Genomic DNA, 56251 nt, shown 5'->3' with positions numbered 1-56251 from the left:
AGCCCGGAGTTGTAGAACGCCATGTTGCGCAGGTGTGCACCGGCGTCCGAGAAGCCCATCTGGACGGTTTCGCTCTGCGCCAGCTTCTTGAGTACCTGCGGGCGATGGTTGGAGATCGTGGTGCGCCAGCGCAGCTGTTCACCGTGCTGGACCACCAGGTCGAGGAACGCGTCGACCGGGTGCAGCCCGCCGCGGTCCAGCCCCACCTGGCCGAACGACTTTCCCACCACCGACGGGTCGGGACAGGCCACGATCTCGGCGTCGAAGAAGTCACGGTGCCAGACCCGCGGACCGAACTTCTTGTCGTAGTCCTCACGAAACCACCGGCGGTAGTCCTCGTCGCGCATGAGCTCGTTGCGCTCCAGCTCGCCCTGCAGGTGCAGCGCCGCCGCGCCTGCGCCGAACTCCTCGAACACCACCAGCGAGATGCCGTCGGCGTAGACCTCGAACGGCACCGGCAGATGCTGCCAGCGGAAGTCGCCGCCGAGGGCTTTCACCACCCGGGCAAGGGAGTCCATGAGGTGAATCACCGGCGGTATGGCCTTGATGTCGGCCGCCGAGAGCAGGCTGGTCTTCAACCGGGGGCGGCCGAACCCGAGCGACGTCGCCAGCTGCGACACCACCGACAGCGGATTCTTGATGTCCGGTCCCGACTGCAGAATCTTGTTGCGGCGCCGCAAGATAGCGTTGAGCCGGCGCAGTTCGCGCGGTCCGGCGTAGGTCGACGGCAGCGTGCGCGACCGGCAGACCTCGCCGTCGAGCTTGTCGAATAGCAGTTGCTGCGAAGACATCCCGACGAAACCTTCGTCGAGCGCCTCGTTCAGCATCGACTCCATCCGCGCCAGTTCCACCGCCGACGGCCGGACGTCCTTGCGCGTCGCCCGGTCCAGCCCCATCGTCGCGGCGCGCATGTCCGAGTGGCCGATGAAGGCCGCGACGTTGGGACCCAGGTTCCGCCGGTCCAGTGCGGCGGCATACTCCGCGGGATTGGTCCACGAGCGCGCCGCGTCCAGGTGCTCGATGACATGGCGCCGGGGAATCGCTTCGACCCGGCCGAAGATGTCGCCGGCGTCCACGTTGTCCAGATAGACGGTGGACAACGAACACGATCCCAGCAGCACTGTCGTCACGCCGTGCCGTAACGATTCGGAAAGCTCGGGCTCGCAGAGGATCTCGACGTCGTAATGGGTGTGGATGTCGATGATGCCGGGGATCACCCACTGGCCCGTCGCGTCGATGACGTCGGCGCCCGCCGTGTCGAGCGGTTCCGGGCTGATGGTGGCGACCCGGCCGTCGCGCAGCCCGAGGTTTCTGCGCGCCGACGGCGCGCCCGTCCCGTCGAACCAGCGTCCGTTCGCGATCACGGTGTCGTACTGCAATGTTCGGCCCTTCTGCCGCCGGACGCCCCGGTATCCGCAGTGATCATACATACTTTCCGAAGTGTCTGGCCATGCTCTTCGGGGCCGCCGCGCGGCGTTAACCAGCGACGATCACGGTCCACCAGACGCTATGATCCAGCTGTGGGGTTCACCGACTACGGGTTTGCCACTCGTTAAATGCGCAGTCACGGTTGGGCTGGAAACACGCCCGCCTCCGACGAGGAGGCGATCGAGCGCATCCTCGATGCCGCCGACAGGATCATCGAGGAACGCGGGTCGGCGATGCGGATCGCCGACGTGGCGCGGGCGCTCGGAGTCACCCGGCAGACCGTGTATCGATACTTTCCGGGGACGCAGGCGCTGCTGGTGGCTTCCGCGATGCGGTCGGCCGACGGCTTCCTGGATCGGATGGCCGCCCACCTCGACGGTTTCACCGACCCCGTCGTGGCGATGACGGAAGGAATGGCCTTCGCCATCGAAGAGCTGGCCTCGGACAACCAGGTCGATTTCGTGCTCAATCAGCGCCATCGCGGCGGTCAGAAGGTTTCGATCATCTCGGACACCGCGCTGGCGTTCGGGCGGTCGATGCTGCACCGTTACGACATAGATTGGGAGAGCTACGGTTTCGACGAGGCTGGTCTCGACGAATTGAACGAATTCAGCCTGCGGGTGCTGCACTCGTTCCTCGCCGACCCGGGGCGTCCCGCGCGCAGCGGTGCCGATCTGCGGCGGTATCTCACGCGTTGGCTTGGGCCGGCGATCGCCTATCCGCAGCTGCTGCGCGCGATGGACGCGCTGCAAAGCCCCGAGCCGCCACGGACGCGGCGACGCCCTTCCAAGGCGTCCTGACCGTCATCGAACGACGTTGACGACAACCACAAGGAGCGGGCATGACGGGCCTCGGACAGATCGCGCTCAATAGTGCCCCCGTTTTCGGTGGCGCGATGCTGGCCGTCGCCGCCGGCCAGTTCCGCGCCCCGGATTTCCGGGGGCTGATCAAACAGGACATGGATCTGCTGGACCGGCTCCCGGCCGAGGCGGGCGCCAGGCGCGCCGAGCTGCAGCGCACCATCGACGAGCGCATCGACGACCTGATCGACACCGCGGACCGGAGCCGGGCGCTGCGCAAGGCGGCGTTGTCCTACCAGGGGAACTGGCGGGACTTCGTGCTCGTGCTCTGTGTGGTGCTGTTCACCATCATCTGGTGGGACATCGACCACAGCCGGGGCAACTGGCTGCCGATGTTCGTCCTGCTGATCATCCTGACCGTGGTGACCGCCGCCTATGCGTTTCGCGGCGTGCTGCGGGCGGCCAGCGCGTTCATGCACCGGCCTCCCCAGGGGACGGACGCACCGCGGTAGCCCGGCGCCGGCCAAAACCGCATAACGCGCGCACTTCCCCACCCTGTGACAAGATCACGATGTGAAAGCGCATACCCTCGGCGGTCTGATTTGTGCTGCGCTGGCACCCTTTTGGACCCTCCCGGTCCTTCCCAGCGCGGTCGCCGAGCCGTGCCCCGATGTCGAGGTGGTGTTCGCCCGGGGCACCAACGAACCGCCCGGCGTCGGCCGCATCGGCCAGAGTTTCGTCGACTCCCTGCGCTCCCACGTCGGCGGCCGGTCCCTCGGTGTGTACCCCGTCGATTACCCGGCGACCACCGACTTTCCCAGGGCCGTGGATGGCATCAGCGACGCCGGCGCGCACGTCGAACACATGGCGGCCTCCTGCCCCGGGACCAGGATCGTGCTGGGCGGATACTCCCAGGGAGCGGCCGTGATGGGGTTCGTCACCGAAAGCGCGGTGCCGGACGGGGTGCACCTGGTCCAGGCGCTGCAGCCGATGCCGGCCGGCGTGGCCAGCCACGTCGCCGCGGTGGCGCTGTTCGGAAAGCCATCGAGCCAGTTCATGAGCATCCTCAACGAGCCGCCGGTGACGATCGGCGCGGCGTATGCGCCCAAAACCATCGAGTTGTGCGTGCCCGGCGATCCGGTCTGCTCGGACGCCGCCAACCCCGTCGCGCACCGGCAGTACGTCGAGGCGGGCATGGTCGACCAGGCGGCCGATTTCGCCGCCGGTCGCCTGTAGCCCGGCGCTTAGACTGACCCCGTGGCCGGGCTCGAAGGTGTCGGAAGCGCGGCGTTCGACGTCGCCGATCGGTTGGCGATCATCAACTTGTTCGGCGCCTACGCCTATACCTACGACCACAACCGGCTCGACGATTTCCGCACGCTGTTCACCGAGTCGCCGGAGCTGGTCCTGTTGCACGAGGGCCAGCCGCTCTCGGCCGACATCGAAACCGTCATGAGCCTGCTCGCGGCCAGGAAGGCGGCGTTCAAGGCCGAAAACAATCAACGCCGCCACGCGCTGAACTCGTTTTGGTTCGCCAGCCAGGGGCCCGCCGAGGCGACCGGGCACTGCTACGTTCAGGTCTTCGCCATCAAGGAGGGTGGCCCGCCCACACCCGACCTGACCGGGTGTTATGACTTCACTGCGGTCAAACAGGACGGCAGCTGGCGGTTCAGCCGGTGGGTGGTGGGCATCGATCAGACACCACCGGGCGCCGCCGGGTGAGCGTGCGGGGTCAGCGTGGCCCGGTCCCGGCATCGAGGACCTCGAGGGCCGCATCGATGTTCGGGACGATCGTCGGACCGTAGCTGCTCACCAGCCGCCCGAGCGCGCGGGCGATGTGCGGTCCGACGGCGCCGGCGGCGAGGACCTCCTCGGCCAGGACGATGCCGTTCACCACGTGGGCGGCGCTCAGGCGGCCGTCGACCGTGACCTCGTAGCGCCAGTCGCCGATCTGCACCCGCTCCGGCTGCGACCGGAAGAAGCCGCGCCGCGCGGGAACGACGATCACCCCCGGAACCCCGCCGAACACCTTGAGCACCAGCCCGACTCCGCCGGGACCGGACAACGCCGTTCCGACGGCCTGGGCAACCCGCTCGTGATCGAGGCCCGTCATCAATCGCTCATGGGCAGGACGAACGACGGTGTCAGCGTTTGCGCCTCACCGCCGCGGCGCACCGCGGTCCCGGCCACATAGAACTCGACGGTGTGATGCCCCCACGCATAGTTCGAGATCGCGAAATGCACTCCGACGACACCGGTTCCGCCGTCGCGCTCGGCTTCGCTCTGCATGCGTGACATCGCCAGCTCGCGGGCCTGATAGCTGCCCTGCGTCCATTGCGGCATCTCCGCGTTGCGGCCGACCTGGCCGAGCGTGCGCAGGAACCCCTGTACGGCGACGTGAAACACGCAGTTGCCCATGACGAACGCCACCGGGGCGAACCCCGATCGCAGGAGGATGGTCAGATCCTGCCCGGACAGGTGACTGGTGAACGCCTGACCGTTGGGGCGCCGATAGGCGCCGGGCTTCTGCGTGTAGCGCACCGCGGTGCCGACCGCGATGAACTCGAGATGCTCGCCCTCCCCCTGGTGACGCCATTCGAGGCGGACGCCGACCACGCCGTCGGCGCCCAGGGAATCGGCCTCGGCCTGCATCCTCGACATCGCATTCCAGCGCGCCCGGTAGGTCGCGTCGGTGAGCACGGGCAGTTCGGATTGTTGCCGGATCCCGGTGAACTGGTAACCGACGTGGTAGACCGAGACGCCCATCACGAGTTCGATCGGCTCGAACCCGGCCCCGTGCAGCAAGGCGAATTCGTTGATCGACAAATCGGAGGTGAACACTTTGCCTGCGTGCGACAGCCGTTCGCTGGCAACTGGGTCGAGCGGGTTCGGTTGCATTGTCAAAACATCCTCCTGCGGTTCGCAGGACAGCGTAGGACGCGGGGCCGCCTCGCACACCCATAACGTGCGACTTTCGGGTGGACGGGCCGCTTCAGCGCGCGGCTTGCGCGGCGCCGATCATGTTGTGCAAATCGTCGACCGACCACGGCGCCGCGTCATGATGATCGCGATAGCCCAGCAGCCGCGGTGTCGGCCGGTCGAAGCAACCGACGAATCCGCCTGCGGCGACGAAGATCTGGCCCGTCACGGCCCCCGCCAGGTCGCTCGCGAGATAGGCGTACAGCGGGGCCACGAAGGCCGGTGGGGCGCTGTCCAACGAGGCTTGCATGGTCACTTCGTCCAGCAGCCCGCGGCGGTGCAGGTCCTCGATGTGCTCTTCGTACTCGGCGCCCGTCGACAGGCGCGTGCGGGCGCCGGGACACACGACGTTGGCTCGCACGCCGTGCGACTTCAATTCGGCGGCGACGGCCAAGGTCAGGGCGTTCACGCCGCCTTTGCCCGCCGGATAGCCGGTGCCGCCGTAGTCGCCCAGAAACGCCACCGAGCTCGTGTTGACGATGGCACCGTGTCCCTGCGCCGCCATCACGCGCGCCGCGGCCCGCGACGTGTGGAACGCCGAGCCGAGGTGGGCGCTCACCAGGCGGTCGAAGTCTTCGGGCGAGATGTTCAGGATCGAGGAGCCGGGCGGCTCGGCGATCCCGGCGCAGTTGATCATGGCGTCCAGCCGCCCGTGGCTTTGCACGCAGTGGTCGACCAGCGTTTCGGCGACGCGCTCAAGGTCCGCGGGTCCGACCACCGCGCTGGCGTGCCCTCCCGCCGCCGTGATCGCGGCGACGGTCTCCTCGACGGCGTCCCCGTCGCGCCCGTTGACGACCACGCCGGCGCCCAGGTCGCAGAGCAGTTCGGCGACCGCGCGGCCGATCCCGCGGCTGCCGCCGGCCACCACCACGCCGCGTCCGTCTAACAGGCGCCCGCCGTCGTTCATTGCTGTCGGGGCCGTAAGGTGTTGTGCGCGAACCGCGTTGGGCATCGATCGAGGCCACCTCGCGGGAGGTCGGTGGTGAGCATCAGTCGAACAGTACCCAGCCGGCACAGAACTGAGAACCGCGGCCGGTGCGTTGCGCCCGGCTCCGCGCGTTTTGCGTTCGACCAGCGGCTGGAGCCGGGGAACGCGGTGAGCGATCGCGGGCGGATGCGATGAGGCGTATAGTCACCATTGAAGTCCGTTATGGACGTGTCGCCGTTTAGCTCAAAGCGGCCAGTCAGCCGCACGGCTACTGAGCTCGATATGGCTCCGGCGACGAACACCCCGAGTCATCTCCCCCTCGTAGGCCGAGCGCGTTGGATAACCGACCAGTCCCGCGGATAAGGGTTGCAGTGAGGCGACCGTGCGCATAGCTGCCGTCTCTCGCTGCAAGCGACTCGAGGAGTGAGTCAGCAATGCAGAAATGTTCGTGCGCAAGACTTTTCAGGATCAGCCGCGCCGGCACAGGGCGCGTGCGCCGATGACCGATGTAATAACTCCCACCCGTCCGGCTCCACGCCGCGAGACCAGGTCCGACGATTCCTACGACGACGTAGTCGAAATGTTCGTGCTGCTGCGCCAGATGCCGGCCGAGTCGCACGAATACGGTCGCCAACGCGAACGGATCGTGGCCCGCTGCCTGCCCCTGGCCGACCACGTGGCCAGCCACTTCGCGCGCCGCGGCGAAGGTCTTGACGACCTGGTCCAGGTGGCGCGGCTGGGACTGATGAACGCCATCAACCGATTCGATCCCGCCAAGGGACCCAGCTTCATCGGCTTCGCGGTCCCGACCATGATGGGCGAGGTTCGGCGTTACTTCCGCGACCACAGCTGGGGCATGCGCGTACCGCGGCGGCTACGGGAGCTGCATGTCCAGATCAGCAGGACCACTGGCGACCTGGCCCAGCAGTTGGGCCGCGCGCCCACCGCGGGCGAGCTGTCGCAAGCGCTGGACGTTCCCCGCGAGGAAATCGTCGAATGCCTGGTGGCGGGCGATGCTTACCGGCTGGACTCCCTGGACGCGCCGGTGGGCACCGACAGCTCGGGCACACCCCGACTGGTCGCCGATGCGGTAGGGGGCCTCGATCCGCAGATCGAGCACATCACCAATCGGGAAGCGCTACGCGTCCTGGTTGCCGACCTCCCCGAGCGCGAACGCGACGTCTTGCGCATGCGGTTCTTCGAGTCGATGACGCAGAGCCAGATCGCCGAGCGCATCGGCGTGTCGCAGATGCAGGTCTCCCGCATCCTGGCCAGCACCCTGCGCTGCTTGCGCGACCAACTGGAGTAGCCCTTCATCACCCCCAGGCCCTTCGGCGCCGCGCCCGCGCCCCGCCGCAATGTACTGTGCGATTCGGGAACGGACTCGACTGTGGCGCCGAAGGCGGCCTGGAAGGGAGCTCGAGCGATGAGGACTGCACGAACGCTGGTCGCGGGCGTGGCGGCGACGACGGCGCTGGCGGCGGCGGTAGCGGGGTGTGGCGGCAAGACTTCGACGCCGTCGACATCCAAGCCCGGCTCGTCCAGCTCGGCTACCAGCGCCCAGAGCTCGGCGCCGACGTCGTCGGCGTCGGCGTCCGCGCAACCGAGCGAGTACACCGGACTGTTGATTCAGGCAAGCGACATCAACGCGCCGATACCATTCACGGCCACCCCGCCGACCAGCAACCCGAACGGCCAACCGGGCGTCGCGACCACGTTCAAAGACGAGGACGGCAGCCACGTCATCAAGGACACGATCCAGGTGTTCGCCGACCCCGGCGCCGCCACGAACGCGTTGAACGCGGCCAAGGGCGCGCAGGGTGACCTGGTCAAGAACCCGACGACGCAAGCCGCCAACGTCGGCACGGGCGGAACGACGCTGTTGGGCAACTCTCCGGACAAGAGCAAGGGCGTGACCATACTGCTGTTCACCGAGGGCAGGGCGTTCGTCACGCTGGAGTTTGACGGGCCCCCCGACACGCTGGCCCCGGCGGATTTCGTCAACGACGTGGGCCAGAAACAAGACGCGGCCATCAAGAAGGGCCTCGGCGGCTGAGCGCGAACTGACGCTGACCAGCGAGGAATCACATGACCGTTGTCAACGGGATGCCCGCCCATGTCCTGCTGCTGCACTTCGTGTTGGTGCTGGTGCCGCTGATCGCCCTGCTGGAGATCGTGTGCGCGCTCTGGCCGGCGGCGCGGCGGGGCCAGCTGTTGTGGCTCACCGTGGTATTGGCCGCCGGCAATATGGTGTTGACCCCGATCACCATCAACGCCGGGGAATGGCTTATCGACCTGAGGGCCAAACCGAGCCCCATCCTGCAGGAACACGCCGACCGGGGCGCCATGATGATCTACTTCTCCGCCGCACTGCTGGCGGCGGCGCTGGTGCTCGTCGCGCTCCGCCTGGCCGAACGGCGCTCGGGAGCCGGCCGCGCGGTCGCCCGGGCGGTCGTCGCGGTCCTGGTGCTGGTTGTCGCCATCGCGTCGATGGTCCAGATCTACCGCGTGGGCGATGCTGGGGCTCAATCGGTTTGGGGTGACGAGATCGCCCACCTGAAGAAGTCTCACCCGGGTTAGCGGTCCGGCGGGCGAATCCTGGCCCGAGGCCTGAGTCCTGGCCCGAGGCCTACGGGATCGGCGTGAGCAGGAACAGCCGGAATTGCCGGCGACCCGCCCGATCCTGGGCGACCTGATAATTCGGCCAGTGCGCCAACGCCGTCGACCACGCCTCGTCGCGCTCCTCGCCGGTGAGCAACCGCACCGTTGCCACAAAATGCTGGCCGCGCCGGCGGACGGTAACGCGCTGCGTGGCCTTCAGATTCGCCGACCACGACGGGTGGCGATCCCGGCCCCAGTTGGAACCGACCAGCAACAGCCCGTTCTCGACGGGCACGCACTGCACCGTCGCCGTGCGTGCGAGCCCCGTTTTGCGACCCGAGGTGGTGACCTGCACGTTGGGCAGGCCGGCGAGGTCGAGGACGCCGAGCCGCCCAGCTGTCGCGAACCGCAGCAGCGCCTCGATGCCTTCTGCGACCGGCCGGCCATTCAGGACGAGCCGGCGGTAGGCCGCCGGACGACGCGCCACCCGCTGGAGCGGATTCATACGAAGACTGTATTCCCGGCGGGGCGGGCCCGGGGCGTCGTCGCGATGAAATCACCTTGACGGGCCGGGGATTGGCGAATCCGGGCGCCGGCCGCCGCGCGCGGCTCGGCCACCTCGCTAAGTAAATTGCTTGATTTAATCATGGGCGCGGTGTTCACTGAGGCGATGACCGCCGAGCGGGTCGCCCGCTCCGACAGGTCGACAGGCACCCGGGAGGCCATCCTGTCGGCCGCCGAGGTGCTGTTCGCCGAACGCGGCATGTATGCGGTGTCCAACCGGCAGATCAGCGAGGCTGCCGGGCAGGGCAACAACGCCGCGGCGTGCTACCACTTCGGGACCAGGACCGACCTGCTCCGAGCCATCGAAAGCAAACATCGGGGGCCGATCGAGGAACTGCGGGCGCAGATGCTGAGCGCCATCGACGATTCGACCGAGCTGCGCGACTGGGTGGGCGCATTGGTGCGGCCACTCACCGATCACCTGCACGCGCTGGGCACGCCCAGCTGGTACGCCCGGTTCGCCGCCCAGGCCATGGCCGATCCCACGTACCGCCACGTCGTCACCAAAGACGCCCTCACGTCGCCGCTGCTGGTGCGGACCATCGGCGGCATCAACCGCTGCCTTCCCGACCTGCCCAGGCGGGTGCGCTCCGAACGGATGGTCATGGTGCGCAACCTGCTCATGCACACCTGCGCCGAGCACGAAGGCGCGCTGGCCGAGCACGGCCCGCGTTCGCGTTCGGCGTGGCCGGTCGCCGGGGAAGGCCTGATCGACGCGATCGTCGGCCTGTGGCGGGCACCCGTCCACGTGGGCGCGGCAGGCGGCGTGTCCACCGAAACCCGAACATCCCCGACGCGAGGAGAACGATGACCGACGTCTCGACCGCCACCGACATCCCGGAGTTCCCGATGTCGCGCGCGCCCGGTTGCCCGTTCGCGCCGCCGCCAAAGGTGTTGGAGCTCAACGCCGACAAGCAGCTGAGCCGGGTGCGGATCTGGGACGACAGCACGCCGTGGCTGATCCACGGCTATGAGGCGATCCGGGCGTTGTTCACCGACTCGCGCGCCAGCGTCGACGACCGGCTGCCGGGCTATCCGCATTGGAACGAGGGAATGCTGGCGACGGTGCACAAGCGCCCGCGTTCGGTGTTCACCTCCGACGCCGAGGAACACACTCGATTCCGCCGGATGCTGTCGAAGCCGTTCACCTTCAAGCGGGTTGAGGCGCTGCGGCCGGCGGTGCAGAAGATCACCGACGACCACATCGACGCGTTGCTGGCCGGCCCCAAGCCGGGCGACATCGTCAGCACGTTGGCGCTTCCCGTCCCCTCGCTGGTCATCAGCCAATTGCTGGGCGTGCCCTACGAGGACGCGGATTTCTTCCAGAGCCAGGCCCAGCGGGGCATGGGCCGTTACGCCACCGAGGAGGACACCGCCCAGGGCGCCGCATCGCTGGCGAAGTACCTGGCGAACTTGGTGCGAACCAAGATGGAAAGCCCGTCGGAGGATTTGGTGTCCGACCTGGCCGAGCGGGTCAACGCCGAAGAGCTCAGCGTGCGCGAGGCGGCGCAGTTGGCCACCGGGGTGCTCATCGCCGGGCACGAAACGACCGCCAACATGATCAGCCTGAGCGTCGCGGCCCTGCTCGACCATCCCGACCAGCTGGCCCTGCTGCGCGACACCGACGATCCGAAGGTCATCGCCGCCGCGGTCGAGGAACTGATGCGCTACCTGAGCATCATTCAGACCGGGCAGCGCCGCATCGCCGTCGAGGATATCGAGGTGGGCGGCGAGACCATCCGCGCCGGCGAGGGCATCATCCTCGACGTCGCGCCGGCGAACTGGGATAGCAGGCAATTCCCCGACCCGGACCGGCTCGACCTGCGCCGCGAGGACGGCCCGCACGTCGGGTTCGGCTACGGCCGGCACCAATGCGTCGGACAGCAGCTGGCCCGGATGGAGCTGCAGATCGTCCTGCCCACCCTGCTGCGCCGCGCCCCGACCCTTCGGCTCGCGGTGCCGGTGGAAGAGCTGCCGTTCAAGCACGACGCGCTGGCCTACGGCCTGTATGAGCTTCCGGTGACATGGTGAACCCGGGGCGGCTGCTACCCCGTACGCCGTACCCCGAGGGTGTGATCGGCGCGCCCAAGCACCGTCGCGGTCACGCTTCGGCATTCGACACCGGCCTCCCACCCGGCACCGAGGTGTTCTCGGCCGACAACCACATCTCGGTGGCCGACGACATCTTCTACGAGCAATTTCCCGACGACCTCAAGGATTACGCGCCGCGGATCTGGTACGAGGACGGCGCCTACCTGCTCGGCCGGCCGGGGCAGTCGATGGTGGTCGGCGATTTCAGCGCGGTGCTCATGCAATACGACGACCTGGCCGGCGCGGTCAGCAACAACATCGATGCCCGCGTGCGTGAGCTCGCCGAGGACGGCGTCGACAAGGAACTGGTGTTCCCCAACGCGGTCCTGGCGCTGTTCCACTACCCCGACAAGGATCTGCGCGAGCGCATCTTTCGCATCTACAACGAACACATCGCCGCGGTGCAGGAGGGCTCCGACGGCCACTGCTACGGCGTCGGGCTGATCAACTGGTGGGACCCGCGCGGCACCCGGCGCACACTGTCGGAACTGAAGTCGCTGGGGCTCAAGACGTTTCTGATGCCGATCAGCCCCGGCATCGACGACAACGGGCACGCCATCGACTTCTCGGGCACCGCAATGAGCGCGGTGTGGGACGAAATCGAGGACGCGGGCCTGCCCGTCACCCACCACATCGGCGAGAGCCAGCCGAAGGTCCCGAGCGAGATCAACAGCGTCGCGGTGGCCATGATGGTCAACATCGACTCGTTCCGGGAGATGTTCTCCAAGTACATCTTCGGCGGCATTCTGGACCGCCATCCCGCGCTGCGGGTCGGCTGGTTCGAGGGCGGTATCGCCTGGGTCCCACCGGCTTTGCAGGATGCCGAGCATGTGCTGGCGTCCTACCGGCACATGCTCGCGCACCAGCCCGAACACGATGTCCGCTACTACTGGGACACCCACATGTGCGCGTCGTTCATGGTGGACGGTCTGGGGCTCGCCCAAGTCGGCGAGATAGGAATCGACAAGGTGATGTGGTCCTCCGACTACCCGCACAACGAAAGCACGTACGGTTACTCGGAGCGGTCGCTGGCCGCCGTGGTCGACGCCGTCGGTCCCGAGGACGCGGTCCGCGTCGTCAGCGGAAACATCAGAAATTTCCTGGGGCTCTGAGATGACCGATTCACTCACCACCCACGGCTCGGTGATCGAGATTCCGGACGAACCGGACCGGGCCCGCATGCGTGCCGAGATCGGGGCGCGGCTGCGGTCCGCGATGGCCGACCACGGCGTCGACGTGCTGGTCCTGCTGATGAACGGTTACGTGGGGTACGCGACGGGTGCCAGTTGGCCGCTGCTGGACGCGGGCCTCTCACACGTGGAGCGGCCGGTCGCGGTCGTGCTCGCCGACGACGAGCATCCGCACCTGTTCATGCCGTTCCGCGGCGGGGCGTCCGCGGAGGCGCCGGTTCCGGACGACCATCTGCACGGCCCGGTCTACCTTGAATTCGACCACGGCGTCGACCAATTCGCGCGTGAGCTGGCCGGGCTGATCCCGCCGGGTGCGAATATCGCCGTCGACGAGCTGACCGGGGCGATGCGCAGGGCCGGCCCCAAGCTGTTCCCCGCGGGGGTGCCGACGGATGCGGCGATCGTGCTCGCCGACGCGCAACTGGTGAAAACCCGAGACGAGTTGTCCTGCCTTCGCCGCGCGGCCCGCATCACCGAACAGGCCATGGTGGACGTGCAGCGGGCCCTGGCGCCCGGGGTGCGCCAGATCGACCTTTCGGCCAAGCTGGTACGCCGCGCATTCGAGTTGGGCGCCACCACCAACATGCTGGAGGCCATCTGGCAGGTGATGCCCAGTTCGCGGGAAGCCGGGGTGTGGACGACGCATGGCGACCTCGCGCTGCCGCTGCTCACGACCGATCGTGAGCTGGCCGCCGGTGACGTGCTCTGGACCGATATCAGCATCACCTACCTCGGGTACTGCTCCGACTTCGGCCGGACCTGGGTGGTCGGCGAGCGGCCCACAGCCAAGCAGCAGGATCAGTTCCGGCAGTGGCGGGCCATCCTGGACGCGGTGCTCGCGGTGACGAAAGCCGGTGTCACTTCCGGTGATCTGGCGCGCGCCGCGATCGCCGCCAACGGCGGCCGCAAACCGTGGTTGCCGCATTTCTATCTGGGCCACGGTATCGGCACCTATCCGGCCGAGGCGCCGATGATCGGAACGGATCTCGGCGAAGAGTTCGACGACAACTTCGTCTTCCCGCCCGGGATGGTTCTGGTCCTGGAACCCGTGGTGTGGGAGGACGGGACGGGTGGTTATCGCAGTGAGGAGATCGTGGTGATCACCGAAGACGGCTACCTGCCGATCACCGACTACCCCTATTCCCCTTATGGCGACTGAGGTTCTGCCCGACGCGTACGAGTTGCGGTCGGGCCGCCGGGAACGGGCGCTGGCCCAAATGGATGCGCACGGGCTCGACATCCTGGTGCTCGGGCGGCAGGCGAACATTCGTTACGTCACCGGCGCACCGCAGCTGTGGATCGCCGGGACGCGGCCGTTCGGCCCGATATGCGCGCTGGTGCGCGCGAGCGGGGACATCTACCTCAATAGCACGTGGGACGAGGGTGTTCCGGAGGAGATCGGGCACGATCACCTCTACGGACTGGCCTGGAACCCGATGACGCTGATCGACGTGCTAAAGAAGATCGACGGCGCCGAGACGGCGCGGCGGGTCGGGACCGACGCGATCACACCCACTTTCGCCGCGTTGCTGCCCGAGGCGTTCCCCCACGCCGAACTCGTCGACGCCGAACCGGCGATGCGGGCGGCGCGGCGCGTCAAGACGCCTGACGAAATTGTGGCGATGGGAAGGTCGTTGCGGGTCGCCGAACGCGGACTGGCCGCCGCGCTGGGCGAATTCACGCCGGGAGTGCCGGAGCGGACGCTGGCGGGGGCCATGATGGAGGCGATGGCCGCGGGCGGGGTGAGCACACCGGCCACGCAGGACGCCGCGTGGGTGACGTCGAAAGAACACCCGTGGCGCCGCGGCGATTCGGGCGAGGTGCGCCCGGGTGATCTGGTCGCGTTCGCCGCCGGGGCGCTGGCCAATGGTTACGTCGCGGAAGTGGGTCGGACCTGGCCGGCCGGCGACCTGGTCGACGAACCGACCCGCAAACTGTTCGGGCGGTCGAACACGTTGTACGACAACATGCTTGCGGCCTGTCGTCCCGGTGCGCCCACCTCCGACCTGCTCGGCGCGTATCAGGCGGCCGGCGAACCGATACCGCCGATGCCGATCGCACACGGGTTGGGTTTGGGCTTCGATCCGCCGGTGGTGTCCGAAACATTGCTGGCCGCCGGTGAACTCGACGAGCTCGAGGCCGGCATGGTGCTGGCCATCACCGGGTACGTCTGGCAGGAGGGCGCCGGCGCGGTGTTCCGGCGTGACACCGTGCGCATCACCGAGGACGGCGTGGAGGTGATGACGGCCAGCCCGTCCTGGTCTGACCGAGACTGATGCTCAAGACACCTCATCGGGACAGCCCGTGGGCGATGAGGGCAGTGTTCTGCGCAACCCACACGTCGTCGAGGACTCGCTCGTTGGCCAGCGCCATCACCACTGTGCCACCGATCATGTCCACCAATACGCGGGCGTCGACGTCGCCGGCGGCACGTCCCTCGGCTGCGGCCTCGTCGAGGTAACGCTGTAGCAAGAGGTACGTGCCGCCCTGAAGGCGGCTGAGCAAGCGTGCCGACAGGCCTGGCTCCGAGGGCAATTCGGCCATGAGTCCTGATAGCGCGGTATGTACCGCTGGCCGGCTGAACAGGTCGATCGCCGCTTGTAGCAGGGTGCGGACAACGTCGGCCGGATCGCCGGTCAACGGGAGCTCAGCACTCGGCGGCGTCGGAAATACCGCCTCATAGACCAATTCGACCTTGTTCGGGAACCGTCGATAGACCGCCGGCGGGGTTGCGCCGGCGCGTGCGGCGACCAACGGGATGGTCAGTCGTGCGTAGCCGATTTCTTCCAGCAGTTCGACCGTCGCAGCCAGCACCGCCTCGTCGATGCGGGCGTCCCTCGGACGTCCTTGTGACCGCACGCCATTGCGCCGGTCTTGCCCGTCAGCCTCGCTTATTGACTCCATTACGTTAAGATCGTAATGTTTTTCGCGGCGGTAGCCAATCGCGCGGTCCCAGGAGGCGCTTCCCCCACCATGGCGATCGACTCACCGCCCAGGCCCGTGCCTTTCCGGATCCTCAATGGCGGTTACCGGGCGGCGCGCCGACTGGGTGCCCATCCGCTGCCCTTGCGCAAGCACGCGTTGATGGATCGGGCCACACGCCGCGCGAGAGGCCTTACCGACTTCGGTGATCCCCGCTTCGAATACGGCCTCGACCGCCTGATCGAATCGCTCGAAAGCGAGGATCGCCTCAACGGTTTCGGGCGGATACTCGCCACGTCGCACATCACCAATCTGTTGCGCCAGCGGCTGCTGTTCACCGAGCACCTGCGCCAGCACCCCGGGATTCGTGACGAAGTGATCACGAAGCCGATTTTCCTCGTCGGCGCACCGCGCACGGGCACCACCGTCACCCACCATCTGCTGAGCCGGGACGACCGTTTCCGCTACCCGATCACCTGGGAATGCGATGAACTCCATCCGCCGCTGAATCCGGCCACCATGCGTAGTGACCCGCGAATCAAGCGCAGCGACAAGCAGATCCGCCGTATCCTGTCGCTGGCCCCGGACCTCGACGCCGCGCATCCGATCGGCGCGTGGGAGGCGCAGGAGTGCGCGCTACTCCACGCCTATGCCTTCCACAGCGCGACTTTCCACGTCATGTTCAACTGCCAGGGCTACGACCGGTGGCTGACCGGGCAGGACCTCACCTGGGTCTACCGGGAACAGAAGCTGCTGTTGCAGTACATGCAGAGCGGTGGCTTACGCCCCAAGGAGAGCTGGCTGCTGAAGACACCGCCGCACATGGAGAACATCGACAACATCTTGGCCGTCTTCCCCGACGCGCGCTTCGTCACCACCTACCGCGAGCCGACCGAGATCGTCGCCTCCAGCTGCAAGCTGGCCGGGACCGTTTTCGGCATGGTCGAAGATGACGTTGATTGGCACGACCATGGCCGCTACATGCGGTGGCGCACCGGCAGGATGCTGACGCGCAACGTCGAGCTGCGTCGGCAGTTCGCGCAGGAGTCGAAGCGGTTCATCGATTTTGCGATGGAACGGATGGTGCGCGACCCCATGTCGTGCGTACAAGAGATCTATGACTTCTTCGGCATCCAACTCACCGATGACGTGCATCGCAAGATGAGCGTGTTCATGGATGAGCGCGGCCTGGCGAAGCGCAAGCCCAACATCTACGAGGCGACCGACTACGGGCTCGACATCGACGAGCTGTGGCCGCAATTACAGTTCTACCGCGACTTCTACGGAATCGAGGGCCGCCGTGACCGATGACTCACAGCACCTCCTGCGTGCGGCCTGGCGACGCTTTGGAGATCTTCACGATGAGCTGCTCGAGATCGCATTGGCCGAAGGCGATCTCGACGACGGTGCCGCGGCGGCCTTGCTGGGACGCCTCGTCGGCCACATCCAATACATGGGCCTGCAACTGCGTAGTGATCCCGCGCGGCCCAAACTCATCAACGGCCAATACGCGCCGTGGAACTGGGGCCACTCCAACCCCGACACGCTGTATCTGACCGCGCGTATCGACGCTGGCCACGACTACCGCGTTCACGGGAAGCTGGGTTCCGCTGCGCAGACGACCTTCGGCGTCTATGCCGGTAGGGACGACCAAGCCGAAGCGGTGAAGGTGCTGTCCGAAGAACTCGTTGTCGGTGATGACGGTTGGTTCGAGATCTACTTCAGTCGCCAGAAGATGGGCGACACGAACTGGTACCCGCCCCCGGCGGGAGCCGACTCGTTCTGCTGTTACCAAACCTTCGGCGACTGGGACAATGAGGCCAAGGGCGCTATTCGTCTCGAATGCCTGAACCCAGGCGATCCGCTCGAGCCGGATTCACTCAACCAGGCCATCGCCGCCTTCGATGCGCACCTCCTGGCGTCCCGCGAGCTATTCACGATGTGGGTCAAAGACATTCCGGCACGCGTGTTCGGTGCACTACCCAAGAACTTCGCCATTCCCCCGCTCCAACCTCCTTCAGCGATGGCTGGTGCATGGTTCGTTCCCATCTCGTGGGAACTCGAGGACGGCGAAGCGCTCGTGATCGACTACGAGATACCTCCCGGTTCGCCGTACGTCGGAATCTGCTTGACCAATCGGTGGAGCGAGATGATCGATTTCGAAACCCGCCAAACCAGTCTCAACCTCGCCCAATCCCAAGTCGACGACGGACGGGTGCGGGTCTTGTTGTCGACAGAAGATTTCGGCGTACACAACTGGCTTGACGCCCGCGGGTATCGCAATGGCGTGGTGACGTGGCGGGCAAGCGCACCGCATCAGCCGGCAACACCGACCCTGACCGTCGTCCGCGCGGATCAGCTGGGCGAACACTTCGGACCGCGACAGCGGATCAGCGCGGAAGAACGACGGCGCGCCCTCGAGGCCCGGACTCGTCATTTTGCGGAGCGGAACGCTCTTTAGGTCACGAATTGCCAGTGCCTGTTTCGCCCGTTTTTCCGCCGAAATCACTTGCGTCACTGTGGCTTCAGCCGTCTCAGCGAGACGCTTTTTGTCGGTGGGCGCCGATAGTTTCGGAGTGTGAGTGTTGATCCGGAGGCGTTGTCGGCGGCGTTCGACGTCATCGACGCTGCGGTCAAAGATTTGATCGGCCATGACTGTGACGCCTTGGCCACCCGCGAGCAGCTGGCCATGTTGGCGCGCTGCGAGAAGGTGCGCCGGCAGCTGCCGGCCATCGAGCATCCGCTGATCAACGACCTGGCCCGCCAGGCCACACCGGAAGAGCTCGGCGGCAAGCTGTCCCATGCGATCGCCGAGGCCACGCTGATCAGCCGCGCCGAGGCCTCCCGTCGAATCAAAGAGGCCACCGACCTGGGGCCGAGGCACGGGCTGACCGGAGAGCCGATGGAGCCGATCTTGGCCGCGACCGCCGCCGCCCAACGCGACGGCACGCTCGGCACCGGGCAGGTCGCGGTGATCCGCCGGTTCTTCCGCCAGCTTCCCGGCTGGGTGGACTTCGCCACCCGCGCCGCCGTCGAAGCCGACCTGGCCACCCACGGAACGCAATACCGCCCCGAGCAATTGGCCGAGCTCGCCCATCACGTCGCCGATTGCCTCAACCCCGACGGCACCTACACCGACGAGGACCGCGCGCGGCGCCGCGGCCTGACGCTGGGCAAGCAGGGCCCCGACGGCATGTCCGAGCTGCGCGCCACCATCACTCCCGAGCTGCGCGCCACCGTGGAGGCCGTGCTGGCCAAACTGGCCGCCCCCGGCATGTGCAACCCGCTCGACGACACCCCCTGCGTGGACGGCGCACCGAGCCAAGAGGCGATCGACCGCGACGCCCGCAGCGCGGCGCAGCGCAACCACGACGCGCTACTGGCGGCGAACCGCGCCCTGCTGGCCTCGGGAAAACTGGGCCGGCACAACGGGCTACCGGCCTCCATCGTCGTCACCACGACCTTGCAGGAGTTGGAAGCCGCCGCCGGGCGGGGCCTCACCGGCGGCGGCAGCATGCTACCGATGAGCGACGTGATCCGCCTGGCCCGCCATGCGCGCCACTATTTGGCGATCTTCGACAGAGGCAAGGCGCTGGCGCTCTATCACACCAAGCGGCTGGCCTCCCCCGGGCAGCGAATCGTGCTGTACGCAAAGGACCGTGGCTGCTCGGCACCCGGATGCGCGGTGCCCGGCTACTACTCGGAGGTGCACCACGTCACCGACTGGGTCAAATGCCGGCGCACCGACATCGACGGCCTCACCTTCGCCTGCGGGACCCACCATCGTCTGCTCAAGCCCGGCGGCTGGACCACCCGCAAGAACGGCAAGGGCGACACGGAATGGATACCGCCACCGCACGTGGATCGTGGTCAACCCAGAACCAACACCTTCCAGCACCCCGAGAAATTGCTCCGGGACGGCGACGACGACGAGCCCTAGCTCAGGTGGTCCCCTCCGCAAGGGCGGCGTCCAGCAGCTCCCCGACCCGATGCCGCTCCCAGAGGAACAGCAGGTTGGACAACATCTGCAGCGGCGCGCGCACGCTCTCGTCGTTCCTGATCAAGGGATGCATGCGGCTGTCCGGTATCGCCTCGAATCGGCTGCGGATCAGCGCCGGAACGCCCAGCAGCCACGCGACCCCCATCGCCGCCGCGTAGAGCAACGCGTGCCGGAGCAATCGCACCGGGTCGAGTTCCGGACCGCCGCATCGGCGAAATTCAGTAACGAACAGCCGCAGCAAGTCGTCGAGATGGGTCTCCCACAGGTCGGTTTCGGCGCCGGACATGGCTCCCCAGAGCGCCATGCCCAGGTTCATCTGGCCCACACATCCCCAATCCATCAGGCCGCAGCGCAGAAGGCCGGTGTCGCGCCAAAACCAGGCGTTGTCGATGTTCGCGTTCCAATGGCACAGCGCGACATAGTCCGAGTCCTCGGCGAGCAGGCGGGCGATCGTCCGCTCGTGCTGCGCGAACCGCGGCACGTCGTGTCGCAGGCGCGCGATGAACTCCGGTGAACAGACCGGAAGCAACCCACGACCTCGTTGGGCTAATTCGGCCAGTTGGTCCACCCGGCGTTCCAGCTTGGCCGGCGACAGCGGCGCCCGCTCGCCTACCGTCGCGGCCCCCACGTCGAGCGGGAAGGCCGCGGTCAGCTCCGGCAGCCGCCCGGATCGCTGAGTGCCGGCAAGCCGGGCCAGCGCGGTGAGCAGCGCGGCGTAGTGCTCGAGCGGTTCGGGCATCTCGTAGTCGAGGCACTTGTGATATTGCCGATCGATTCCGTTGGCGCCAAACGATATTCGTTCGGTGATGAGGACGCCGGTGCCGGTGTCGCGGTGATAGTCGGCGAAAAGCGCCCTGGGCACGGCGATGGGAAACTCGGGGCGGCGCGAGAGGGCGGCGAACCGCACTTCCGGCTCCATCTGGGTCTTTCCCCGATCACGCGTCGGGTCGTCGAAGTCGCGCGAGAACTTGACGAACAAGTCGGTGGGCAGATCCGGGGCCGGCCGGGCGTACGCGACGGAGAGCACGACCTTGCGTCCCGTGCTGCCGCCCGCTATCTCGCGAAACCCGGCGACGCTTGTGATGCGGTTGTCCCGCAACACTCCCGAGGCTTGGAACGCCTCGGTGAGGATGCCCACCCCGGCGCTTTCCAGCGTCGCGGGGTCGGCCGGAAACGGCGAACCATAGCGGTCGCCGACAACCCACCTCGCAACCAAGCCGTCACCAGGTCTGTTCGGCCGCGCGAACCAGCATGTGATTGACGGCAACCCGGCGCTCCCGCGTCACCATGAACAGCACCGCGTCGGCGATGTCTTCCGGCCGCAACTTGACCATGCCCGCGGTCTGGCGCTCGAACGCCTCGCGCGACGAGTCGGCAAGGTGGCTGAAGATCTCGGTGTCGACCGTTCCGGGGCCGACCACGCCGACCCGCACTCGCTTGCCGAGCACCTCCTGGCGAATGCCCTCGCTGAACGCGTTCACCCCGAACTTGGTCAGCGAGTACACCGCGGTGTTGGGCCGGGCCACCCACCCGGCGGTCGAACTGATGGTGACGAGATCTGCGACGCCCCGGGGCGAGTCGGCGGCGGCGTCGATCAGGTGCGGGAGCGCCGCGCGGGTGACATACAGCACCCCCTGGATGTTGACCGCCACCATGGCGTCCCAATCCCGCAGCGGCGCCTCGGCAGCGGGCCCCGACTGCATCAGCCCGGCGTTGTTCACCACGGTGTCGAGGCGGCCGAACTCCGCGACGGTGCGCCGCAGCGCCGTCGACACCTGCTCGGCGTCGGTGACGTCGGCCGCCACGGCCAGCGCCGTGCCGCCGGCGGATTCGATGTCGGCCTTCAATTCGGCCAGCCGGTCCGCGCGGCGCGCGAGCAGGGCCACCGCCGCGCCTTCGGCTGCCAGCGCTTTGGCCGTCGCGGCCCCGATGCCGCTGCTGGCCCCGGTCACCAGGGCCGCGGTGTGCGCAAGTGTCCCCGTCATGCGCCAAGTATTTCCTGTAGGACGTATTCGGTGTGCTCGCCCAGGTCCGGCGCGCCGCGAGCGATGCGCGCCGGGTCACGTGCCATCCGCCAGGACGGCCCCACGATCGGCCGCTGGCCCTCACGGTGATCGCTGACGAATCGATACAGGCCGCGGTCCCACAGTCGCTGATCACCGATCACGTCGAGGGCGGTGGCGCTCTTGACGGCCGGGACACCCGCCGCACGCAGGCGATGCGCGAGGTGCTCGGCATCCTGGCTCCGGGTGAGGCGCGACAGGTCCGCATCCAGGGATTCGGCGTGGCGCCGCCGCTCGCCCATGGTGGCGTAGCGGCGTTCTCGGGCCAGCGCTCCCGCGCCGAGCACGTCACACATCCCGCGCCACTGTGGGTCGCCGGCGACGGCGATCGCGATCCAGGCGCCGTCCGCGCAGGGGTAGCAGCCGTGCGGGCACAGGTCCGGGTGATGGTTGCCGTTGGGCGCGAGTTGCCGCCCGGTCAGGGCTTCCTCGAGCAGGCAGTCCCCGATCATCGACGAGAGGGTCTCCACCGCCGACAGGTCGACGAACTGCCCGGCTCCGGTGAGTTCGCGGTGCAGCAGCGCCACCACGGCCGCGTACGCGGCCGCTGCCCCGACGGTCGAATCGCCGTAGCGCATGCTCGTCCCGAGCGGCGGCCCGCCGGGGTAGCCCACCAGCGGGGCGAGCCCGGCGAGTGCGGCGAAGCATGGCGCGTAACCGGTCTGATGGCCCAGCGGTCCGTCGTTGCCCCACATCTTGATCGACACCGAGATGACGTCCGGCTTGATCTCCTCGAGCCGCGCGTAGTCCAGGCCCTGGCGCTCCATCGCGCCCGGGCGCAGGTTGTTGATCACGATGTCGCTACGGGCGATCAGCTCGCGCAACCGCGCCATGCCCTCGGCGGACTTGATATCGAGGTCCACACTGAGAATTTCCGGATTGATGCTCAGGAAGTACGGCGCGTGGTTGACGTCGGTGCCGCCGTAGGCGCGCATCTCCTCGGGGCTGCCCGCGGTTTCGACCTTGATGACCTCGGCGCCCAGCATCGCCAGCAGCTTGCCCGCGTACGGGCCGGCCCACACTTTGGTGAGCTCGACGACCCGCACCCCCTCCAGCGGCCCACCGCGCCGATCCCTGGGCGGCTTGAGTTGTGCGGATTTGGCCCGCGGCCGCCGGCGCCGGCAGCCGATGGTTTCCAGCACCCGTCCGGTGTGCTCGCCGAGAGTGGGCGCGGCTGCGGTGATTCGGGCCGGTGACGCGCTGAACAAGTACGGCACGGTCGGATATGCGGCGTCGCCCAGCACCGGGTGCGTCACCTGCTGGAAGAATCCCCGGTGGCGGTACTGCGGCGAATCATGCAGGTCCGCGGCGCCGTTCACCGGCACCAGCGGCACACCCAGGCGCTGGGCCCGGTCGGATGCTTCGTTCTTGGCAAGGTCGCGGATCCAGGCCGCGAAGCCCCGCCGGAATGCGGCGACCTTTTCCGCGGTGACGGAGAACTCCAGCCAGTCGTCCTCGAAGGCGTCCAGCCAGTCCGCCTGACCCAGCAGTTCTCTCAGCCCGCGCCAGTGGGCGCGGCTGGTCATGTAGAGGTAAACGAAACCGTCGGCGCACGCGAAAAACGCCGCGGGGCCGGCCTGGTCGTAGTCGGCGCGGTCGCCGTCGGGCGTCACCTCCCCGGTAATGAATCGCCCGATGATGCAGTCGGCGCGGGAGGCCAGCACCGCGTGTGCGGAAACGTCGATGGACTCGCCGTGGCAGTTGTGCAGGCGCCCGAAAAGCGAGGCCGTCACGCAGAGCGCGGCTTCCAGCCCCGCTTCGTAGTCGGGCAGGAACCGGCCAGGCCCCTGCAGCGGCGGCTTGGTGGGGTCAGGGTGGCTGGGCGTGTGGTACCCCCAGCCGCTGGCATGAAAGACGTTGATGCTCTTGGCATTGCCGTACTCGGCGGGCGCGTCCTGGCCGAACGGCGAGATCGAGCACCACACCACATCCGGGTGCCGCGACGACCGGTCGGTGGCCCAATTGAAGGCACGGTCGTCGATGACCGCGTCCGCGGTGCCGATGAGCTGGTGGGCGGTCTCGAGGCCGTCGTCCGAGCCGAGGTCCAGCACGACGGACCGCTTGTTGGTGTTGAGGTACGCGAAAAGCCCACTACCGTCGCTCCCGCCGGCCACGATGGGCGCCATCGCCCGGGTCGGGCTGCCGCACTCCGGCGCCTCGACCTTGATGATCTCGGCGCCGAAGTCGGCCAACAGTTTTCCGCAATACTCCCCCGCCACCGACCCGGCCAGCTCGATAACCCTGAAGCCCGTCAGCGCGGACATGCAAGCTCGGCGGTCAGGGCTTCGCGCGTCCCGAGCGGCTCAGGCGCCACTCCGGCGGGAAGTTCAGGTCGTTGTCCTTGACCACGTTGTTGAGGCCCTTCTCGAACGTGCCCGCGGTCAGGTCGACCTCCTCAGCGTCGTTGGCGATCATCGGCAACATGCCCTCGACCATGCCGGTGAGCAAGCTGCCGAAGTATTCGCCCTTGTGCTGCTTGTAGAGCTCCAGGAAGGTCTTCTGCACCGCGACGGTGTCGGTCGGGCGGGAGCGGGAGCAGGCCATCGCGTATTTCAGCGTCTCCTCCTCCAGCTTCTCCCGCGGCACCACGCTGTTGACGAAGCCGCACTCGTACATCTCTTTGGCGGTGAACGGTCGCCCGGTGAACAGCATTTCGGAGAACTTACGCAGGCCCATCGTCTCGGCCCACCACCACAGCCGCGGTCCCCAGCCCACGTAGCGGAAGGCCGGATGCCCGAAGAGGGTGTCGTCGGAGGCGACGACGAGATCGGCGTCGCCGGCCTGGTAGAAGTGCCAGCCGTAGCAGTAGCCCTTGGCCTCGATGATGCTGATCTTGCGCAGCTCCTGAAGCGGGCGGTTCCCGGCGCGCGCCTTGGCGTAGAAGTCGGTCACGGTCGACAGGTAGCGGTACGATCCGCCGGGCGGGTACTTGACGTCGTCGTCGTTGATCGCCAGTTCATGCAGCAGGGGCATGCCGGGGTTTTCCAGCATTCCGCGCTGTTCGGGCAGGTCGCCGCCGCTGCCGAAATCCTGCCCCTCGCCGCGGATCACCACGACCTTGACCTCGTCGTCGACGTTGCACTTGTGGATCAGATCGGCGTAGTTCTGCCGCATTCCCAACGTGGTGGAGTTCTGTGCCTCCGGCCGATCGAAGGTGATGTAGGCGATCCGGTTCTTCTTGTCCTTCTCGAACTTGATGTACTGCTCGGCTTCCTTCTTCATTTCTTCGTAGTCGTATTCGGGCATGGCCTTCTCCAACTTCTCTTGAATGAGCGCTATTTGAGCAAACTGCCCGCGTCGACGGGAAGCGAAACGCCGGTGACATAACGAGATTCGTCAGAGGCGAGGAACAGGACCGCGTTGCTGATGTCCGCGGCTTCCACCCATGGCACGGGCAGGGTGTGCATCAGCTGCGAGATGGGGGCGAAGTCGTCCGGCCCTGGATTCTCCAAGTCCGGGCGAAAGAGGCGGAAGGTGTTGTCGTTCATCACCATCGTCGTGCTGACCTGGGTGGGGAGCACCGCATTGACGCGGATCATGTGCTGGCCGAGCTCTACGGCGAACGCACGCATCAAGCCGATGACGCCGTGCTTGGCCGCGATGTAGTGGCCGGTGTTCGGGTAGGCCTTGCGCCCGCCGACCGAGCTGGTGAGCACGATAGATCCACCGCGCCCGCCCGAGAGGACGTGCGGCACGGCGGCCTTGACCGTGTGCCAGACGCCGGTCAGGTTGATGTCGATCATGTCCTGCCAGACGTCTTCGCGGATCTTGTGCAGCTTCCTGCCGTCGGTGCCGACGCCGGCGTTGGCGACGATGACGTCGAGCCGTCCGAGTTGTTCGACACCATTGTCCACCGCGGATTTCAGCGCCTCGTAGTCGCGAACGTCCACCTGCGCGGTCACGATGCGCCGGTCCTGGGCCCTCACCAAGTCGGCCGTCTCGGCCAGGTCTTCCGGCGTCGAGTGCGGATAGGCCAGGTGCTCGACCGGCCCGCAGATGTCGACCGCGATGATGTCGGCGCCCTCCTGCGCCAAGCGGACCGAGTGGCTGCGCCCCTGACCGCGGGCGGCGCCGCTGACGAACGCGACCTTGCCCTCGACGCGCCCGGTCATCAGGGCACCACGGTGGGCAAGGTTTCCCAACCTCGCACCGACGACGTCGGGCTCAGCTTTGCGTTAGCCAGGTCGGGCTCCCACTCCGGGAAGCGCTTGAGGATTTCCTCGAGCGCGACACGGCCTTCCAGCCGGGCCAGCGCCGAACCCAAGCAGAAGTGGGCGCCAACGCTAAAGGTGAGGTGCGGCCGGGCGGCGCGATGAATGTTGAATTCGCCTGCGTCGGGACCGAACTGCCGCTCGTCGCGGCACGCCGAACCAATCAGCATCAGCATGACGCTGCCTTCCGGCACCGTCTGGTCGTAAATATTGACGTCGCGGGTGACATAGCGTGCCATGTGCGGCGCGGGCGGCTCGAAGCGCAGCAGCTCCTCGATGGCCTGCGGGATGAGTGCAGGGTTCTCGACGAGCTCTCGACGCTGATCGGGATGTTCGGCGAGAACCTTGCCCGCCCAACCGATCAGACGCGTGGTCGTTTCGTTGCCCGCTCCCGCCACCACGTTGAGGTACACCAGGATCTCCTCGCGCCTCAACCTCCGCGTGGTGCCGGTCTCGTCGACAAACTCGACGTTGAGCAGTTCGGTCATGATGTCATCGGACGGATTGTCGGCGCGCCAATCGATGTAGGCCTCGAACTGCTCCCCCACCGACAACCCATGTTCGGCGGCGCTCATCGGCTTGCCGGGCTCGGTGCGCAACTGAGCGTTGCCGCGATCGCGGATGTATTCCTGATCTTCTTCGGGGATGCCGAGCAGCGCGCTGATGACCTTCATCGGCATGATCGCACCCAGGTCGGTGACGAAGTCGAACCGGCCCGACCCCACCAGCGGATCGAGCGATTGTGCGCAGAACTCGCGGATCATCGGCTCCAACGCGGCGATCTTGCGAGGGGTGAACATGCGCGACAGCAGCTTGCGGTGCACGTCGTGGATCGGCGGGTCTTCGAAAATCAGCATGCCCGAAGGGATTTCGAGGTTAGCCTTGATCAGTTCCATGATCACGCCACGCGCGGAACTGTAGGTGCCGTGGTCGATGATTCCCTTGTTGACATCGGCGTATCGGCTCAACGCGTAGAAATCGTATTCGGAGTTGTAATACAGCGGCGCCTCGTCGCGCAGGCGCTTGAACATGGGGTACGGGTCGGCGATCAGCTCGACATCGTACGGATCGAAACGCACATGGCTATCGGTGCTCGTCGTCACGAAATCCCTCCTACGGCTGCCGTTCCACGGTTATCCGGCAGCGCCGGATCCAGGTCGGGCATCTATACACTCCGCTTAATTGCATTGCTATGACATTGCGCATCGGGCTGGGCTGAAATCGGCCCGTCAGCGTGGCCTAACTCTATTCTCGTAGAGAACCATACGGGGAATGGTCTGGCAAGACCCCATGCCGTGCTCATCCGAGCGCCGTGGCTCGGTTCCCGCCCGCAGGGCCCCGCCCGGCCGCGCCGGTGAGCCGGCCCTGCCGTGGGCTGTGCAGAATGCCGGCGGCGATCGCGGACAAGATCCCGTCGAGCTGTTCGGGACTGTCGACGACCCGGTCGCCGTGCGCGAACCGAACCAGCAGGCCGTTGATGAACGTCAGCGTCACATTGCTCAGGTCCTCGACCACGGCCGGGTCGAGGTCCGCGCCGTGCGGCATGAGTTCAACCAGGATTTCGCGGTGCAGCTTGGTGAACTCGTCGGTGGCCCGCTGCAGGATGGCGGCCAGCGACGGATCGCGGGCGGCCTGCATGGTCAGCTCGTAGCGGGCCTTGGTCCGGAACAGCTGCGGCTCGTTGCCGGACCTGATGACCACCTGGGACAGCCTCGAGGGTGAGGGGTTGGCCCCACGGCCGTCGGAGTCGTCGGCGACGGACTGCAGGTCGGCGAGATCGAGTTCGGCCAGCCGCTCGGCCACCGCGCGCAGCAGCGCCGAGCGGGTGCGGAAATAGAATGACGTCGTCCCGTCGGGCACGCCGGCTTTGCGGTCGACCTTGAGATGGCTCACGCCCTTGGCCCCGTCGTCGGCCAACAACTGAATCGCCGCGTCGCACAAGTCGCGGCGGCGCTCCCCGGGATTAGGCTTTCGGCGTCTGTCCATGGCCCTTCGTCTCGGACCAACACTTTACTCTATATTCGTAGTGTTGCTGAAGATCTGCTTTGATAACCGACGGCGGCGGGCGCGTGGCCAGCGAGCGGGGCCTGCACCTCCGAGCGAAACGGCTGCCGGACAACGGCCGACCACTCACCAACTCTCGACTACAAGAATGGTCGGATAATTCAACGCGCTTTGCACGCCGCCGCGAGTCACCCGCTCCCGTCCGCATCGCCGATCGCCCGGCCGAGATCACTGATCCTGGTCAGGCCGTAGCGCGCCGCGGTCGCGGCGGTCAGGACGATGCCGTTTTTGTTCTCGGCCGGCGCCGGCTGCAGCGCGACGAGGCCCGTTCCCTGCAGCGCCCGGGCGAGCACCCCATGGGCTTGGCGCGCATCCGAGATCTCGCCCCGGCCCCCGTCCAGATACGCGAGCAGGCTACCCACGTACTCAGGGACGAGTCCCACTGCGGCGTCGCGGAGCAGCGGAAAGTACGTGTCGCGGTTGCCGATCCCGAGGCGCCGCTCGACCGGGAAGCCGGCGTCCGCCAGCGCGTGGGCGTAAAGCTCGGCCACGGTCACGCTCTCGGCGAAGTTGGCCGAGCCGACGACAATCGCCGGTCGGTTTCTCCGCGATACGCGGGGCGTCGGGCTGCACCGCCGCTCGGTGAGGAATTCAGCCGCCGCCGCCGCGGGCGACCACCCGAGAAGGACGCGACGATTGAGCTCGGCGAGGCGCTCGGTCGTGAGTTCCGCGCTCACCGCATCGATGGTCGCGGCGAGGTGCGCGCCGTGCGCGACACCTAACTCTTCGCGCAGAATCGGCGTCACGCTCTCGGCGGGCTGGGCGTGCCGGTCATCCTCGAGCAGGACGAAGTCGCCGGCGAGAAGGCGTGGATCGGTCGTGAAGAGCACGCCAACCTGAATCGCGCCCGTTTCGAGCGCCTCGACGGTGCGTGGCCCCCCAGCGTCGGTAACACGAAACTTCTTGAAGGTGAGCCCATACCGCGCGCGCAACAGCGGCAAACAGAGCAATTCGGTTGGACACTCGGGGCCCGAGCCGAACACCAACGTCTCGGCCAGGATCACGTCCGCTTCCGCCCCTTCACGGGTCGAGCTTGCTGCTTTCGAAGACCAGGAAGCTCGCCCCCTGGGGGTCGCGCAGGAAGCTGAAGCGACCCTTCGGCTGCTCCGTCGGCCCCGCGAGAACCGCGCCGCCGCCGGCGATGGCGACTGCCCCGGCCTCGGCGACGTCGGCCACGACGAAGTAGGGCAGCCAGCGCGACGGCACGCCGGCGTCCGCCGCCGTCAGACCGCGCAGTCCGCCGTTGTCGCCGGAAAGCACCGGCACCGCGGGCGCTCCCACGCGGATCACCCAGTAAGGCACGGGCATGCCGGCGAGGAACTCGATGCGCCAGCCGAACAGTCGCGAGTAGAAGGCGATCGCGGCATCGACATCCAGGGTGGCGAGCTCATTCCACGTCAGGCACCCGGTCTCGTTCACGCACGTCGCGCCGAAGTGCCGGCCGGGCTGGCAGAGATGGATAACGGCCCCGTGCGGATCGCGGACGACCACCAACCTCCCGCGGTCTCCGACATCCAGCGGCCCGGCTAAGACGGTGCCTCCCAACGAGCGGGCGCGCGCGGCCGCCGCGTCGACGTCGGCGACCGATACGTGCGAGTTCCAGCGTGGCTCACCGCCGCCGGGGTCGGTCGCATGGAGCGCATAGAGCCCAGCGACATCCTGCTGCTCGCGGCGCAGCACCGTGTACGCGCGACCGTCCGACATACGCCGCTCGTCCGGCGTCCAGCCGAAGAGCGTCCCATAGAACACTGTGGCCGCCTCCGGGTCGGAAGTGGCGAGGTCGACCCAGCTGAACGTCCCCTCCGCGTACCCGGTGCGGACTCCCATCCGCCGCAGCCTACCCACGCGCCAGCCGCGCGACAATCGCGTATGCAGGCCGGATCGAGATGCGAGATTTGGTGCGATGACGCAGGACGGCGGACGTGAGTGGCCACCAAGCGCGTGTGCGCCGGCGCGGGCGAAACCGACCGCCGGACAACGACTGGAACAATGACCGAATGGTTCAACGCCGAATGGATGTCAAAGCCGGCGCTTGGCTCGCGTGCGTCGGCCTGCTCGTGGCGCTGACATGCGGGTGCCACCCGACGCGGCACCCGGCCGCACCCACCACGTCGACAACCACCAACGCGGCGCCCACCACGACACCATCGGCCGCGCCGGCTGCACCCATCGTGAAGATCGCGCCGTTGCCCGTCCGCCCGGTCGACAAATCGCAGCCGGCCAGCCCGCAGAAGTGCCCGGCCAGCGATCCGAATCACGGGGTGGCGCCTACTGATGCGCTCACCGCATGCGACATCGGCCGGATCACCTCGTACCTGCTCGCTCCAGAGACCCTGCAGCTCGGGCTGATACACGTCGACCCACCGAAGTCGCTGACCGCGGGTTTCTACGAGGTGACCCTGATCCTGGACCAGCCATCGGCGGCCGCGTGGGCGTCCTACACCGCGGCGCACCTGAAGGACCATGTCGCCTTCGTCCGCGACAATCTCGTTCTCGAGGCACCGATCATCGAGGAACCGGTGACTTCCGGCCGAATCGTGCTGACCACCCAAACGGCCGAGGTCGCCGCGCAACTGGCCCAACTGGCCGCCCGGCCCACCTGAACCCGCCCCGCGCAGAAGCGCGGCGGGTCGGCTCCATCAACGTCCCGGAGATCAGGTACAGGGAACGCCGTGCGGGCCACCAACCCAATGACCGGGCGGCGCCTGCCAGGGACAAATCTGCTTGACTTGCCCAGGTGGCAGCGGATTCCAATGACCACCGTCGACGACGTGCGGACCCGGTGGGCCCGGCGGCGGCCACGGCCCGGGGTGGGCCTGTGCCATACCCGCACCGAAGCCGAGCGCCACGGCACTCAACGCACCGGCGACCGCGGCTTTACCTGCAAATTTCTTGAGATCCATTAGCACTGGCCTCCTCTCGGTCCCATGGCTCGCCAGAGGCGGCGTCCGCACCGCGGAGACAGGACCGATTTCACGACCTCACATCGTCGGCAGAGGTTACCCTCGCCCGCGAAACATCAAACCGCCTCCACGGGCCGGCGATCGCTCTTCCCGCCCTGGGCGCTGACTCAGCCATCGTGGTCGATGGGCGCGCGGCGCGCGAACTCCGGGGCGTGCTCGGGCCGCACTCCGACGCCGACGAAGTAAGCCGGCACGGCCGACAGCCACGGGAACCGCCGCATCAGGCCGAGCAGCGCGGCGGGCGGCGTGGGATCCGCGCCGCGCAGCAACGGCCCCAGCAACAGCCGGTGCAGCACCTGCTGGACCAGTTGCGTCACCACCGTGGGGAACACGCGCCGGCGGTGCACCGCGGCGAGCTCGCGGGTGCGGACCCGGTGTCGCCGCAGCGGTTCGGCCAGCACGGTGGCGGCGGCGACGGCATCCTGAACCGCCAGGTTGATACCGACACCGCCCAGGGGCGACATCGCGTGCGCCGCATCCCCGATGCACAGCAGCCCGTCGGTGTGCCAGCGGCGCAGCCGATTCACATGTACGTCAAGATGTTTGACGTCATCCATGGATTGCAACGCCGCCACCGACTCCGGCATATCGGGCAGCAACTCTTCGACGTCGCGCCGGAATGCGTCGATGCCGCGCGCCCGCAGTTGGGCGTCGACGCCTTTGGGCCCCAGGTAGGCGATCTGGAAGTAACCCTTCCTGGGGATCACGGCCAGACCCTTGCCAGGGCCGAGGCGGGGCAGGAACGAGTATTCGGTTTCTTCCTTGTGCGGCAACCGGAACCACCACACGTCGAACTTCACCGGGAACTCGCGCGCCGTCAGGCCCGCCGCCCGGCGCGCGATCGACCAACGGCCGTCGCAGGCTACGGTCAACTCCGCCCGCAGTTCGCCGGGGCCCTCCGGTCCGCGGTAGCGCACCCCGGCAACCCGGCCGCCCTCCCACAGGAGCCCGGTGACTTCGGTGTTCATCCGCAGCGAGAAGCTCGGCTCCGCCTGCGCGGCGTCGGCGAGCAGGTTGAGTAGATCCCACTGCGGCACCATCGCGACGAAGGGATGGGGCTGGCGCAATCGCTCGAAGTCGACGTAGGTCACCGACCGCCCGTTGGATTCGAGTTTCGCGGTGCGGACCTCGGTGAAGGGCAAGGCGGCGAAGGGTTCCCACAGGCCCAGCTCGTCGAGGAGCCGCATGGTGGTCGGGTGGACGGTGTCGCCGCGAAAGTCCCGCAGGAAGTCGCCGTGCTTCTCCATCAGGGTGACCTGCACGCCCGCCCGAGCCAGCAGCAGCCCCAGGACCATGCCGGCCGGGCCGCCACCGATGATCGCGCAGTTCGTTGTCTCAGCCATCAGCGCCCAAGCATAAGCGCGGCCCAATTCGGCTACCGGGCGCGGTTCGCGGTCGCGCGTTCGCACGCCTGGGCGCCCGGCGGCCGCAGTGACGGGGGACGGCGAAAGGTCATTCCGGCCCCCGCGACGCGGGCCATAATCATTGGGCTCAGCAGTCGGCCGGGCCGCTCGATCAGCCCGACGACGCTGGAAAGCCGCTCCGCGACAACGATATCCCGCTCGGCCGTTGCCTGCACCCGTCCCACGTAGTTGTTGATGATCCGCACCGGAAGCGGTCGTGGCCCCTCGACCTCGGGCAGGCTCAGATCCGCGCCGGTCGCCAATTGCCAAGCATCGTCGACTATCTTGGCGGCCGCGCCGAAGAAGTGTCGCGCCAAGTCTGCTTCGCCTCGTTGAAGGCAGCGTTGCAGCGCCAATGCTTCCAGGGCGGCCACCGTCATACCCTGGCCGTAGATGGGGTTGAGACTGCATATCGCGTCCCCGAGAACGAGTAGGCCGCGCGGAAATCGCCGCATCTTGTCGTATCGACGCCATCGACTCGTTGGCAGACGATGGCCCACAACGGCTCCCAGCGGCTCGCCCTCACGCATCGCTGCCACCACATGCGCGGGAGCAAATTCTTCGATGTAGGAGAACATTTCGGGCAACCCGCTCGGGGGTTCACGCCCGGCCATCCCGGACACGGTGAACATCCACGAGTTGTTTTCGTTGCGCAGGATTCCCACCCCGGTGGGGCGTCCCGCCACGGGGCCGACAATGACCGCTGTCTCGCGCAACGCGTCTGGCGGCAGCCGCAGTGACTGGCTCGAATACGCCAACCGCACGTCAAGGCAGTCTTCGGCCGGACGGCCATAGCCCATGGTCTCCAAGAACGTGGGCGTACGCGCACCGCGACCGGTCGCGTCGACCACGAGATCCGCTTCGAGTTCCTTCTGCGCTCCAGTGGCATGCGACCTGACGAGCGCACCGGTGACACGATCCTGTGCGGCGGTGCAGGTCGGTTGGACGAAGTCATGCTCGGCCAGCATGTTGACGTTCCGTAGCGCGAGTAACCGGCGTCGGACGTGGCACTCCAACATGGGCCTGCTCGGTGTGAGCAGCGAGAAGTTTTTGATGCGACCCGACGGGGGAAGCGGATGTCCGCCGGTGTTGATGTAAATTTTCGACAGGTCGCCGTCGAACGACGGCGCCCCCGCGGCTATGAGCTCAGCACTGAACCCGGGAAACAGCCCATCCAGAACGCGAGAACCGCGGCCCCACAACAGGTGTATATGGCGGCCCTGCGGGACGCCGCGTCGATTACCGGCTACTTCAGGCGGGTTATCCCGCTCGATAATCGTCACCGAGTGATAGAAATCGGCTAATACTCGCGCGGCCAGGAGCCCGCCCATGCTCGCCCCGAGAACGACCGCGTGGTGACCGCGCATGCTCATCATTGTGTTCCGATCGTCAGTTCTGCCTCGTGAGTTGCCATGGCACCCAACCATTGTCGTCTTATCGGCAATTGACCACCTACGCCGCCTCGAAGAGGGACTGCAGTTTGAGCGCGACCCAGGGTCGCCGGCCCCCAACGAGCCGCAGACCTCGGCGGGCCGCCGTTGCCGCACCCATGCGTTGGTAGAGCAGCAGCGTCAATGTCGATGCGGGCATTCGCAACACAGCATCAGGGTGATCGTCGTCGCGAGGCGGACGCATCTCGCCGGCCGCACCGCGAATGCGCATGAGATATGGGCGCGCCCGCGGAATCTTCAGGGCCACGGTTACATCGGTGTCGGGCGGCAGCGTGGAACGCACGTAGGCGGGCCCGATCTGCATCAACCCGCGGGCTACCAACAGCATGTCCCGTTCAGGAAGTCCCCATGGCGCCTTGACGGCGCGGGCCACATCGTGCCCGTGGAGCAACAGCTCCCCGAGCCAGTTCGTCTGCCACGTCACGCCGTCGACAAGAGCACCGCAATGGAACTGCAATGAGCGGCCTTCGTCTGCGGTCGCATCGAAGAGCGCATCCAGCTCTGGCGCGAGGGCCTGCACGTGGTCGGCGAGCTCCGATGCGGGGGCCATCACCGTTTCCAGCTCCGTCTGATTGAGCACGCTCACCTCACCCGGGCGGGCGGCGAGGCGGTACCCGCCCTGCGCATAGCGCAGATACCGCTGCGCGATGGTCAGTACGTGGGCGACCGTCTGGTGGACGGTCCAGTCGGAGCGCGGCACCCGAGAGTGCGGATCGGCGGATCGGGAAATTTGGTCGAAGCGTGTCAATGCGTGCGCAATGCGTTCCCGCAACTCGTCTCTGGTCGTGTCGACCAAGGCGGCGACGCCTGCGTCGTACATAGCAGCCCCTATACTCCACGGTAGAGCAAAATTTACTCCAGTATGGAGTATTGTCAAGGGATGGTAAGTCAGCCAACCGCCACTTCTTTCGCGCTGCTCGGCCTCCTCGGCATCCAGCCGTGGACCGCCTACGAGCTGGTTGCGCAGGCCAAACGCAGCCTTCACCACTTCTGGCCCCGCTCCGAAGCTCACCTGTACGCGGAGCTGAAGCGGCTCGTCGAGCGTGGCCACGCCCACGCCGAGTTGATCGAAGGTCGCCGTCGTCAACGCACGCGCTACACGATCACCCCGGCCGGCCGCGTCGCGCTCGAGGACTGGCTCGGGACCGAACCGGCTCCTCCGGTTCTCGAGATCGAAGGCCTTCTCCGCGTACTGCTGGCCGACCAAGGATCCGTCAAAGAACTACGCGCGGCCGTCGAGACCACGGCACGGCAGGCGCACGAACTTCTCGTCGATGGCACAACGCTTCTCGAGGATCTGCTAGCCAGGGGAGGGCAGTTCCCGCAGCGACTGCACCTCACCGAACGCTCAGCGTCGCTGTATGGCGAATTCATATTGCTGCTCAACCGTTGGTGCGAGGAGACGCTCGCCGAGGTTGACACATGGCGGGAAACCTCGGATGTCGGGATGACACCGGGGGCGCGACAACGGCTCGAACGGCTCCTCGCCCGAGCCCGCGAAGGCGCGCGCTCGGAGCACGCGGTTGCCGTCAGCTAGAACGCGACGTCGAACACCGAGACGGGATCGAGGATCACTCCGTTCTCTTCGACGTAGCGATCCCACAGCGTCAGCAGCTCGGCCAGCTTGTCGGGGTGCGAGTCGGCCAGGTCGTGGATCTCGCCCGGATCCGAAGCGAGGTCGTAGAGCTGCCAGCTGCCCGGGCCATACGGTGCGGGCAGGTGCAGCGCCTTCCAGGCGCCCTGGCGAATAGCGCGGCGGCCGAACAACTCCCAGCCGGTGCCGGTCTCGGCGTCGTGCACGGTCTCCGCGCCGCCCGACAGGTACCCCACCAGGGAGCGGCCGCGCATGGGTGCCACCTCGCGCCCGCGGTAGGCCGTGCCGGGATGTGCGGCCCCAGCCAGTTCGAGCACCGTCGGGGCGATGTCCATGACGGTGCTGAACGCGGTGCCGATCTGACGCTGCCGGTCAAAGCCCGGCCACGTGACGAACCCGACCACCCGGATCCCGCCTTCGGTGGTGAACGCCTTGTGCAGCCGTGACGGCGCGGTTGCGGCCTGCGCCCACCGCGGCCCGTACCAGATGAACGAGGAGGCCCGGCCGAGGTTGTCGAGGCTGTTGTCGCAATGCTTTTCGATCTGCGCGACGATGCGGGGTCCGAGCAGTGGCATCGCTTCGACGATGGCGCCCTCGGCGCCGTTGTCGGACAGGAAGATAACGACCGTGTCGTCGAGTTCGCCGCTCTCCGAGAGGTAGTCGATCACCCTGCCGATGTTCCAGTCCATGCGGTCGACCATGCCGGCGTAGACCTCCATGCTGCGGGCCGACGCCGCGCGCTGTTCGGCGGTCATCTCGGCCCACTCCGGGGCACCGTCGGCGACGACCGGGTGCGCCTCGACGTCCGGTGGGCACAGGCCCAGCCGCTTGAGCGCCGCCAGTCGCTCCTCACGCAGCGCGTCCGGCCCGGCGTCGTAGCGGCCGCGGTATTTCGCGATGGATTCGTCCGGCGCTTGCAGCGGCCAGTGCGGCGCCTGGAAGGGCAGGTACGCGAAGAACGGCCGGTCATCACCGGGGGCGCGTTCCCGCAGGTATTGCAGGAGCTTGTCGGTGTAGGAGTCCGACGAGTAGAAGTCGTCCCCGACGGTCACGAACTGGTCGTCCTCGGTGTAAAGCGTTGGCACGGGCGAGAAACTGCGGGCGCCGCCGCCCCCGAAGTGACTGGCCCCGGCCGGCAGCAACGCGAAGGAGCGCTCGAATCCGCGTGCCCAGGGCGATCTCTCGATGGTGGCGCCCAGATGCCACTTGCCCGACATCAAGGTCAGGTACCCGGCGTCGCGCAGCAGTTCGGGCAACGCCACGACCCGGTCGTTGAGATAGCCCTCGTAGCCGGGCGCACCGCGGAAGCCGGGACCCGCGACCTCCAGCATCGTGCCGATTCCGGCGACGTGGTGGTCGGTTCCCGTAAGCAGCATCGCCCGGGTGGGCGAGCAGGCCGGCGCGGAATGGAAATCGGTGAACCGGATCCCCGCGTGGGCGAGCCGATCGAGGTTGGGCGTCTCGATTTCGCCGCCGAACGCGCCGATATCGGAAAACCCGAGGTCGTCCGCCACGATCACGAGGAAGTTGGGCCTCTTCACGGTGAAGCATCCTGCCAGGTCCGGCGCCAGGGCGGAATGCCGCCGCGAGGGCCCGTCGTTATTGTCGAAGCGGCGCTGCGCGCGCCCGCGCGGACGGGAAGGGTGTTCAGATGCTGGCTCAGTTCGGGATGTCCATTCCGCTCGTAGCCGCCCCGATGGCCGGCGGCCCGACCACGCCCGCGATGGTGTCGGCGGCGAACCGCGCCGGCGCCTTCGGCATGCTCGCCGCGGGCTACAAGACCGTGGACGCCGTGGAAGCCGAGCTCAAGCAGGTCCGCGCCGAGGGAATCCCGTTCGGCATCAACCTGTTTGCGCCCAACCCGCTCCCGGTCGACCCCGGGAAGTACCGGGCCTACGCCGCTGTCGTTCAGCGCGACGCCGACCGGTTCGGCCTGACGTTGCCGCCGGACCCGATCGAGGACGACGACAGATTCGACGAGAAGGTCGCGCTGCTGCTCGACGACCCGGTCCCGCTGGTGTCGTTCACCTTCGGCATTCCGGCCCGCGGCGTGATCACCGACCTGCGCAAGGCCGGCACCGTCGTGGTCCAGACGGTGACCACTCCGGAGGAGGCGGCGCAGGCGCGCGACGCCGGGGTCGACATGCTCGCCGTCCAGGCGGTGGCCGCCGGCGGGCATTCTGGCACGCTCTCGCCGCGGAAGCCGTTGGCACCGGTGCCGATCGCCGAGCTCGTCGAACGGATCGTCGCAACGGTGCCGCTGCCCGTGCTGGCGGCGGGCGGCCTCGCCACTGCCGCGGCGGTCGCGGAGGTGATCCACGCCGGCGCCGCTGCGGCAGCGGTCGGGACCGTTCTGCTGCGCGCCGACGAAAGCGGCGCCTCGGCCACCCACCAGGCGGCGCTGACCGATCCCAGGTACACCGAGACGGTGCTCACGCACGCCTTCACCGGCCGCCCGGCCCGCGGGCTGCGCAACGCGTTCATCGACGCCCACGAGGCGCAGGCGCCGCTGGGGTATCCCGCACTCCATCACCTCACCAGCCCCCTGCGCAAAACCGCCGCCGCGGCGGGCGAGCCCGACTACGTGCATCTGTGGGCGGGCACCGGATACCGACACGCCACCGCGGAACCCGCGGCCGCGATCCTGCAGCGGCTGGCCTCATTGGTGTGATTCAGAACTCGAAGCGGTTGAGCACGTCGTAGTTGCGGCCCCCCGCGTACCACATCAACCGGTAGATCGACCGCACCGCCGTCGATTCGATCTGCTGATACCCGGCCAGGGTCGACGCCCGCTCGAGCAACCGCATCCTGGGGTTCCACGCCTGCAACTCCCGCGCGTCGCGGATGCCCCACTTGATGATCCCCCTGGTGAAAAGCTTCGACAGCAGCGGCGCCAGCGCCGAGAGCGTGTCGAACTGCATTTCGCCGCAATCGAATCGGTCGGTCAAGCGCTGCAGCAGCTGCCGCACCTGTTGCTCGGTCAAATACATCAGCAGGCCCTCGGCGACCATCAGCGTGGGGCGCCCGGTCGGGATCTGCTCCAGCCACTCCGCGTCGGTCACCGACGAGCCGATCATCCGGTAGCGCTCCGTGTCGTCGTAGAGGCGCCGTCGCAGCTCGATGACACCGGGTTGGTCGATGTCGAACCACGAAACCGACGGCGGCACGGCGAGCCGGAAGGCGCGGCCATCGAGGCCGCAACCCAGGTGCAGGACCACCGCGTCGGAGTGTCGCTCTAAGAAGTCCGCGCACCAGTCGTCGAGCGCCTTGGCCCGCAAGGCGACCAGGTATTGGTTCGACGCCGGCAGCGAGCTCCGATGGATTCTCTTGAAGTCGTATTCGATGGCCTCCACCGCTTCCGCGGCCGCCTTGTCACCCAGAATTGGCCGCTTGGAACGGCTTTCATGGGCACGCAGATACAGGGTGACGAGGTTGGTCCATTCCACCGAGCCCCACGGAACCCCGCTGAAGTCGACCTTGTCCGTCGAAGTCATGGCTTTCTCCTTGCCGCCCGATATTCGGTCCACATCTGCATGAGCTGGTCGCGGTAGGCGTTGGTGCAGAACTCGCAGAAATCGCGGAAATCCTCGACCCGCTGGCGCTGGTCGGCACGGTCCTCACCCAGCACGGCCAGGGCGAACTCGGCGGGCTCGATCCCCATCCGCATCAGGGACAACTGCGTTTCCAGAACGCTGGTGAAGCCGCCCGGCGTGACCCGGTAAAGGTGTTGGCGGTTCGGGCTGGGCAATCGCTCCACCATCCCGCCTTCCAGCAACTGCCGGGCAACGGTGCTGATCGAGGCCTTGCTCACCGACAGCGCGTCAGCCAGCTGGGTCAACGACTGGCGGGGTGGATCACAGATCAGTAGCCACCCATACACCCGCCCCATGGTGCGAGTGGCACCGAGAAGTTCGAAGAACAGCCCCATGCGGTCGGCGAACTCGGCCTCTTCCGGCGACATGATCCTCCACTACGTTAAGTACATACTGAACGTAGTATACGGCGGGGGCCGTCGTGGAACAGCCTCAGCGTTGGCACGTGTCTTCTCCGCGGGGCTGGTCACCCACTGACGCGGCTAGAACGCCTCGGGGTCGCGCTGCACCGCTGCCGGCACCGGGTGGCGGTACAGGCGAGAGGCGTTCTCCCAACTGAACTTACGGATCACGTCCGCGGGCAGGTCGCCGATCTGTTCGTGGATCGTCTGCTGGGTATGCGGCCAGGTGGAGTCGCAATGCGGGTAGTCGGCCTCCAGCATGATGTTGTCGACGCCGATCCGGTCGCGTTGCACAAACGACGATTTATCCTCCACGGCGCAGAACCAGAAGTTACGGGTGAAAACCTCCGCGGGCGTCAGGCTTTCGCCCAGCGCCTGCCAGGTGCCGTACATCGCGTGATAGCTGAGCATGTGGTCGAGGCGATCCAGCAGCCCGGCGACCCAGCCGATTCCGCCCTCCGACAAACAGATCTTCAGGCTGGGGAACCTACTGGGCAGGCCGGAATACAGCCAGTCGACCGCCGCCGAGATGGCGTAGGCGAAAAACAGCACGCCCTGCACGTCCGGCGGCGCGTCGTCGGTGGTGGACGGCGAGGACCCCGACGAGCCGATGTGCAGGTTCACGACCGTGTCCGTCTCGGCGCACGCCGCCATCATCGGGTCCCAGTGCCCGGAGTGGATGCTCGGCAACCCCAGCATCGCCGGGTTCTCGCTGAACGTCACCGCGTGGAAGCCACGCTCGGCGTTCTCGTAGATCATTTGCGCGCCGAGCTCCGGATCCAGCAGCCAGGGCAGCTGGCAGGGAATGATCCGTTCGGGATAGGAGCCCGCCCACACCTCGAGGTGCCAGTCGTTCCACGCGCGCACCGACGCCAGCGCCAGGTCGCGGTCGGTGGTCACCTGCTGCAGCCGCTGGCCGGCGAACCCGGGCAGAAAGGACGGGAAATTGAGCGAGGCGTAGATGCCGTTGAGGTCCATGTCCTTGACGCGCTCGTCGATATCCCAAGCGCCCCTGCGCATTTCGTCGAACCGGACCGGTTCGAAGCCGTACTCCGCAACCGGGCGGCCGACGACGGCGTTGAATCCGACGTTGGGCAGTTCCCGGCCGTCGTAGACCCAGGTCTGTCCCCCGCCCGCGGTCTCGACGACTTTGGGCGCCCGGTCGGCGAACTTGCGCGGCAGTCGCCCGGTGAAGGTGTCCGGCGGTTCGACGATGTGGTCGTCGACCGAGATCACCGTGTAGCGCCGGGGCGCCCGCGGCGGGTCCGGCAGGAAGGTGACCGAGCGTTGCCCGCCGGTCTTGGCGGTGGTGAAGTTCAGGTCGGCGGCCAGCTCGTCGATCGATTTCACTCGTCAATCTCCTTGCCGGACGGGGTCGTTGCGTGTGGGGCGACGGTGCCGCTCACGTGAGCACGCCGGGATCGGCCTTGATGGTCATTCTGGCCGCCCCCGCCCAGTACACGTCGGCCGCGCGTTCGACGAGCGACCGCTGCATGCCGGCCATGTCCGACCACTTCATGGCCATCGGCTCGATGCCGGTGAGCAGCACGTCGTAGGCCAGTTTGCATACGCGTTCGATCGACGCCGCCCGGTAGACGGCCTCGGCCAGGTTGCGGCCGGTCGCGATGACGCCGTGGTTGGCCAGGATGGTCAGGTTGGCGGTGCCGATGCGGGCCGCCAGTTCCGCCGCGCGCGCGGGGCTGTCGACCTCGCCGTCGTAGGTGTCGACCAGGCACAGGTCGTCGAGGAAGAGCGAGCCGGTTTGGTGCACCAATTCGGGCAGCCTGCCCAGCGCCGCGAGCACGCAGACGTAGTAGGGATGGTTGTGGATGACCACCCGGGCGTCGGCGCGGACGCGGTGCAGCTCGGTGTGAATGTGGATTGCCGGGGTGACGTCCCAGCGGCCGCGCAGCACCCGCGCATCGGCGTCGACCACGCAGATGTCGGACGCGGTCATCTCCTGCCACCACAGCCCCCACGGGTTGACGAGCATCTCCGTGCGACCGTCCGGCTGCCAGGTGATGTGTCCCGCCATGTTCTCGGCGAATCCGATGCCGGCCAGGTGGCGGAAGGCCACGGCGAGCGCCTGCTCGTTGGAGAGCTCGACACCGATCGGAGGAACCACCGACGGCGCCCAGACTTCCAGGCCGCCCCGGCGGGCGTCAGGAGCGTTCATGACCGGCCTCCATTCTGGCTCGAATATCCTCGCGGAGCCGGCCTTTGGCAACCTTCCCGCCGGACGATCGCGGAAGCTCGTCGACCACGATGAGCCGTTCGGGCAGCAGCTCCTTGGACACCCCCAGCGCCAGCAGGTGTTCGGTCAGCTCGGGCAGGTCCACGGTGGCCGAGTCGACGAGTTCGGCGTAGAGGCAGACCTTTTCCCCGAACACCGGGTCGGGCATCGCGACCGCCGCGGCAACCGCGACGGCGGGGTGGGTCGCGACGGCGTCCTCGACCTGGGTCGCGCTGATGTTCTTGCCGCCGCGCAGGATGAAATCCGAGGTCCGCCCGGTGACCGTCAGATATCCGTCGGCGTCGATTTCGCAGATGTCGCCCATGCGCATCCACCCGTCCCGGGTGAACAGCTTGTCGTGATCGGTCCCGCCCAGATAGCCCAGGCTGGTCGCCGGGCCGCGGCACGCCGGCTGTCCCCGTCCCGTCTCGGTGACGTCCCGGTCCCCGTCGAACAGCCGCACCGCCATCTCGGGGACGATCCGGCCGCCGGTGCGTAGCCGGCGTTCGCGCGGGTCGTCCACCGTCGTGGCGCTGAGCAGCCCGGTTTCGTTCGAGCCGTAGAACTGCAGAATCTTCGCGCCGGTGAGTTCCTCGAACTCGGCGGCGGGTCGGTACGGCAGCGCCTCGCCCCCGGTGAACACGACCCGCAGCGAGCTCAGGTCGTGGCGGCGGGTCGCCGGATCGGCGATGAGCATGGTCAATTGCGTGCTGACGCAACACAATACGCTGACCCGATGCTCTGATATGGCCTCGCAGGTCGCCCCCGTGCTGAACCGGTCCAGGATGACCGCGGTGGCGCCGAGATAGATCGGCGTGGTGTGGCTGGTCCACAGCCCGAAGCCGAACGGCGTCGGGATGACGGGCAGGAAGACGTCTGCCGGCGTCAGCCGGCCGTTGGCGACGGCCTTCTGGTGAAAGTAGTGCCAACGATTCTGGGTGTGCACCACGCACTTGGGCAGGCCCGTGGTCCCGGAGGTGGAGTTGATGAGGAAGACGTCGTCGGGACCCAGTCGGATTCCGTCGGCCAGCGGCCTGGGCCGCACGGGGACGTCCAGTCGCGGCGCGCCGGCGTCGGCGCTCAAGCCCAGGGCGGGAAGCGAAAGCTCGTCGGCGACAGCCGCCGCCGCGTCGCCGCGTTGCCGATCGCTGATCACGATCTTCGGCCGCGCGCCGCGCAGTATCGCGGCGACCTCACGGGTGCCCGCCCGGGCGCCGATGCCGACGACGACGGCCGCGCAGCGCTCGACGGCCACGAAGAGCACGTGCAGGGCGACGGAGTCGCCGTGCCACACCGCCACCCGGTCACCGGGCGAAATCCCCGCGCCGGCCAGCTGTTCAGCTAAACGTGTTGCGGCACAGTCGAATTCACGCCAGGTCAGCGCGGTTCCGCAATGGTCTACGTAGGCGAGACGATCCGGTGACCGTTCGGCGTTGCGGCGCACCGCGTCCGACAGAGTCGTGTCAGACCAAAAGCCGGCCGCTCGGAACCGGGCCGAATCCTCGTCGGTGAATGCCGGCGAGCCCGCGGTCTCCATGAGCAGATGATAGGAAAGCCGTCCGCGGCCGTGTTGGCCAATGCCCGCTAGGGGTCCTGCGGGGCGGGTGCGGGCGCGGCGTGTTGCGGGTCGCCCGCGACGTCCGGTGGGCGCGGGCGGGGCTTGTGGCAGTTGCGGGTGCAACCGCAGTTGAGGCCGATGATGCAGCCGCCCCCGCCGGCGGGCTGCACCGGCAGGGCGCCGCCCGGGGTCGGGGGCGCGGGGGTCACACTCGAGGACGAACCGGCGGTCGATGCCCTTGGGGCCACGTCACCGGGCGACCATGCGAATGCGACGACAAGCGCCGCCAGAACACCGCACAACGCGGTCACGGACCGGGCTTGTCGATACTTCACGATCTCTCCACTCTAGTTACTCGACGCGGGCTACGCATGTCGCGGCGGGACTAGGGATTCGGCGGCACCGACGCGTGAGGGGGGCGCTGCGGATCCACGGCAACATTCGGAGGACGGGGGTGTGGCGGCTGCTGACAGTGCTGAACACATCCGCAGTTGAGGCCGATGAAGCAGGGAGAACCGGGGAGCCCGGCCCCAACGGCACTTCCGTGGCCCCATGAGGATGTGGACGGCGCCAAGGCATTTGCCGTTGCCGGCGTCCCCGCAATGTTCCCCGGCGCGAAGACAAGTGCGGCCACGAAGCCGCACATCGCGGCCGCTGCCCGTCCGTGCCCATCGACCACGATTCCCACTGTAATCGCGTGCCGAACGATGCGTACCGACACGCCCGGCCTCCAAGAACACTCCAAGAAGTCCGCAAGGATCCTTCCAGGGCCGCCCCCGACGGTGAAGTCGCCCGACGCCCTTTGGGATCGGTAGCGGTGCGGGTGGGTTGGACTCGGCTCACCACCGCTGCCGACCGCAGCGAACGACACGGAGGTACACCGGGGATGAAAAGCAAGGTCGTCGTGCTGCTCGCCGGCGGGATGCTCGCGCTGGTGCTGCTGACGCGGTATTTCGCGCTGAGCCGGGCGGGCGTGCCACTGGAGTGGATGCTGTATCTCGGTTTGCCGATCACCGGCGCCGGTGTGCTGTTCGCGCTGCGGCTCATCGATCTGGGCGCGGGATGGACCACCAAGGGCGCAACGATGCCCCGGCCCGAGCCGCCGCTTTACGACCGCCTCAAACAACTCGAGGATCTGCACGCCCGGGGCGCCATCACCGACACCGAGTACTGCGCCCAGCGTCTACAGATCATCGCCAACATGTAGGTCGGCCGCTTCCTCGGTGTGTCGATGCGCCGTCGCCACGCGGACCGCGTAAACCACGGCGCTGGCCCCGAACATCGCCGCCGTCAGCAGCAGCCAGCGCCCCAGGAAGGGGTCCTGGGTCTGACCGGTCGCGGCCGAGTACGTGGGGGCGCCCTGCTTGATGATGCCGGGAAGGAACACCAGCAGCGTCAGGCCGGCGCCCAGGGCGGGCATCCGGATGTGGTTGACCACCGGCACGCGCGATGGTGCTTGGTGGGCGACGCCCCGCGACAGCACCCCGTCGAGAAACGCATAGACCGGGAACAACACCAGGTCGTGGGCGACGATGGCCGCGGCGAACCACACGATGATCGACTGCCACCACACCGGTGGGTTCCACAACGCGTCCGGCTTCATGGTGGCCACCACATAGCCCAAGAGCGCGAAACCGGCGATCAGGATGAGCAGATGCAGCGGGCGGGACCCGTAGACCCTTACGAAACCCTTTCGCGCGCTAGGCATTTCCTACCACCCGGAAGTCGATGGACTCCACCCATTTGGTGTTGTGCACCCCGGGCAGCGCGGGCACGATGATGCGCGCCGGGAAGCCGTGGTCCGGGGACAGGTCGGTACCGTTGACGCGCAAGGCCAGCAGCGCGTCGGGGTGCAGCACCTGGCTCCCCTGCAGCGTCGCGCGGCCGAACGCGCCCCCGCGCTCCAGCGAAGAGACGTGCGCCGACTCCGGTGCGGGCACGCCGGCCAGGCGAGCCAGGTCGGCCAGCCGCACCCCGCTCCAGGTTTGGGTGGTCGACCAACCCTCCACGCAGGCGATCGGCAGCACGGAAGTGTGCTGCGCCATGGCCAGCAGCGCGGCGCGATCGAGCACCACCTGGCCCGGGCCGCCAGTCAAGGTCAGGCGCCAGCGCTCACCGGCGTTTTCGGCGGAGATACCGGCCACCACCGCGGTCCGGTTGATCTCGAAGTCGTTGGGCCCGTCCCCACGGGTGCGCCCACGCGGCAGCAGCAGCGCGGCCGGCCGCGCGTAGCCGCCCAGGGTCTGGCCCGCGGTGATGACCGCCATGAACAGCGCGCCGCCGCCCACCAGGGCCAGGGCGCCTCGGCGGCTCATCGTGGGCGGGCGCGGGTCCGCGGCGACCAGCCCGTCCGGTTCCCACGCCTGGGCGGTGGTGGCGGCGCGCCCGGTGCGCAGGACGTCGCGCGGTGAGATCGAGCGCAGGCCCGACCACATGGTCGGGATCTTGATCGCGATATGCACGACGAACCCGGCGATGAATACCCACGCGCCGAAGTAATGCGCGGTGTAGAAGCTGAAGCCGAAGACGTAGTCGTACTGGATGTTCAGCACGCCCGTGACGATTTCGAACAGGACACCACCGACCAGCATCAGCAGCGAAACCCGTTCCAGGAGCTGGGCAATGGACCGGGCGGGCGGCCACGCGAACAGCCTGGGTATCACCGACCACAGTTTGGCCAGCACCACCGGGATCAGCACCAGCCCCAGCCCCACGTGCAGTCCCTGGGTCAACCGGTAGAGCCATGACGGGTTGGTGGGCCAATCGAACGTCGGCAGCTTCAGCCAGCCGACGTCGCCGGGGATGGCCTGCCCCAACCGCGGCCCGTAGGCGATGTAGGACAGCAGGCCCGTGACGACGACGATCGGCAGCGTCACGAGCAGCACCGCGCCGAACACGGAGGTCAGCCACGGCCCCCGGAGCGGGCTGCGCCACCGTTGCGCCCGCGCGACGCCCGGGGGCGGGTGCTCGTCCAGCACGCGCCACAGCCGCACCGGAAACCCGTACCCGCCGGAATCACCCGTCGGCTCGGTGTCTTCGCTATCGGATCTGCGGATGCGCTGCATCATCGATGATCATGCACGAGCGGTCGACGAAAATGGTTCAGATCCCGCGACTTGGTGCTAGCCCTGGACTGTCGGCCGGATGGTGATGTCGCCGGTCTCGACGTGCCGCAGCGTCAGTCCTTGCCCCGCGGCGGGGGCTGCACCTCGACGCCGCTGGCCTCGTGTTCGGGGCCCGCGGCCGGGTGCTCGGCCGGGACGCGGTCGCGGAACGTGGCGCTCTCGCTGGGCCGCTCGGGGTCGGGACGATGGACATTGCCGTGGTAGGGACCGGGCTTCGGCCGCGGCTTTCCCCCGGGAAAGGCCAAGCGGAAGATGCTGCGGTGCACCATCAACCACTGTTTCCCGAACCGCCCCGAGTTGTACGGGAGCTCGTAGCGCTCACAGATGTCTTTGACCTGCGGCGCGATCTCGGAGTATCGACTGCTCGGCATGTCCGGGTAGAGGTGGTGTTCGACTTGGTAACCGAGATTGCCGCTGATGATGTGGAACAGCGGGCTGCCCTCGATGTTCGCGGCGCCGAGCAACTGGCGTACATACCAACCGCCGCGCGTCTCGTTCTCGACTTCTTCCTGCGTGAACGTATAGGCCTGATCCGGGAAGTGGCCGCAGAAGATAATCGCGTGCGCCCACACGTTGCGGACGACGTTTGCCAGCGCATCGGCGGCCAGCGTGCGCAGGTAGGTGCTCTCGACGCCCGGAGCGACCTTGTCCAGGAAGGTCGCCGCGGCACCGATGCGGCCCCCGTTGGATATCGTGCGCAGCCTCCTGCCCAACCGGGACTTGGCCGGCTGCTCGAGCCGGCCGCGCAAAGCCAGCTGGGTGAGCGCGAAGGCGCCGGCGCTGATGGCCGGCCAGCCGAGGTAGTCCTTGTAGATCTGCGCGCGCGCCTTGACGCCGATGCCGCGCAGGTCCTTGCGCACCTCCGACCACGGCTTCTCGCGTTTACGTATCGCGTCGATGTCCATGTCGTGGACGGCCACGCCCCACTCGAACAGGATCGTCAGCAGCAGGTTGTAGATCGGTTGGCCCAGGTAGCGCGGGGCCCACTTCTGGTTGGGGTCGATGCGCATGATCTCGTAGCCGAGATCCTTGTCCTTGCCGAGGATGTTCGTGAAGGTGTGATGGATGTAGTTGTGGGAGTGCTTCCACGACTCGGCGGTCGACGCCGTGTCCCAGTCCCATACCGAGGAATGGATGTCGGGATCGTTCATCCAGTCCCATTGCCCGTGCATCACGTTATGGCCGATCTCCATGTTTTCCAAGATCTTGGCCATGGAAAGGCAGGCGGTGCCCAGCAGCCACGCGGTCTTCGAGCGGGACGCCAGCAACAGCACCCGGCCGGCCACCACGATCTGCCGTTGCGCCGAGATCACGTTCTTGATGTAACGGCGGTCGCGATCGCCGAGATCGGCGAACACCTCGTCGTGGATCGCGTCGAATTCCTTCGCGAGCTTTTCCAGTTCTTGTTCCCCCAGGCGGGAAAGCGGTGACTCCCCAATCCTCTTCACGGCAGTTGTCACAAGCCGCTCCTTTCCATCAGAGTTCGAGTTCGACGTCGCCCTCGGCGGTGTTGATGCAGATTCGGACGTCCTGCTCGGTCGGTTCGATCACGTCACCCGAGCGCAGGTCGCGCAGCTTGCCCGATTTCAGCGTCCCGACGCAGGTATGGCAGATTCCGATGCGACAGCCATAAGCGAGGTTGAGACCGGCCTTCTCACCGGCCTCGAGAATCGATGTGCCCCCGTCACATTCGACTTCCTTGTCGCTGTCCAGGAAGCACACCATGCCGCCCTCGCCGGCGTTGGCGTCGCCCCCGATCTTCGGCTGAAAGCGCTCGAAATGCAGGCGGTCCCGATCCCCGTTGTCCTCCCAGTGCTCGATCAGCGCGTCGAGCATCTCGCCGGGACCCGAGCAGAACGCCTCGCGCTCGCGCCAATCGGGGCACACCTCGTCCAAGTCGGCGGGTGTGAGCCGTCCCTGTTCGGAGGTGAGGCGCAGATCCAGCCGCATGCCCTCGTGGCGTTCCTCGAGCTCTTCCAGCGCGGACAGGAACATGGCCTGCTCGCGGGTGCGCGCGGAATGTATGACCACCGCGTCGCGCATTTCGTCGCGGTGGTCGAGGTCGCGCAGCATGCTGATAATCGGCGTGATGCCGCTGCCGGCGCTGATGAACAGCATCTTGTCCGGCACGGGCTCCGGCAGGGTGAACACGCCTTCGATCTCGCCGAGCCGCACCAGGTCCCCCGGCTGAATCTTGTGCACGAGATACGGTGACACCACGCCGCCGTCGACCCGCTTCGGCGTGACGCTGATCAGCCCGTCCTCGGGCGCGGGATCCGATGTCAGCGAGTACGCCCGCCAGTGGTACACACCGTCGATGACCACGCCGAGGCGCACGTACTGACCGGGCTTGTGCCCGGGCCACTCGTAACCGGGGCGAATCAGGACGCTGGCAGCTTCCGAGCCCTGTTGCTCGATGGCCTCGACCCTCCCGCGCAGCTCTTTGGTGGTCCAGAGCGGGTTGATCATCTCCAGATAGTCGTCCGGCTGCAGCGGGCTGAACAACCGCCGCACGGCCCGCAGGAACAGCCGGCGTCCGCGTGGGACCTGGGGTTCCGCGCCTCGTTCAGCCATGGCGCTAGAGTACACAGTTGTACACTGAGTTTAAACGTCCACTTTGAATTGCCTTGCAGCGCACTTGTTTGACAGACAGTCAATGAACACAAAGACAACGCATGGCTGTTCACCAATTCTCATTGGGGCCCCGACTGGGCCCGAAGCCATGCGTAGTTGTCAGGTGCCCACACGGGCCGTCGCCCAAACATTTGTTCAGAGGATTCCCAGCGAGCCGCCCGCCCGCACCTGCCCGGCCGGAGGCCTATTGTTCGACGTGTGCTGATCGGATTCCTGCTCGCGCTCGGCTGCTCCGTCTGCTACGGCACGGCGTCGGTGCTACAGGCAGCGGCGACGCGTTCGGTGGAGGCCGGCAGCGGCTCGGGTGTCGACACCGTGCTGCTGATGCGCGCCGCGCGGCAATGGCGCTACGTCGTCGGCGTCGGCCTCGACGGGATCGGCTTCCTCCTTCAGGTGGCGGCGTTGCGCCTGGTACCCATCTACGTGGTCGCCGCGGCGCTGGCCGCGTCGATCGCGGTGACCGGCGTCGCGTCCGCATGGCTGCTGTCGGCACGGTTGTCGCGGGGGGAATGGACCGCGGTGGGCGTGGTCTGCGCCAGCCTCGTCGTGCTCGCACTCGCGGCGGGCCCGGGGCACTTCCGGCACGCCCCGGCCGGGCTCGGCTGGGCTTTGCTCGGTGTGTCGGCCACCATATTCGTCGCCGGCGCCGTGGCGGGCCGGCTGCCGGACCGGCCGCGGGCGCTGGCGCTGGGGCTGGCGGCCGGGACCGGTTTCGGGGTCATCGAGGTCGGCGTGCGGCTGATCGAGGTGATCGATCCGACCGAACGCGCCTTCTACGCCAACCCGGCGCTGTATGCGGCGGCCGCCGGCGGGGCCGCCGGTTTCCTGTTGCTGACCTCCGCCCTGCACCGCGGCTCGGTGACCACGGCCGTCGCGGGGATGGTCGTCGGTGAGACCGTCGCGCCCGCGTTCGTCGGAGCGGTGTGGCTGGGCGACAGCGCGCGCGACGGGCTCGGCTGGCTGGTCATCGCGGGCTTCGTGGTGGCGGTGTCGGCGACACTCGTGCTGGCGCGGTTCGGTGAAGCGCCGCACGCGGTCGCTGATCCGGCTCAGGCCGACGAAGCCGTCAGCTGACGGTAGGCGGTGCCGCGCGCCGGGCGCGTCCACAAGACGCCGCCCTCCGCGCTGACGCCCGCGGCAATCAGCGCACGCTTGAGGATCTTGTTGGTCGCGGTCGTCGGCAGGTCGGCGTTGATGCGCACATATCGGGGCCAGGCTTTGGGCGACAGGTCAGGTTGCGCGGCAAGGAATTTGGCGAAGCGATCCGGCGTCAACCGCGTACCGGCGCGCAACACCAGCGCGGCCATCACCTGATCGCCGACCCGGTCGTCGGGCACCGCGTAGACCGCGACCTGGCTGACCTCGGGCAGGCGTCCCAGGATGCGCTCGATCGGCCCCGCCGCCAGGTTCTCGCCGTCCACCCGCATCCAGTCCGCGGTGCGTCCGGCGAGGTAGATCCAGCCGTCGGCGTCCCGGTAGGCCAGGTCGCCGGACCAGTACATGCCGTGCCGCATGCGCTCGGCCGTGGCCGCCGGGTCGTTGTAGTAGCCGGCGAACGGCCCCGCGCCCTGGGTGTTGACGAGCTCGCCGACCGCGTCGTCGAAATTCGTCAGCGCCCCGTGTTCGTCGAATTCGGCGACGGCGCACTCGGTGAGCGTCGTCGAGTTGTACACGCTCACGCCCGGGTACGGCCTGCCGATCGATCCCGGCGGGGTGCCGTCCTCACGGACGACGATCACCGCGAACTCGCTGGAGCCGAAGCTGTCCACCACCCGGCAGCCGAACCGCCTTGCGAATTCGGCGATGTCGCGGTCGGTCGCCTCGTTGCCGAACGCCACCCGCAGCGGGTTGTCCGCGTCGTCGGGCCGCTCCGGAGTGGACAGGATCAACGCGAGGGGCTTGCCGACATAGTTGAGGTACGTCACGCGGTGGCGCCGCACGTCGTCCAGGAAGCGGGACGGCGAGAACCTGGCCGGGACCATGGTGGCGCCGGCGCCGATGGCGACCGCCCATCCTGCGGCGACACCGTTGGAGTGAAAGAGCGGCATCGACAGGTAGCAGACGTCGGCGGCGGTGATGTCGTACTGGAAGATCAGGCTGGCGCCGCACATGATCGCCATCGCGTGGGCCAGCCGGACGACCTTCGGGTCGCCACTGGTCCCCGAGGTGAAGATCATCATCAGGGTGTCGCCGCCGGTGACCTCGCGGTGCGGAACCAGGGGCGGCGCCGCGGAGACCAGTTCGGCGTAGCGTGCGCCGGTCACGTCGAGCACCTGAATGCCGTTGAGGTCCAAGCCATCCAACAGCGCGAGGTGTTCGGGGTCGGCGAGCAGCAGCTGGCAGTCGGAGCGTCGAATGTCGGCCAGCAGCCCCGCCCCGCGCCGCGTCGTGTTGATCCCGCACAGCACGTAGCCGCCCAGCGCGGCCGCGGCCATGGCGCGCAGCATCGCCGGGGAGTTCGGCAGCAGGGCCCCGACGTGCAGCGGACGGGAAGGGTCGGCGACGGCGATCAGCGCGGCGGCCTCCGCCTCGGCCTCCGCGAGGTGTTCTCGCCAGGTCCACACGCGGTCGCCGTGGGCGAGCGCCGGGGTGTCGTCGTGCCGGCGCTGCCGCAGCAGTTGCTGAACCGTCTCGATCATCGGGTGGTGAGCACCAGCCCGGCGTAATCCCGACGCGCCACGTCGTCGCAGTGGCGCCGATAGGTGCCGAACCCACCCGCGTAAGGCATGAAGACCCGCTTCTTGCCTTCGATATTGGCGCCCAGATACCACGACGACGCCGCTTTCGGGAACAGCGTCTGCTCGGCCGCCTCCGCGACATGGTCCGTCCAGGCCTCGGCGGCGTCGCGGCGCGGTTCGACCTCCGTCACCCCGAGGCGGCGGACGGCCGAGATCAGCTCGATGACCCAGTCGACCTGAACCTCGGCGTGCAGCACCATGTTGGCCAGCACCGAGGGGCTGCCGGGCCCGCTGACGGCGAACAGGTTCGGCAGGCCGGGCACCATCAGCCCGAGGAAGGTCAGGGGGCCGTCGGCCCACACGTCGCGCAGTCGCACTCCCCTGGGCCCCACCGGGTCGATGCGGGTCAGCGCACCCGTCAGCGCGTCGAAGCCGGTGGCGAAGACCAGCACGTCGCAGGGATACGTCGCGGCGCTCGTCCGCACGCCGCCGGCGGTGATCGCCTCGATCGGTTCGCGGCGCAGGTTCACCAACCGGACGTTGTCCCGGTTGAACGTCGCGTAATAGCCGGCGTCGGTGCAGATTCGCTTCGTCCCGATCGGGTGGTCGGCGGGGATGAGATCGCCGGCGACGAGGGGATCGGCCACGATTTCGCGGATGCGCTCCTCGGCGAATTCCCGCGCGATGTGGTTGGCGGCCAGGTCGGAGTTCTGGTCCGGGAAGGTCTTGGCGAACAGCACGCCACCCTCGCGCCAGCGCCGCCACAACGCGTCGATGCGCTCCTGCGGGTCGGTGTCGACCGCCTTCTTGTGGTACGTGCCGTGCGGTGTGCCCGATGCCGCGTAGGCGGAGATGCGGCGACGCTCGGGATACTGCTCCCGGATCTGTTGTTGTTCCTCCGGCGTCCAGGGGCGGTTGGGCATCGGGATGCTGTAGTTCGCGGATCGCTGGAACACCACCAGCCGATCGGCCTGGGCGGCGACGATCGGAACCGCCTGGATGCCAGAGGATCCCGTGCCGATCAGGCCCACCCGCTTGCCGCGCAGGTCGGGGTCCTGGCGCGGCCACGCAGCGGTGAAGTACACCTCGCCGGCGAAGTCGTCGACACCGGGGATATCCGGCCGGTTGACCGCCGACAGGCAGCCCGTCGCGGCGACGAGGAACCGGGCGGCGTAGGTGCGCTGGTCTCGGGTGCGGACCCGCCATCGGCCTTCTCCGAAGGCGGCGCCGGTAACGTCGACCCCGAACCGGTAGTGGCGGCGCAGATCGAACCGGTCGGCGACGTGGCGCAGGTAGGCAAGGATCTCCGGTTGCGCGGCGAACCGCTCGGTCCACGTCCAGCTCTGCTGGAGTTCCTCATCGAACGAGTAGGAATAGTCCACACTTTCGACGTCGCACCGGGCACCCGGGTAGCGGTTCCAATACCAGGTGCCGCCCACGTCGGGCGCCGCCTCGAGGCCGATCACCGACAGGCCGGCCGACGCGGCCCGGTGCACGGCGTAGAGCCCGGCGAACCCCGCACCGATAACGATCACGTCGGCCACGGCGGCCCCCGCATCGCGGCTCATGTCGCCTCGCCGACGGTCGACCGGAGCAGCCCACGAAGGTCGGCACAGATCAGGTCGAGCGCCGAGGCCGCCGGTGGGAAGGACGGGATGGTCAGGAAGCCGTGGAACAGACCCGGGAAATCACGGTGCACCACGGGCACCCCGGCGTCGCGTAGCCGGCGCGCGTAGTCGCACCCCTCGCTGTGCAGCGGATCGAGGCCGGCGGTGACGATCACCGCGGGTGGGAGGTCGGCGTGCGAATCCACGCGGGCCGGTGCCACCAAAGCCGTTTCGGCACAGGCGGTTCCGGTGCCGAGGTACTGGCGCCAGTACCACTGCATGGCGGCGGCGGTCAGGAAGAAACCGGTGGCACAGCGCCGATAGCTGTCGGTGTCGAAACTCGGATCGATGACCGGATAGACCAGGAGTTGCGCGGCGGGCCCGGCCACCGCGCTTTCCCGGCACCGAATGGCGGTGACCGCGGCGAGGTTGCCGCCGGCGCTGTCTCCGGCGATGGCCGTCCGCGCCGGGTCGATGCCCAGTTCGGACGCGTGGTCGACCACCCAGCGGAACGCCGCGAAGGCGTCCAGGGCGGCCGCTGGAGCGGGGTGTTCGGGGGCGAGCCGGTAGTCGACCGACACGACGACCGCCCGGGTGCCGCGGGACAGGGCACGGCAGAAGCCGTCGTGGGAGTCGATGTCGCACAACACGAATCCACCGCCATGGCAGAACACGATCGCGGCGCGGTCGTCCTGTGGCTCGCCGTGCGGGTGATAGATCCGCACCGGGATGCTGCCGGCGGGGCCGGGAATCGACCGTTCTTCGGTGCGGCGGACGTCGTCGAGGTTGTCGACGGGCCGGCGCCGCTCGGCGACGGCCGCGCGGGCCTGCGCGGCGGTCATGGTCTCGACGCGCGGGAATCCCGCGTCCAACTCGCGCAACATCGCCCGGACGCCGTCAAAGGGGTCGTCCATGTACACCTCCGACCTCGTCGTGGAGGGTCACGCCGGCCGGTACTTCAATAGGGTGATTCCGTCTTCGGGCAGATCGTAGAACACCGGCGCGACCCGCATGCCGATATGGACGTCGCCTGGCTCGACGTCGACCAATTCGGTGCTGACTTTCGGTCCGGCGTCCCACCGCACGACGGCGGGCAGCTGTGGCAGCGCGTCCGCCCAGGGCGGGCCGGTGGGCCGGCGGGCGATCGTGAACGTGTACAGCGTTCCGGCGCCGTCGATTTCACGCCATTCCAGGTCGTCGGCCAACGTTCCCGGGGCGAGTGTGCGCGGATAGAACACGTAGCGCCCCAGCGAGGGCGAGTACTGGATCAGGATGCGGTGCCGGGCCAGGGCATCCCAGAAGGGCCGCGACACCGGCGTCGGTTCGGGAACGGGGATGTCCATCGCTAGTCCCCCCGCATCAGCAGCGCGACCTGCTCGCTCATGATGCCGCCGTTGCCGGTGACGAACGCGGTGTGGCAGTCGCGTACCTGCGCGTCGCGGGCCCGGCCCATGATCTGCCGGGCACCGTCGACGACGTGGTGCATGCCGCCGGCCATGCCGGCCTGACCGAACGACAGTTGCCCACCGGCTGTGTTGAGGGGAAAGTCGCCGCGGCAGGTGAGGTCGCGGCCGGCGATCCACGACATCCCCCGGCCCTTGTCGCAGAAGCCGGCGTCTTCGAGGGTCATCAGCACGGTGATGGTGTAGCAGTCGTAGATCGACGCCACGTCCACGTCGGAGCGGGTGAGGCCGGCCATCGCGAACGCCCGGTCGGCGGCGCGGGCGATTGGGGTGCGCAGCAGGTCCTCGGCGTAGGTCGGGGTCTTGAACGCGATGTGTTCGCCGAAACCCGTGATCCACACGGGGCGGTGGCGGCCGCGCCGGGCGATGTCGGCGTCGGCGATCAGGACGCCCGCTCCCCCGTGCACCCGCATCACGGTCTCCAGCATGTGAATGGGGTCGGCGATCATCGGGCTTCCGAGGACGTCGTCGACCGTGATCGGGGTGCCGTGGAAGACCGCGCCGGGATGGGCGCAGGCGTTGGCGCGTTGGTCGACGGCGATCTTGGCCACCGCCGCGGGGTCGTAGCCGAACTCGGCGCCGTAGCGCTGGGCGATCTGCGCATACGGCGCGTTCTGCCCCACGTTGCCGTAGGGGATCTCGAATTCCGCCTGCGGGGACCCGTAGTTGTTCGACGACGCCCCGTACCAATTCGGGGCCGGCGGCGGCCGCTTCTCGGACTGCGGTTGCGATGCCGATCCGGGCACCACGGCCAGCACCGTGTCGCAGATACCGAGCTCCACGGCGGCCGCGGCCCGCCAGATCATGCCCGCCGCAGTGGCCCCGCCGAGGTCGACCCGCTCGCCGAAATCCAGTGCCAGCCCGAGGTATTCACACAGCGTGGCCGGCGCGAACATCGCCGACTCGGCGATGCCGTGGGTCAGCAAGCCGTTGACGCGTGCGGCGTCGACGCCGGCGTCCTCGATCACCATCTTGGCGAGCAACGCGTACTGGTCGAGGGTGAACAGCGGCGTGCGGGTGGGACGGCGTTCGGCCGGCAGTTCGGCGATGCCGACGATCGCGGCCTCGCCGCGCAGGCCGGTCACGACCGGTTTCCGCGTCGGGGCAGCTCGACGGTCGCCGTTCCGGGCGTCAGCACCGTCTCCCCCCGGCGGCCGGCGATCTCGAGGTCCACCAGCCCCGCGCTTTCGTCGGAGAGCCGTTTGCCGGTGACCGTGCCGCCGAAGGTCAGCGGCTGGCCGGGGTGGGCGACCGCCCGGTTCTGCACGGCGAAGGACACCAGCCGGCCGCGCCCGCCGATCCAGTCCCCGATGGCCCGGCCGAGGAGCGCGGCCTGCAACGGGCCGTGGACCAGGACGTCGTCGTAACCTTCGACCGTGCGCGCCCAATCCTTGTCGTAGTGGATGCGGTGACCGTTGTAGGTGGCGGCGCTGAAGAAGAACAACTGCGTCTCGTCGACGCTCACGGTGAGCTCTGGCATGCGCTGGCCCACCTCGACGTCCTCGTAAAAGACTTGGCCGGTCATGGCGCTCCTAGGGGCGGGCGATCATCGACGTCGACGCTTCGGCGAGCAGGTCTTGGTGCTGATTGCGGTACACGGTGTGCCAGGTGACCAGAACGAATCTGCCGGAGCGGCCCTGCTTTTCAACGATGGAAGCGATGCTGCGCACCATCTCCACCTCGTCGCGGTGGTACGCGGGTAGGTGG

57 protein-coding genes (2 of these 57 running past the window's edge) are annotated in these 56251 nt (G+C 67.8%); 20 read left to right on the top strand and 37 right to left on the bottom strand.

The genetic code is table 11. From position 1 onward, the window contains the following. Window positions 1-1379: the 5' portion of an N-acyl-D-amino-acid deacylase family protein gene (locus G6N51_RS03130; protein ID WP_083171544.1), read on the bottom strand. Its footprint begins 409 nt before the window's first position; 1379 of the gene's 1788 nt are visible here — the first part of the coding sequence; the start codon lies at window positions 1377-1379; its stop codon lies beyond the left edge, outside the window. 177 nt (window positions 1380-1556) lie between these two features. Between G6N51_RS03130 and G6N51_RS03125 the strand changes: the two genes are divergently transcribed. From G6N51_RS03125 to G6N51_RS03110, 4 genes are all read left to right on the top strand, one after another. Continuing rightward, window positions 1557-2228 carry a TetR/AcrR family transcriptional regulator gene (locus G6N51_RS03125; protein ID WP_083171440.1) on the top strand — a complete coding sequence of 224 codons (672 nt, stop codon included), beginning with the start codon at window positions 1557-1559 and terminating at the stop codon, window positions 2226-2228. Window positions 2229-2269: 41 nt separating this feature from the next. Beyond that, a complete protein-coding gene (locus G6N51_RS03120; protein WP_083171441.1) occupies window positions 2270-2740 on the top strand; it encodes a hypothetical protein in 471 nt (156 codons plus the stop codon). 85 nt (window positions 2741-2825) lie between these two features. Beyond that, the gene (locus G6N51_RS03115; RefSeq protein ID WP_180134416.1) at window positions 2826-3464 is read left to right on the top strand and encodes a cutinase family protein; all 639 of its coding nucleotides are present in this window, start codon (window positions 2826-2828) and stop codon (window positions 3462-3464) included. 21 nt (window positions 3465-3485) lie between these two features. After that, window positions 3486-3950 (top strand): nuclear transport factor 2 family protein, encoded by a 465-nt coding sequence (locus tag G6N51_RS03110; protein ID WP_083171442.1) that lies wholly within the window; start codon window positions 3486-3488, stop codon window positions 3948-3950. A 10-nt stretch (window positions 3951-3960) separates the two neighbouring features. Here G6N51_RS03110 and G6N51_RS03105 read toward each other — a convergent pair whose 3' ends face one another. The 3 genes from G6N51_RS03105 to G6N51_RS03095 form a co-directional block, all read right to left on the bottom strand. Beyond that, the gene (locus G6N51_RS03105) at window positions 3961-4341 is read right to left on the bottom strand and encodes a DUF5073 family protein (protein WP_083171443.1); all 381 of its coding nucleotides are present in this window, start codon (window positions 4339-4341) and stop codon (window positions 3961-3963) included. Beyond that, a complete protein-coding gene (locus G6N51_RS03100) occupies window positions 4341-5126 on the bottom strand; it encodes a heavy metal-binding domain-containing protein (protein WP_083171444.1) in 786 nt (261 codons plus the stop codon). Before G6N51_RS03100 ends, G6N51_RS03105 begins: the two co-directional genes overlap by 1 nt. Window positions 5127-5220: 94 nt before the next feature. Next, on the bottom strand, window positions 5221-6114 hold the full coding sequence (locus G6N51_RS03095) for an SDR family NAD(P)-dependent oxidoreductase (protein ID WP_083171445.1): 894 nt from the start codon (window positions 6112-6114) through the stop codon (window positions 5221-5223). 520 nt (window positions 6115-6634) lie between these two features. Between G6N51_RS03095 and G6N51_RS03090 the strand changes: the two genes are divergently transcribed. The 3 genes from G6N51_RS03090 (at window position 6635) to G6N51_RS03080 (ending at window position 8715) form a co-directional block, all read left to right on the top strand. Then, window positions 6635-7444, top strand: a complete 810-nt coding sequence (locus G6N51_RS03090; RefSeq protein WP_083171546.1) for a SigB/SigF/SigG family RNA polymerase sigma factor — start codon at window positions 6635-6637, stop codon at window positions 7442-7444. 117 nt (window positions 7445-7561) lie between these two features. Then, window positions 7562-8191 (top strand): hypothetical protein, encoded by a 630-nt coding sequence (locus G6N51_RS03085; RefSeq protein WP_083171446.1) that lies wholly within the window; start codon window positions 7562-7564, stop codon window positions 8189-8191. 32 nt (window positions 8192-8223) lie between these two features. Beyond that, a complete protein-coding gene (locus tag G6N51_RS03080; RefSeq protein ID WP_083171447.1) occupies window positions 8224-8715 on the top strand; it encodes a DUF2231 domain-containing protein in 492 nt (163 codons plus the stop codon). A gap of 49 nt (window positions 8716-8764) precedes the next feature. Here G6N51_RS03080 and G6N51_RS03075 read toward each other — a convergent pair whose 3' ends face one another. Next, entirely contained in the window at window positions 8765-9241 is a 477-nt protein-coding gene (locus G6N51_RS03075; protein ID WP_083171448.1) for a nitroreductase family deazaflavin-dependent oxidoreductase, read from the bottom strand. 150 nt (window positions 9242-9391) lie between these two features. Here G6N51_RS03075 and G6N51_RS03070 point away from each other — a divergent pair, with 150 nt between their 5' ends. Genes G6N51_RS03070 through G6N51_RS03050 form a run of 5 tightly spaced genes read left to right on the top strand, consistent with a single transcriptional unit; the run spans window position 9392 to window position 14857 of the window. After that, window positions 9392-10111: a TetR family transcriptional regulator gene (locus G6N51_RS03070; protein ID WP_083171547.1), complete on the top strand. Its 720-nt coding sequence runs from the start codon at window positions 9392-9394 to the stop codon at window positions 10109-10111. After that, window positions 10108-11331: a cytochrome P450 gene (locus tag G6N51_RS03065; protein WP_083171449.1), complete on the top strand. Its 1224-nt coding sequence runs from the start codon at window positions 10108-10110 to the stop codon at window positions 11329-11331. Before G6N51_RS03070 ends, G6N51_RS03065 begins: the two co-directional genes overlap by 4 nt. Continuing rightward, window positions 11325-12503, top strand: a complete 1179-nt coding sequence (locus tag G6N51_RS03060) for an amidohydrolase family protein (protein WP_083171450.1) — start codon at window positions 11325-11327, stop codon at window positions 12501-12503. The genes G6N51_RS03065 and G6N51_RS03060 overlap by 7 nt, the downstream gene beginning before the upstream one ends. A 1-nt stretch (window position 12504) precedes the next feature. Next, the gene (locus tag G6N51_RS03055; RefSeq protein WP_083171451.1) at window positions 12505-13740 is read left to right on the top strand and encodes a M24 family metallopeptidase; all 1236 of its coding nucleotides are present in this window, start codon (window positions 12505-12507) and stop codon (window positions 13738-13740) included. Next, window positions 13730-14857, top strand: a complete 1128-nt coding sequence (locus tag G6N51_RS03050) for a M24 family metallopeptidase (RefSeq protein ID WP_083171452.1) — start codon at window positions 13730-13732, stop codon at window positions 14855-14857. The genes G6N51_RS03055 and G6N51_RS03050 overlap by 11 nt, the downstream gene beginning before the upstream one ends. Window positions 14858-14870: 13 nt before the next feature. Here G6N51_RS03050 and G6N51_RS03045 read toward each other — a convergent pair whose 3' ends face one another. Beyond that, entirely contained in the window at window positions 14871-15485 is a 615-nt protein-coding gene (locus tag G6N51_RS03045) for a TetR/AcrR family transcriptional regulator (RefSeq protein ID WP_174814286.1), read from the bottom strand. A gap of 69 nt (window positions 15486-15554) precedes the next feature. Between G6N51_RS03045 and G6N51_RS03040 the strand changes: the two genes are divergently transcribed. After that, window positions 15555-16814, top strand: a complete 1260-nt coding sequence (locus G6N51_RS03040; protein ID WP_083171454.1) for a sulfotransferase family protein — start codon at window positions 15555-15557, stop codon at window positions 16812-16814. A gap of 1 nt (window position 16815) precedes the next feature. On the opposite strand, the gene G6N51_RS29380 is transcribed toward G6N51_RS03040, so the two are convergent. Next, the gene (locus G6N51_RS29380; protein WP_264052404.1) at window positions 16816-16947 is read right to left on the bottom strand and encodes a hypothetical protein; all 132 of its coding nucleotides are present in this window, start codon (window positions 16945-16947) and stop codon (window positions 16816-16818) included. A gap of 9 nt (window positions 16948-16956) precedes the next feature. Between G6N51_RS29380 and G6N51_RS03035 the strand changes: the two genes are divergently transcribed. Both G6N51_RS03035 and G6N51_RS03030 read left to right on the top strand, forming a co-directional pair. Beyond that, window positions 16957-17964 carry a hypothetical protein gene (locus G6N51_RS03035; RefSeq protein ID WP_232078173.1) on the top strand — a complete coding sequence of 336 codons (1008 nt, stop codon included), beginning with the start codon at window positions 16957-16959 and terminating at the stop codon, window positions 17962-17964. Between the two features lie 117 nt (window positions 17965-18081). Beyond that, on the top strand, window positions 18082-19443 hold the full coding sequence (locus G6N51_RS03030; RefSeq protein ID WP_083171456.1) for an HNH endonuclease signature motif containing protein: 1362 nt from the start codon (window positions 18082-18084) through the stop codon (window positions 19441-19443). A gap of 1 nt (window position 19444) precedes the next feature. On the opposite strand, the gene G6N51_RS03025 is transcribed toward G6N51_RS03030, so the two are convergent. The 9 genes from G6N51_RS03025 to G6N51_RS02985 form a co-directional block, all read right to left on the bottom strand. Then, window positions 19445-20719 (bottom strand): hypothetical protein, encoded by a 1275-nt coding sequence (locus G6N51_RS03025; protein WP_083171457.1) that lies wholly within the window; start codon window positions 20717-20719, stop codon window positions 19445-19447. Between the two features lie 4 nt (window positions 20720-20723). Next, the gene (locus tag G6N51_RS03020) at window positions 20724-21488 is read right to left on the bottom strand and encodes an SDR family NAD(P)-dependent oxidoreductase (RefSeq protein WP_083171458.1); all 765 of its coding nucleotides are present in this window, start codon (window positions 21486-21488) and stop codon (window positions 20724-20726) included. Beyond that, a complete protein-coding gene (locus G6N51_RS03015) occupies window positions 21485-23830 on the bottom strand; it encodes a CaiB/BaiF CoA transferase family protein (protein WP_083171459.1) in 2346 nt (781 codons plus the stop codon). Before G6N51_RS03015 ends, G6N51_RS03020 begins: the two co-directional genes overlap by 4 nt. Before the next feature lie 13 nt (window positions 23831-23843). Next, on the bottom strand, window positions 23844-24812 hold the full coding sequence (locus G6N51_RS03010; protein WP_083171548.1) for an enoyl-CoA hydratase/isomerase family protein: 969 nt from the start codon (window positions 24810-24812) through the stop codon (window positions 23844-23846). Window positions 24813-24841: 29 nt separating this feature from the next. Next, on the bottom strand, window positions 24842-25678 hold the full coding sequence (locus tag G6N51_RS03005) for a mycofactocin-coupled SDR family oxidoreductase (protein ID WP_083171460.1): 837 nt from the start codon (window positions 25676-25678) through the stop codon (window positions 24842-24844). Beyond that, a complete protein-coding gene (locus G6N51_RS03000) occupies window positions 25678-26880 on the bottom strand; it encodes a cytochrome P450 (RefSeq protein ID WP_083171461.1) in 1203 nt (400 codons plus the stop codon). Before G6N51_RS03000 ends, G6N51_RS03005 begins: the two co-directional genes overlap by 1 nt. A 196-nt stretch (window positions 26881-27076) precedes the next feature. Beyond that, window positions 27077-27763 (bottom strand): TetR/AcrR family transcriptional regulator, encoded by a 687-nt coding sequence (locus G6N51_RS02995; RefSeq protein WP_083171462.1) that lies wholly within the window; start codon window positions 27761-27763, stop codon window positions 27077-27079. Between the two features lie 206 nt (window positions 27764-27969). Continuing rightward, window positions 27970-28845: a glycine betaine ABC transporter substrate-binding protein gene (locus G6N51_RS02990; protein ID WP_083171463.1), complete on the bottom strand. Its 876-nt coding sequence runs from the start codon at window positions 28843-28845 to the stop codon at window positions 27970-27972. Window positions 28846-28861: 16 nt separating this feature from the next. Further along, window positions 28862-29668, bottom strand: a complete 807-nt coding sequence (locus tag G6N51_RS02985) for a VOC family protein (protein ID WP_083171464.1) — start codon at window positions 29666-29668, stop codon at window positions 28862-28864. A 170-nt stretch (window positions 29669-29838) separates the two neighbouring features. Here G6N51_RS02985 and G6N51_RS02980 point away from each other — a divergent pair, with 170 nt between their 5' ends. Further along, a complete protein-coding gene (locus tag G6N51_RS02980; protein ID WP_232078171.1) occupies window positions 29839-30444 on the top strand; it encodes a SecDF P1 head subdomain-containing protein in 606 nt (201 codons plus the stop codon). A gap of 467 nt (window positions 30445-30911) precedes the next feature. Here the strand turns inward: G6N51_RS02980 and G6N51_RS02975 are convergent, their stop codons facing one another. The 3 genes from G6N51_RS02975 to G6N51_RS02965 form a co-directional block, all read right to left on the bottom strand. Next, complete coding sequence (locus tag G6N51_RS02975) at window positions 30912-32147, bottom strand: FAD-dependent oxidoreductase (protein WP_083171550.1); 1236 nt, start codon at window positions 32145-32147, stop codon at window positions 30912-30914. Window positions 32148-32179: 32 nt separating this feature from the next. Then, complete coding sequence (locus tag G6N51_RS02970) at window positions 32180-33574, bottom strand: FAD-dependent oxidoreductase (protein ID WP_174814285.1); 1395 nt, start codon at window positions 33572-33574, stop codon at window positions 32180-32182. An 85-nt stretch (window positions 33575-33659) separates the two neighbouring features. After that, the gene (locus G6N51_RS02965; protein ID WP_232078170.1) at window positions 33660-34454 is read right to left on the bottom strand and encodes a maleylpyruvate isomerase N-terminal domain-containing protein; all 795 of its coding nucleotides are present in this window, start codon (window positions 34452-34454) and stop codon (window positions 33660-33662) included. A gap of 66 nt (window positions 34455-34520) precedes the next feature. Here G6N51_RS02965 and G6N51_RS02960 point away from each other — a divergent pair, with 66 nt between their 5' ends. After that, window positions 34521-35195 (top strand): PadR family transcriptional regulator, encoded by a 675-nt coding sequence (locus G6N51_RS02960; RefSeq protein WP_232078168.1) that lies wholly within the window; start codon window positions 34521-34523, stop codon window positions 35193-35195. Here G6N51_RS02960 and G6N51_RS02955 read toward each other — a convergent pair. Continuing rightward, window positions 35192-36793 (bottom strand): arylsulfatase, encoded by a 1602-nt coding sequence (locus G6N51_RS02955; protein WP_083171468.1) that lies wholly within the window; start codon window positions 36791-36793, stop codon window positions 35192-35194. The two genes, G6N51_RS02960 and G6N51_RS02955, sit on opposite strands and share 4 nt — an antisense overlap. Before the next feature lie 110 nt (window positions 36794-36903). On the opposite strand from G6N51_RS02955, the gene G6N51_RS02950 reads away from it, so the two are divergent. Beyond that, window positions 36904-37923: a nitronate monooxygenase gene (locus tag G6N51_RS02950; RefSeq protein ID WP_083171469.1), complete on the top strand. Its 1020-nt coding sequence runs from the start codon at window positions 36904-36906 to the stop codon at window positions 37921-37923. 1 nt (window position 37924) lies between these two features. Here the strand turns inward: G6N51_RS02950 and G6N51_RS02945 are convergent, their stop codons facing one another. The 6 genes from G6N51_RS02945 to G6N51_RS02920 form a co-directional block, all read right to left on the bottom strand. Continuing rightward, on the bottom strand, window positions 37925-38746 hold the full coding sequence (locus tag G6N51_RS02945; RefSeq protein ID WP_083171470.1) for a class I SAM-dependent methyltransferase: 822 nt from the start codon (window positions 38744-38746) through the stop codon (window positions 37925-37927). Then, a complete protein-coding gene (locus tag G6N51_RS02940; RefSeq protein WP_083171471.1) occupies window positions 38743-39213 on the bottom strand; it encodes a GbsR/MarR family transcriptional regulator in 471 nt (156 codons plus the stop codon). Before G6N51_RS02940 ends, G6N51_RS02945 begins: the two co-directional genes overlap by 4 nt. Before the next feature lie 114 nt (window positions 39214-39327). Then, window positions 39328-40596, bottom strand: a complete 1269-nt coding sequence (locus G6N51_RS02935) for an amidohydrolase family protein (protein WP_083171472.1) — start codon at window positions 40594-40596, stop codon at window positions 39328-39330. Between the two features lie 52 nt (window positions 40597-40648). Further along, complete coding sequence (locus tag G6N51_RS02930; protein ID WP_083171473.1) at window positions 40649-41422, bottom strand: class II aldolase/adducin family protein; 774 nt, start codon at window positions 41420-41422, stop codon at window positions 40649-40651. Continuing rightward, the gene (locus tag G6N51_RS02925; protein WP_083171474.1) at window positions 41409-43016 is read right to left on the bottom strand and encodes a class I adenylate-forming enzyme family protein; all 1608 of its coding nucleotides are present in this window, start codon (window positions 43014-43016) and stop codon (window positions 41409-41411) included. Before G6N51_RS02925 ends, G6N51_RS02930 begins: the two co-directional genes overlap by 14 nt. A gap of 47 nt (window positions 43017-43063) precedes the next feature. Next, the gene (locus G6N51_RS02920; RefSeq protein ID WP_142274917.1) at window positions 43064-43372 is read right to left on the bottom strand and encodes a hypothetical protein; all 309 of its coding nucleotides are present in this window, start codon (window positions 43370-43372) and stop codon (window positions 43064-43066) included. A gap of 551 nt (window positions 43373-43923) precedes the next feature. On the opposite strand from G6N51_RS02920, the gene G6N51_RS02915 reads away from it, so the two are divergent. After that, window positions 43924-44244 (top strand): SHOCT domain-containing protein, encoded by a 321-nt coding sequence (locus G6N51_RS02915; protein WP_083171476.1) that lies wholly within the window; start codon window positions 43924-43926, stop codon window positions 44242-44244. Here G6N51_RS02915 and G6N51_RS02910 read toward each other — a convergent pair. The 4 genes from G6N51_RS02910 to G6N51_RS02895 all read right to left on the bottom strand — a co-directional run bounded on the left by G6N51_RS02910 (window position 44221) and on the right by G6N51_RS02895 (window position 48736). After that, complete coding sequence (locus G6N51_RS02910; RefSeq protein WP_083171477.1) at window positions 44221-44745, bottom strand: hypothetical protein; 525 nt, start codon at window positions 44743-44745, stop codon at window positions 44221-44223. The genes G6N51_RS02915 and G6N51_RS02910 overlap by 24 nt on opposite strands. Continuing rightward, the gene (locus tag G6N51_RS02905) at window positions 44738-46102 is read right to left on the bottom strand and encodes a molybdopterin-dependent oxidoreductase (RefSeq protein WP_232078167.1); all 1365 of its coding nucleotides are present in this window, start codon (window positions 46100-46102) and stop codon (window positions 44738-44740) included. The genes G6N51_RS02910 and G6N51_RS02905 overlap by 8 nt, the downstream gene beginning before the upstream one ends. A gap of 113 nt (window positions 46103-46215) precedes the next feature. Then, window positions 46216-47610, bottom strand: coding sequence for a fatty acid desaturase family protein (locus G6N51_RS02900; RefSeq protein ID WP_372510054.1), 1395 nt, complete (start codon window positions 47608-47610; stop codon window positions 46216-46218). A 28-nt stretch (window positions 47611-47638) separates the two neighbouring features. Further along, entirely contained in the window at window positions 47639-48736 is a 1098-nt protein-coding gene (locus G6N51_RS02895; protein WP_083171479.1) for a ferredoxin reductase, read from the bottom strand. A gap of 258 nt (window positions 48737-48994) precedes the next feature. Here G6N51_RS02895 and G6N51_RS02890 point away from each other — a divergent pair, with 258 nt between their 5' ends. Continuing rightward, a complete protein-coding gene (locus G6N51_RS02890; RefSeq protein ID WP_232078166.1) occupies window positions 48995-49870 on the top strand; it encodes a DMT family transporter in 876 nt (291 codons plus the stop codon). On the opposite strand, the gene fadD1 is transcribed toward G6N51_RS02890, so the two are convergent. The 7 genes in view from fadD1 to G6N51_RS02855 are tightly spaced (at most 27 nt apart) and all read right to left on the bottom strand, a layout consistent with a single transcriptional unit that may run on beyond the window. Next, window positions 49846-51435: a fatty-acid--CoA ligase FadD1 gene (fadD1, locus tag G6N51_RS02885; RefSeq protein WP_083171480.1), complete on the bottom strand. Its 1590-nt coding sequence runs from the start codon at window positions 51433-51435 to the stop codon at window positions 49846-49848. The genes G6N51_RS02890 and fadD1 overlap by 25 nt on opposite strands. After that, entirely contained in the window at window positions 51432-53042 is a 1611-nt protein-coding gene (locus G6N51_RS02880) for a flavin-containing monooxygenase (RefSeq protein WP_083171481.1), read from the bottom strand. Before G6N51_RS02880 ends, fadD1 begins: the two co-directional genes overlap by 4 nt. Further along, the gene (locus G6N51_RS02875; protein ID WP_083171554.1) at window positions 53039-53995 is read right to left on the bottom strand and encodes an alpha/beta hydrolase; all 957 of its coding nucleotides are present in this window, start codon (window positions 53993-53995) and stop codon (window positions 53039-53041) included. The genes G6N51_RS02880 and G6N51_RS02875 overlap by 4 nt, the downstream gene beginning before the upstream one ends. A 27-nt stretch (window positions 53996-54022) precedes the next feature. Further along, window positions 54023-54424: a Zn-ribbon domain-containing OB-fold protein gene (locus G6N51_RS02870; protein WP_083171482.1), complete on the bottom strand. Its 402-nt coding sequence runs from the start codon at window positions 54422-54424 to the stop codon at window positions 54023-54025. Between the two features lie 2 nt (window positions 54425-54426). After that, a complete protein-coding gene (locus tag G6N51_RS02865; RefSeq protein ID WP_083171483.1) occupies window positions 54427-55629 on the bottom strand; it encodes a thiolase family protein in 1203 nt (400 codons plus the stop codon). Then, window positions 55626-56069: a hotdog family protein gene (locus G6N51_RS02860; RefSeq protein WP_083171484.1), complete on the bottom strand. Its 444-nt coding sequence runs from the start codon at window positions 56067-56069 to the stop codon at window positions 55626-55628. The genes G6N51_RS02865 and G6N51_RS02860 overlap by 4 nt, the downstream gene beginning before the upstream one ends. Before the next feature lie 7 nt (window positions 56070-56076). Then, window positions 56077-56251, bottom strand: partial view of a MaoC family dehydratase gene (locus tag G6N51_RS02855; protein ID WP_083171485.1) — the 3' end only. 326 nt of this gene lie beyond the right edge of the window; the window shows 175 of its 501 coding nt (coding positions 327-501); the start codon falls outside the window, past its right edge; its stop codon occupies window positions 56077-56079.

The organism is Mycobacterium paraseoulense (assembly GCF_010731655.1).
Lineage (GTDB): Bacteria > Actinomycetota > Actinomycetes > Mycobacteriales > Mycobacteriaceae > Mycobacterium > Mycobacterium paraseoulense.
This window is presented reverse-complemented; position numbering and strand designations above follow the sequence as displayed.

Coding starts and splice junctions, on each gene's coding strand:
- G6N51_RS03065 (WP_083171449.1), top strand. CDS start 10,108: ATGACCGACGTCTCGACCGCCACCGACATCCCGGAGTTCCCGATGTCG.
- G6N51_RS03085 (WP_083171446.1), top strand. CDS start 7,562: ATGAGGACTGCACGAACGCTGGTCGCGGGCGTGGCGGCGACGACGGCG.
- G6N51_RS02870 (WP_083171482.1), bottom strand. CDS start 54,424: ATGGACATCCCCGTTCCCGAACCGACGCCGGTGTCGCGGCCCTTCTGG.
- G6N51_RS03010 (WP_083171548.1), bottom strand. CDS start 24,812: ATGCCCGAATACGACTACGAAGAAATGAAGAAGGAAGCCGAGCAGTAC.
- G6N51_RS02910 (WP_083171477.1), bottom strand. CDS start 44,745: ATGCCTAGCGCGCGAAAGGGTTTCGTAAGGGTCTACGGGTCCCGCCCG.
- G6N51_RS02860 (WP_083171484.1), bottom strand. CDS start 56,069: ATGACCGGCCAAGTCTTTTACGAGGACGTCGAGGTGGGCCAGCGCATG.
- G6N51_RS02875 (WP_083171554.1), bottom strand. CDS start 53,995: ATGGACGACCCCTTTGACGGCGTCCGGGCGATGTTGCGCGAGTTGGAC.
- G6N51_RS02880 (WP_083171481.1), bottom strand. CDS start 53,042: ATGAGCCGCGATGCGGGGGCCGCCGTGGCCGACGTGATCGTTATCGGT.
- G6N51_RS03055 (WP_083171451.1), top strand. CDS start 12,505: ATGACCGATTCACTCACCACCCACGGCTCGGTGATCGAGATTCCGGAC.
- G6N51_RS03125 (WP_083171440.1), top strand. CDS start 1,557: ATGCGCAGTCACGGTTGGGCTGGAAACACGCCCGCCTCCGACGAGGAG.
- G6N51_RS03060 (WP_083171450.1), top strand. CDS start 11,325: ATGGTGAACCCGGGGCGGCTGCTACCCCGTACGCCGTACCCCGAGGGT.
- G6N51_RS03080 (WP_083171447.1), top strand. CDS start 8,224: ATGACCGTTGTCAACGGGATGCCCGCCCATGTCCTGCTGCTGCACTTC.
- fadD1 (WP_083171480.1), bottom strand. CDS start 51,435: ATGATCGAGACGGTTCAGCAACTGCTGCGGCAGCGCCGGCACGACGAC.
- G6N51_RS02995 (WP_083171462.1), bottom strand. CDS start 27,763: ATGGACAGACGCCGAAAGCCTAATCCCGGGGAGCGCCGCCGCGACTTG.
- G6N51_RS02975 (WP_083171550.1), bottom strand. CDS start 32,147: ATGGCTGAGACAACGAACTGCGCGATCATCGGTGGCGGCCCGGCCGGC.
- G6N51_RS03015 (WP_083171459.1), bottom strand. CDS start 23,830: ATGTCCGCGCTGACGGGCTTCAGGGTTATCGAGCTGGCCGGGTCGGTG.
- G6N51_RS02905 (WP_232078167.1), bottom strand. CDS start 46,102: ATGCAGCGCATCCGCAGATCCGATAGCGAAGACACCGAGCCGACGGGT.
- G6N51_RS03090 (WP_083171546.1), top strand. CDS start 6,635: ATGACCGATGTAATAACTCCCACCCGTCCGGCTCCACGCCGCGAGACC.
- G6N51_RS03040 (WP_083171454.1), top strand. CDS start 15,555: ATGGCGATCGACTCACCGCCCAGGCCCGTGCCTTTCCGGATCCTCAAT.
- G6N51_RS03120 (WP_083171441.1), top strand. CDS start 2,270: ATGACGGGCCTCGGACAGATCGCGCTCAATAGTGCCCCCGTTTTCGGT.
- G6N51_RS03105 (WP_083171443.1), bottom strand. CDS start 4,341: ATGACGGGCCTCGATCACGAGCGGGTTGCCCAGGCCGTCGGAACGGCG.
- G6N51_RS02940 (WP_083171471.1), bottom strand. CDS start 39,213: ATGTCGCCGGAAGAGGCCGAGTTCGCCGACCGCATGGGGCTGTTCTTC.
- G6N51_RS03035 (WP_232078173.1), top strand. CDS start 16,957: ATGGGCCTGCAACTGCGTAGTGATCCCGCGCGGCCCAAACTCATCAAC.
- G6N51_RS03095 (WP_083171445.1), bottom strand. CDS start 6,114: ATGAACGACGGCGGGCGCCTGTTAGACGGACGCGGCGTGGTGGTGGCC.
- G6N51_RS02970 (WP_174814285.1), bottom strand. CDS start 33,574: ATGCGCGGTCACCACGCGGTCGTTCTCGGGGCGAGCATGGGCGGGCTC.
- G6N51_RS02985 (WP_083171464.1), bottom strand. CDS start 29,668: ATGGGAGTCCGCACCGGGTACGCGGAGGGGACGTTCAGCTGGGTCGAC.
- G6N51_RS02895 (WP_083171479.1), bottom strand. CDS start 48,736: ATGGCTGAACGAGGCGCGGAACCCCAGGTCCCACGCGGACGCCGGCTG.
- G6N51_RS02925 (WP_083171474.1), bottom strand. CDS start 43,016: ATGGAGACCGCGGGCTCGCCGGCATTCACCGACGAGGATTCGGCCCGG.
- G6N51_RS03050 (WP_083171452.1), top strand. CDS start 13,730: ATGGCGACTGAGGTTCTGCCCGACGCGTACGAGTTGCGGTCGGGCCGC.
- G6N51_RS02960 (WP_232078168.1), top strand. CDS start 34,521: ATGGAGTATTGTCAAGGGATGGTAAGTCAGCCAACCGCCACTTCTTTC.
- G6N51_RS02950 (WP_083171469.1), top strand. CDS start 36,904: ATGCTGGCTCAGTTCGGGATGTCCATTCCGCTCGTAGCCGCCCCGATG.
- G6N51_RS03020 (WP_083171458.1), bottom strand. CDS start 21,488: ATGACGGGGACACTTGCGCACACCGCGGCCCTGGTGACCGGGGCCAGC.
- G6N51_RS02980 (WP_232078171.1), top strand. CDS start 29,839: ATGGTTCAACGCCGAATGGATGTCAAAGCCGGCGCTTGGCTCGCGTGC.
- G6N51_RS02915 (WP_083171476.1), top strand. CDS start 43,924: ATGAAAAGCAAGGTCGTCGTGCTGCTCGCCGGCGGGATGCTCGCGCTG.
- G6N51_RS03075 (WP_083171448.1), bottom strand. CDS start 9,241: ATGAATCCGCTCCAGCGGGTGGCGCGTCGTCCGGCGGCCTACCGCCGG.
- G6N51_RS03005 (WP_083171460.1), bottom strand. CDS start 25,678: ATGACCGGGCGCGTCGAGGGCAAGGTCGCGTTCGTCAGCGGCGCCGCC.
- G6N51_RS02945 (WP_083171470.1), bottom strand. CDS start 38,746: ATGACTTCGACGGACAAGGTCGACTTCAGCGGGGTTCCGTGGGGCTCG.
- G6N51_RS03045 (WP_174814286.1), bottom strand. CDS start 15,485: ATGGAGTCAATAAGCGAGGCTGACGGGCAAGACCGGCGCAATGGCGTG.
- G6N51_RS02930 (WP_083171473.1), bottom strand. CDS start 41,422: ATGAACGCTCCTGACGCCCGCCGGGGCGGCCTGGAAGTCTGGGCGCCG.
- G6N51_RS03100 (WP_083171444.1), bottom strand. CDS start 5,126: ATGCAACCGAACCCGCTCGACCCAGTTGCCAGCGAACGGCTGTCGCAC.